The 55,878-nt window shown below is 71.3% G+C and carries 51 protein-coding genes, 1 pseudogene and 1 riboswitch (1 of these 53 only partly in view); of the genes and pseudogenes, 13 read left to right on the forward strand and 39 right to left on the reverse strand.

What is annotated here, in order from left to right:
• The 4 genes and pseudogenes from Q9S36_RS17170 to pxpA all read right to left on the reverse strand — a co-directional run.
• Positions 1-752 (reverse strand): annotated as a pseudogene (locus Q9S36_RS17170) (DNA-directed RNA polymerase subunit beta); the annotation flags it as partial.
• Positions 753-1,020: 268 nt separating this feature from the next.
• Positions 1,021-1,626 carry a hypothetical protein gene (locus tag Q9S36_RS17175; protein WP_311286184.1) on the reverse strand — a complete coding sequence of 202 codons (606 nt, stop codon included), beginning with the start codon at positions 1,624-1,626 and terminating at the stop codon, positions 1,021-1,023.
• Positions 1,627-1,653: 27 nt separating this feature from the next.
• Positions 1,654-3,204: a 5-oxoprolinase/urea amidolyase family protein gene (locus Q9S36_RS17180; protein ID WP_311286185.1), complete on the reverse strand. Its 1,551-nt coding sequence runs from the start codon at positions 3,202-3,204 to the stop codon at positions 1,654-1,656.
• Positions 3,198-3,953, reverse strand: coding sequence for a 5-oxoprolinase subunit PxpA (gene pxpA / locus Q9S36_RS17185; RefSeq protein ID WP_311286186.1), 756 nt, complete (start codon positions 3,951-3,953; stop codon positions 3,198-3,200). The genes Q9S36_RS17180 and pxpA overlap by 7 nt, the downstream gene beginning before the upstream one ends.
• A gap of 130 nt (positions 3,954-4,083) precedes the next feature.
• Between pxpA and Q9S36_RS17190 the strand changes: the two genes are divergently transcribed.
• Together Q9S36_RS17190 and Q9S36_RS17195 are read left to right on the forward strand one after the other, a co-directional pair.
• Positions 4,084-4,920, forward strand: coding sequence for an alpha/beta hydrolase (locus Q9S36_RS17190; RefSeq protein ID WP_311286187.1), 837 nt, complete (start codon positions 4,084-4,086; stop codon positions 4,918-4,920).
• A gap of 113 nt (positions 4,921-5,033) precedes the next feature.
• Complete coding sequence (locus tag Q9S36_RS17195; RefSeq protein WP_311286188.1) at positions 5,034-5,555, forward strand: hypothetical protein; 522 nt, start codon at positions 5,034-5,036, stop codon at positions 5,553-5,555.
• A 23-nt stretch (positions 5,556-5,578) separates the two neighbouring features.
• Here the strand turns inward: Q9S36_RS17195 and Q9S36_RS17200 are convergent, their stop codons facing one another.
• From Q9S36_RS17200 to Q9S36_RS17210, 3 genes are read right to left on the reverse strand one after another with little or no spacing between them, the layout of a single operon-like run.
• Complete coding sequence (locus tag Q9S36_RS17200; protein WP_311286189.1) at positions 5,579-6,526, reverse strand: site-specific DNA-methyltransferase; 948 nt, start codon at positions 6,524-6,526, stop codon at positions 5,579-5,581.
• On the reverse strand, positions 6,523-7,572 hold the full coding sequence (locus tag Q9S36_RS17205; RefSeq protein ID WP_311286190.1) for a biotin/lipoate A/B protein ligase family protein: 1,050 nt from the start codon (positions 7,570-7,572) through the stop codon (positions 6,523-6,525). Before Q9S36_RS17205 ends, Q9S36_RS17200 begins: the two co-directional genes overlap by 4 nt.
• A gap of 4 nt (positions 7,573-7,576) precedes the next feature.
• Complete coding sequence (locus tag Q9S36_RS17210; protein WP_311286191.1) at positions 7,577-8,482, reverse strand: alpha/beta fold hydrolase; 906 nt, start codon at positions 8,480-8,482, stop codon at positions 7,577-7,579.
• Between the two features lie 74 nt (positions 8,483-8,556).
• Here Q9S36_RS17210 and Q9S36_RS17215 point away from each other — a divergent pair, with 74 nt between their 5' ends.
• Entirely contained in the window at positions 8,557-9,003 is a 447-nt protein-coding gene (locus Q9S36_RS17215) for a MarR family transcriptional regulator (RefSeq protein ID WP_311286192.1), read from the forward strand.
• The gene (locus Q9S36_RS17220) at positions 9,000-10,373 is read left to right on the forward strand and encodes an MFS transporter (protein ID WP_311286193.1); all 1,374 of its coding nucleotides are present in this window, start codon (positions 9,000-9,002) and stop codon (positions 10,371-10,373) included. The genes Q9S36_RS17215 and Q9S36_RS17220 overlap by 4 nt, the downstream gene beginning before the upstream one ends.
• Positions 10,374-10,384: 11 nt before the next feature.
• Here the strand turns inward: Q9S36_RS17220 and Q9S36_RS17225 are convergent, their stop codons facing one another.
• The gene (locus Q9S36_RS17225; RefSeq protein WP_311286194.1) at positions 10,385-10,513 is read right to left on the reverse strand and encodes a hypothetical protein; all 129 of its coding nucleotides are present in this window, start codon (positions 10,511-10,513) and stop codon (positions 10,385-10,387) included.
• Between the two features lie 171 nt (positions 10,514-10,684).
• Between Q9S36_RS17225 and Q9S36_RS17230 the strand changes: the two genes are divergently transcribed.
• The gene (locus Q9S36_RS17230; RefSeq protein ID WP_311286195.1) at positions 10,685-10,822 is read left to right on the forward strand and encodes a hypothetical protein; all 138 of its coding nucleotides are present in this window, start codon (positions 10,685-10,687) and stop codon (positions 10,820-10,822) included.
• Positions 10,823-10,830: 8 nt separating this feature from the next.
• Here the strand turns inward: Q9S36_RS17230 and Q9S36_RS17235 are convergent, their stop codons facing one another.
• The 5 genes from Q9S36_RS17235 to ddaH are packed head-to-tail and all read right to left on the reverse strand — an operon-like array spanning position 10,831 to position 16,420.
• Positions 10,831-11,676: a transglutaminase family protein gene (locus Q9S36_RS17235; RefSeq protein ID WP_064003371.1), complete on the reverse strand. Its 846-nt coding sequence runs from the start codon at positions 11,674-11,676 to the stop codon at positions 10,831-10,833.
• Positions 11,673-12,605, reverse strand: a complete 933-nt coding sequence (locus Q9S36_RS17240) for an alpha-E domain-containing protein (protein ID WP_311286196.1) — start codon at positions 12,603-12,605, stop codon at positions 11,673-11,675. The genes Q9S36_RS17235 and Q9S36_RS17240 overlap by 4 nt, the downstream gene beginning before the upstream one ends.
• Complete coding sequence (locus tag Q9S36_RS17245) at positions 12,599-14,284, reverse strand: circularly permuted type 2 ATP-grasp protein (RefSeq protein WP_253035939.1); 1,686 nt, start codon at positions 14,282-14,284, stop codon at positions 12,599-12,601. Before Q9S36_RS17245 ends, Q9S36_RS17240 begins: the two co-directional genes overlap by 7 nt.
• A gap of 49 nt (positions 14,285-14,333) precedes the next feature.
• A complete protein-coding gene (gene rocD / locus Q9S36_RS17250; protein WP_311286197.1) occupies positions 14,334-15,557 on the reverse strand; it encodes an ornithine--oxo-acid transaminase in 1,224 nt (407 codons plus the stop codon).
• Positions 15,554-16,420 (reverse strand): dimethylargininase, encoded by an 867-nt coding sequence (ddaH, locus tag Q9S36_RS17255; protein WP_311286198.1) that lies wholly within the window; start codon positions 16,418-16,420, stop codon positions 15,554-15,556. The genes rocD and ddaH overlap by 4 nt, the downstream gene beginning before the upstream one ends.
• A 165-nt stretch (positions 16,421-16,585) precedes the next feature.
• On the opposite strand from ddaH, the gene Q9S36_RS17260 reads away from it, so the two are divergent.
• A complete protein-coding gene (locus tag Q9S36_RS17260; protein WP_254631722.1) occupies positions 16,586-17,335 on the forward strand; it encodes a hypothetical protein in 750 nt (249 codons plus the stop codon).
• Positions 17,336-17,532: 197 nt separating this feature from the next.
• Here Q9S36_RS17260 and Q9S36_RS17265 read toward each other — a convergent pair whose 3' ends face one another.
• A complete protein-coding gene (locus Q9S36_RS17265; RefSeq protein ID WP_311286199.1) occupies positions 17,533-21,243 on the reverse strand; it encodes a bifunctional proline dehydrogenase/L-glutamate gamma-semialdehyde dehydrogenase in 3,711 nt (1,236 codons plus the stop codon).
• A 44-nt stretch (positions 21,244-21,287) separates the two neighbouring features.
• Complete coding sequence (locus Q9S36_RS17270) at positions 21,288-21,848, reverse strand: thioesterase family protein (protein WP_064003378.1); 561 nt, start codon at positions 21,846-21,848, stop codon at positions 21,288-21,290.
• Positions 21,849-21,980: 132 nt separating this feature from the next.
• Between Q9S36_RS17270 and Q9S36_RS17275 the strand changes: the two genes are divergently transcribed.
• Positions 21,981-22,490: a GNAT family N-acetyltransferase gene (locus tag Q9S36_RS17275; RefSeq protein ID WP_217528456.1), complete on the forward strand. Its 510-nt coding sequence runs from the start codon at positions 21,981-21,983 to the stop codon at positions 22,488-22,490.
• Between the two features lie 192 nt (positions 22,491-22,682).
• On the opposite strand, the gene Q9S36_RS17280 is transcribed toward Q9S36_RS17275, so the two are convergent.
• The 13 genes from Q9S36_RS17280 to Q9S36_RS17340 all read right to left on the reverse strand — a co-directional run bounded on the left by Q9S36_RS17280 (position 22,683) and on the right by Q9S36_RS17340 (position 41,317).
• On the reverse strand, positions 22,683-24,407 hold the full coding sequence (locus Q9S36_RS17280) for a cytochrome b/b6 domain-containing protein (RefSeq protein WP_311286200.1): 1,725 nt from the start codon (positions 24,405-24,407) through the stop codon (positions 22,683-22,685).
• 7 nt (positions 24,408-24,414) lie between these two features.
• Complete coding sequence (locus tag Q9S36_RS17285) at positions 24,415-25,404, reverse strand: electron transfer flavoprotein subunit alpha/FixB family protein (RefSeq protein WP_253035279.1); 990 nt, start codon at positions 25,402-25,404, stop codon at positions 24,415-24,417.
• Positions 25,405-25,415: 11 nt separating this feature from the next.
• Positions 25,416-26,192, reverse strand: coding sequence for an electron transfer flavoprotein subunit beta/FixA family protein (locus Q9S36_RS17290; protein ID WP_311286201.1), 777 nt, complete (start codon positions 26,190-26,192; stop codon positions 25,416-25,418).
• 28 nt (positions 26,193-26,220) lie between these two features.
• The gene (gene zapE, locus Q9S36_RS17295; RefSeq protein ID WP_311286202.1) at positions 26,221-27,321 is read right to left on the reverse strand and encodes a cell division protein ZapE; all 1,101 of its coding nucleotides are present in this window, start codon (positions 27,319-27,321) and stop codon (positions 26,221-26,223) included.
• A gap of 60 nt (positions 27,322-27,381) precedes the next feature.
• Positions 27,382-28,158 carry an enoyl-CoA hydratase-related protein gene (locus Q9S36_RS17300; protein WP_253035276.1) on the reverse strand — a complete coding sequence of 259 codons (777 nt, stop codon included), beginning with the start codon at positions 28,156-28,158 and terminating at the stop codon, positions 27,382-27,384.
• 119 nt (positions 28,159-28,277) lie between these two features.
• Positions 28,278-28,478 (reverse strand): hypothetical protein, encoded by a 201-nt coding sequence (locus tag Q9S36_RS17305; RefSeq protein WP_253035275.1) that lies wholly within the window; start codon positions 28,476-28,478, stop codon positions 28,278-28,280.
• A 313-nt stretch (positions 28,479-28,791) separates the two neighbouring features.
• Positions 28,792-35,028: a pullulanase-type alpha-1,6-glucosidase gene (gene pulA, locus Q9S36_RS17310; RefSeq protein WP_311286203.1), complete on the reverse strand. Its 6,237-nt coding sequence runs from the start codon at positions 35,026-35,028 to the stop codon at positions 28,792-28,794.
• 154 nt (positions 35,029-35,182) lie between these two features.
• A complete protein-coding gene (locus Q9S36_RS17315; RefSeq protein WP_311286204.1) occupies positions 35,183-36,355 on the reverse strand; it encodes an acetyl-CoA C-acyltransferase in 1,173 nt (390 codons plus the stop codon).
• A 3-nt stretch (positions 36,356-36,358) separates the two neighbouring features.
• A complete protein-coding gene (locus tag Q9S36_RS17320; protein WP_311286205.1) occupies positions 36,359-37,540 on the reverse strand; it encodes a bifunctional 2-methylcitrate synthase/citrate synthase in 1,182 nt (393 codons plus the stop codon).
• 16 nt (positions 37,541-37,556) lie between these two features.
• Positions 37,557-38,456: a methylisocitrate lyase gene (prpB, locus tag Q9S36_RS17325; RefSeq protein WP_311286206.1), complete on the reverse strand. Its 900-nt coding sequence runs from the start codon at positions 38,454-38,456 to the stop codon at positions 37,557-37,559.
• Positions 38,456-39,982 carry an MmgE/PrpD family protein gene (locus Q9S36_RS17330; RefSeq protein ID WP_311286207.1) on the reverse strand — a complete coding sequence of 509 codons (1,527 nt, stop codon included), beginning with the start codon at positions 39,980-39,982 and terminating at the stop codon, positions 38,456-38,458. The genes prpB and Q9S36_RS17330 overlap by 1 nt, the downstream gene beginning before the upstream one ends.
• Positions 39,979-40,650 (reverse strand): GntR family transcriptional regulator, encoded by a 672-nt coding sequence (locus Q9S36_RS17335; RefSeq protein WP_311286208.1) that lies wholly within the window; start codon positions 40,648-40,650, stop codon positions 39,979-39,981. The genes Q9S36_RS17330 and Q9S36_RS17335 overlap by 4 nt, the downstream gene beginning before the upstream one ends.
• A 58-nt stretch (positions 40,651-40,708) precedes the next feature.
• Complete coding sequence (locus Q9S36_RS17340) at positions 40,709-41,317, reverse strand: TetR/AcrR family transcriptional regulator (RefSeq protein ID WP_311286209.1); 609 nt, start codon at positions 41,315-41,317, stop codon at positions 40,709-40,711.
• Between the two features lie 68 nt (positions 41,318-41,385).
• Between Q9S36_RS17340 and Q9S36_RS17345 the strand changes: the two genes are divergently transcribed.
• Complete coding sequence (locus Q9S36_RS17345) at positions 41,386-42,363, forward strand: zinc-binding dehydrogenase (protein ID WP_311286210.1); 978 nt, start codon at positions 41,386-41,388, stop codon at positions 42,361-42,363.
• Positions 42,364-42,412: 49 nt separating this feature from the next.
• Complete coding sequence (locus Q9S36_RS17350) at positions 42,413-42,946, forward strand: ribonuclease H (RefSeq protein ID WP_311286211.1); 534 nt, start codon at positions 42,413-42,415, stop codon at positions 42,944-42,946.
• A gap of 109 nt (positions 42,947-43,055) precedes the next feature.
• Here the strand turns inward: Q9S36_RS17350 and Q9S36_RS17355 are convergent, their stop codons facing one another.
• The 4 genes from Q9S36_RS17355 to mmuM form a co-directional block, all read right to left on the reverse strand.
• On the reverse strand, positions 43,056-43,535 hold the full coding sequence (locus tag Q9S36_RS17355) for an NUDIX domain-containing protein (protein ID WP_311286212.1): 480 nt from the start codon (positions 43,533-43,535) through the stop codon (positions 43,056-43,058).
• A 16-nt stretch (positions 43,536-43,551) separates the two neighbouring features.
• Entirely contained in the window at positions 43,552-44,565 is a 1,014-nt protein-coding gene (locus tag Q9S36_RS17360; protein WP_217532468.1) for an aldo/keto reductase family protein, read from the reverse strand.
• 80 nt (positions 44,566-44,645) lie between these two features.
• Positions 44,646-45,902 (reverse strand): 23S rRNA (adenine(2503)-C(2))-methyltransferase RlmN, encoded by a 1,257-nt coding sequence (gene rlmN, locus Q9S36_RS17365; RefSeq protein ID WP_396653792.1) that lies wholly within the window; start codon positions 45,900-45,902, stop codon positions 44,646-44,648.
• 44 nt (positions 45,903-45,946) lie between these two features.
• On the reverse strand, positions 45,947-46,825 hold the full coding sequence (gene mmuM, locus Q9S36_RS17370) for a homocysteine S-methyltransferase (protein ID WP_311286213.1): 879 nt from the start codon (positions 46,823-46,825) through the stop codon (positions 45,947-45,949).
• A 55-nt stretch (positions 46,826-46,880) separates the two neighbouring features.
• Here mmuM and Q9S36_RS17375 point away from each other — a divergent pair, with 55 nt between their 5' ends.
• On the forward strand, positions 46,881-47,348 hold the full coding sequence (locus tag Q9S36_RS17375; RefSeq protein ID WP_253035262.1) for a GNAT family N-acetyltransferase: 468 nt from the start codon (positions 46,881-46,883) through the stop codon (positions 47,346-47,348).
• 46 nt (positions 47,349-47,394) lie between these two features.
• Positions 47,395-48,243 (forward strand): Cof-type HAD-IIB family hydrolase, encoded by an 849-nt coding sequence (locus Q9S36_RS17380; protein WP_311286214.1) that lies wholly within the window; start codon positions 47,395-47,397, stop codon positions 48,241-48,243.
• A 48-nt stretch (positions 48,244-48,291) separates the two neighbouring features.
• Here the strand turns inward: Q9S36_RS17380 and Q9S36_RS17385 are convergent, their stop codons facing one another.
• From Q9S36_RS17385 to Q9S36_RS17400, 4 genes are all read right to left on the reverse strand, one after another.
• Positions 48,292-49,122 (reverse strand): NAD(P)-dependent oxidoreductase, encoded by an 831-nt coding sequence (locus Q9S36_RS17385; RefSeq protein WP_311286215.1) that lies wholly within the window; start codon positions 49,120-49,122, stop codon positions 48,292-48,294.
• Between the two features lie 15 nt (positions 49,123-49,137).
• A complete protein-coding gene (locus Q9S36_RS17390) occupies positions 49,138-49,908 on the reverse strand; it encodes an enoyl-CoA hydratase/isomerase family protein (protein WP_311286216.1) in 771 nt (256 codons plus the stop codon).
• A gap of 11 nt (positions 49,909-49,919) precedes the next feature.
• On the reverse strand, positions 49,920-50,681 hold the full coding sequence (locus Q9S36_RS17395) for an SDR family NAD(P)-dependent oxidoreductase (protein ID WP_311286217.1): 762 nt from the start codon (positions 50,679-50,681) through the stop codon (positions 49,920-49,922).
• 168 nt (positions 50,682-50,849) lie between these two features.
• A complete protein-coding gene (locus tag Q9S36_RS17400) occupies positions 50,850-51,197 on the reverse strand; it encodes a hypothetical protein (protein WP_311286218.1) in 348 nt (115 codons plus the stop codon).
• 51 nt (positions 51,198-51,248) lie between these two features.
• Between Q9S36_RS17400 and Q9S36_RS17405 the strand changes: the two genes are divergently transcribed.
• A complete protein-coding gene (locus tag Q9S36_RS17405; protein WP_311286219.1) occupies positions 51,249-51,752 on the forward strand; it encodes a GNAT family N-acetyltransferase in 504 nt (167 codons plus the stop codon).
• An 8-nt stretch (positions 51,753-51,760) separates the two neighbouring features.
• Here Q9S36_RS17405 and Q9S36_RS17410 read toward each other — a convergent pair whose 3' ends face one another.
• The 3 genes from Q9S36_RS17410 to Q9S36_RS17420 form a co-directional block, all read right to left on the reverse strand.
• Positions 51,761-52,555: an energy-coupling factor transporter transmembrane component T gene (locus Q9S36_RS17410; protein WP_311286220.1), complete on the reverse strand. Its 795-nt coding sequence runs from the start codon at positions 52,553-52,555 to the stop codon at positions 51,761-51,763.
• The gene (locus tag Q9S36_RS17415) at positions 52,552-53,898 is read right to left on the reverse strand and encodes an ABC transporter ATP-binding protein (RefSeq protein ID WP_311286221.1); all 1,347 of its coding nucleotides are present in this window, start codon (positions 53,896-53,898) and stop codon (positions 52,552-52,554) included. The genes Q9S36_RS17410 and Q9S36_RS17415 overlap by 4 nt, the downstream gene beginning before the upstream one ends.
• 113 nt (positions 53,899-54,011) lie before the next feature.
• Positions 54,012-54,650 carry an ECF transporter S component gene (locus Q9S36_RS17420; RefSeq protein ID WP_217532446.1) on the reverse strand — a complete coding sequence of 213 codons (639 nt, stop codon included), beginning with the start codon at positions 54,648-54,650 and terminating at the stop codon, positions 54,012-54,014.
• A riboswitch (TPP riboswitch) is annotated at positions 54,644-54,753 on the reverse strand. Its footprint overlaps the gene before it by 7 nt.
• 38 nt (positions 54,754-54,791) lie before the next feature.
• On the opposite strand from Q9S36_RS17420, the gene Q9S36_RS17425 reads away from it, so the two are divergent.
• Positions 54,792-55,878, forward strand: partial view of a serine hydrolase gene (locus Q9S36_RS17425; RefSeq protein ID WP_311286222.1) — the 5' portion only. It continues 299 nt past the right edge of the window; the window shows 1,087 of its 1,386 coding nt (coding positions 1-1,087); its start codon is at positions 54,792-54,794; its stop codon lies off the right edge, out of view.

The following is a 55,878-nucleotide window of genomic DNA, read 5'->3' on the forward strand; positions in this document are numbered from 1 at the left end:
TCGAGGGTCTCCTCGATCGAGCTGAAGCCCGCGAACTCCTGCATGATGTCTTCGCTCGACAGGCCCAGGGCCTTGAGGAAGACGGTGACGGACTGCTTGCGCTTGCGGTCGATGCGCACGCCCACCTGGTCGCGCTTGTCGATCTCGAACTCGAGCCAGGCGCCGCGGCTCGGGATGACGCGCGCCGAGACGATGTCCTTGTCGGAGGTCTTGTCGGGCGTCTTGTCGAAGTAGACACCCGGCGAACGCACGAGCTGCGAGACGACGACGCGCTCGGTGCCGTTGATGATGAAGGTGCCCTTGGCGGTCTGGAGCGGGAAGTCGCCCATGAAGACCGTCTGCGTCTTGATCTCACCGGTGAGGTGGTTCATGAACTCGGCCTCGACGTAGAGCGGGGCGGCGTAGGTCTTGCCGCGCTCCTTGCACTCCTCGATGGAGTACTTCTCGGGCTCGAGGTAGGGGTTGGTGAACGAGAGCTGCATCGTCTCGCCGAGGTCCTCGATCGGCGAGATCTCCTCGAAGATCTCCTCGAGGCCGCTGATCTCAGGCACATCGGTGCGGCCGGCGGCCTGCGCCTCGGCGACGCGTGCCTTCCACGCCTCGTTGCCGACGAGCCAGTCGAACGACTCGGTCTGCAGCGCCAGAAGGTCGGGGACCGTCAGCGTGTCGGAGATCTTGGCGAACGAGAGGCGGGATGCCCCGCGGCCGTTCTTGGTGGTGGTGGTGGAAGTTGCGTTGCGCGCAGCAGCCAAGGGAATTACCTCCGTGAGCCCGGGGAGGGCTGGTTTTCCTTGTCGTCAGGTGGAGTACTCCCGCATCCGACACCTGCGGCGCGCGCCGACGGGAACCGTCGGGGGCGCAGGCACAAGCCGACCACCATATGAGGGCAAGTAGAGGGGAGCGCAACTACCCACTATAGGACGGACGACGCGCCGTGTCCAGTCGGATCGTTGACGACTTTCGGATGCTGCGGTATAACTCACGCCCGGTCGGCGCCGCTCAGACCCCCGGCTCCGCCGCTCAGACCCACTGCCAGGTCGCGAGAACGGACATCGCGAGCGCGTCGCGATCCTCCTGCGGCACGTCGACGCTCGAGGAGAAGGTGACGATGTAGGTCTGCCCGGCGTCGACGAGGTAGTACTGGTCGATCACGTACGGGACCTCCCCGGTCGACACGGTCGCCGTGAGGTGCGCGGACTCGGAGCCCGCCGCGGTCACCCGGTCGAGGGTCTGCACGTCGGTGGCGCCGGCGCCCTCGAGTTCGTCGATGCCGCTCTGCTCGACCCGGTCGGAGGTGACCTCGCCGCCGGGCGAGACGAGGATGTTGACGTTGTCGGGGTAGTCGTCGTCGTCCTGGAGGTCGGCGGCGAACGTCGTGGGGTCGAATCCGTCGGGGGCGCCGTCGGGGAAGCCCCAGCCGTCGGGGAGGCGGAACGTGTACTCGTCGGTCGCGACCTCCGTGCCGGTGGCGGGGGCGAACTCGACGGCCTCCGTCTGCTGCGGCGAGACCTCCTGCGTTTCGGCGGGCGGAGCGGACTCGGCGGTGCATCCGGTCAATCCCACCGCGGCCGCCGGCCCCAGGGCGGCGGCGAGCGCGAGGGCGACGGAGGCGCGACGGAACGACATGCAGCCGACCCTACGCGCCGGCGGCGATCACCGCCGAGGGCTTGCGCTGCGGAGCCGAAGGTGAGAACCGGGTCGGGCCTGGGCGAGCGCCGCGCGTCCCGCGGCGGTCACCACGCCGATCACGGGGTACCCGCCGGTCACCGGTCCGTCCGGCCCGAGGACGACCGGCAGACCGTCCGGCGGCACCTGGACGGCGCCGGGCAGCATCCCCTCGCTCGCGAGCTCCCGGGAGGCGGCATCCGCCGTCCGCGCCAGCGGCGGACCGTCGAGACGGATGCCGACACGGTCGGCGCGGGCGCCGACGACCCACGTCGTCTCGAGGAACGCCCGCCGCGCCGCCGGGGTGAACCAGTCGGCGCGGGGACCGGCGGCGACGGGGACGTCGATGACGGTCGGCGGCGGCGTCCACGGCCACAGGTCGACGGGTGGGACGGGATGCCGGGCGGCATCCGCCGTCGCGATCCCGTCGCCCGCGTGCAGCGGTGCGGGTCCGAGACCGGCGAGCGTGTCGGTCGCGACCGATCCGACGACGGGATGCCCGGCGACGCCGCCGCGGATCGCGAGCAGGGCGCGGACCCCGGCGCGGAAGGTGCCGATGGACAGGTCGGTGCCGGCGGGCCAGAGCACCGGGCGGTACGGGTCGACCTCGCGCCCGGCGACGTGGACGCTCCCCCACGCTCCGGTGACGGCGATCCAGAGATCACGGGTCGCGGTGGCGCGGAAGCCGCCCAGGGTCACCTCGATCGCGGCGGCGCCCGGCGCGTTGCCGACGAGCCGGTTCGCGGCGGCGAGCGCCGGGCGGTCGGCGGCGCCGGAGCGTGCGACGCCGTCGGCGAGCGCGTCGGGGCGACCGGCATCCTGCACCGTCGCGAACGGGCCGGGGTCCTGCACGACGGCGGCCGGGCGGCCGACCGGAAGGACGGCGGTGGCCGCGCCCGCGGTGAGCGCAGCGGCGGCGACGCGGCGGAACCGCACGCGCGTGCCGGGGCGGAGGAGCACGGGGGTGTCGGCGAGCGGGTCGAACAGGGGCGCGGCGGTCGTCCCGATGAGCTGCCAGCCGCCGGGGGTCTCGCGCGGGTAGGCGCCCGTGAACTCCCCCGCGAGGGCGACGGACCCCTGCGGTACCCGTGCGCGGGGGGTCGCGCGGCGGGGCACGTCGATGCGCCAGTCCGCGCTGACGAGGTACCCGAACCCGGGGGCGAACCCCGTGAAGGCGACCGTCCAGCGCGCCGCGAGGTGGCGCGCGACGAGCTCCCCGGCGCCGATGCCGAGCAGCACCGCCGTCTCGTCGAGGTCGGGGCCGTCGTAGACGACGGGGATCTCGATCTCCTCCGCGGGGGTCGGCTCATCCGACCCGGCGGGCGTACCGGCGGCATCCACCCCCTCGATCCACCGGCGCGCGGCCGCGAGCGGGAGCACGGTCGGGTCGACATGGACGAGCACCGTCCGCGCGGCGGGGACCAGGTCGCGCACCCCGCGGGGCCGGGTCGCCACAAGCGCCGCGTGGAGCCCGAGTACTTCGGCGAGCGCGTCGACCTCGACGAGCAGCGCGCTGTCGCCGAACGGGCGGATCACCACGGCGCGCGCACCTCGACCCCTGCGGCGTCGAGAGCCGCGCGCACGGCACGGGCCATCGCGACCGAACCCGGGGTGTCGCCGTGGAGGCAGAGGGATGCCGCGTCGACGGCGAGGATCGAGCCGTCCACCGCCTCGACGCCGCCGCCCGTCGCGAGGCGCACGGCGCGCGCGGCGACGACCTCGGCGTCGTGCAGCAGCGCGCCCGGGTCGGTGCGGGGCACGAGGGTGCCGTTCGGCAGGTACCCGCGGTCGAGGAACGCCTCGAGGAGGAACGGGATGCCGCGCCTCGCGGCCGCGCCGGCGATCGCCCCCGGCATCCCGAGCAGCGGCAGCGCGCGGCCGAGGTCCGCGGCCACGTCGGCGACGGCGTCGGCGACCGCCTCAGCCGTCTGCGGATCGGCGGAGACCGCGTGGTAGAGCGCCCCGTGCGGCTTGACGTAGCGGAGGTCCGCACCGGCGGACACGAGGGCGGCGATCTGCGTCCGTACCTGGTCGCGGAGGACCTCGGTCGGGACGGCGAGCCGCACGCGCCCGAACCCGGCACGGTCGACGAAGGACGGGTGCGCCCCCACGGCGACGCCCTGCGCCGCCGCCCGGCGGACGGCATCCCGCATCGAATCGGCGTCGCCCGCGTGACCGCCGCACGCGACGGAAGCGCTGGAGACGACGGCGAACATCGCCTCGTCGTCGGCCGTCGGCACGCCGTCGACGGTTTCGCCGAGGTCCGCGTTGAGGTCGATCGCCGCCATGAGGCAACGCTAGCGGCGGGGAACGGTGAACGGCGGGCGAAGGATCCCGCCGAGCTCTGGCCGCAACTGGACCGGGGCCGTAGCGTCGGGATGTCGCCGGACGACCGTTCCGGCGGGAAGGAGCGCCGCTGTGGCGTACATCACCGTGGGGACCGAGAACTCGGTCGACGTCGACATCTTCTACACGGATCAGGGGTCGGGACAGCCCGTCGTGCTGATCCACGGCTTCCCCCTCAACGGGGAGTCGTGGGGCAAGCAGCAGGCCGCGCTGCTCGAGGCCGGCTACCGCGTCATCGCCTACGACCGGCGCGGGTTCGGCGCCTCGACGAAGACCGCGTCGGGCTCTGACTACGACACCTTCGCCGCCGACCTGCACGCCCTCATCGAGGAGCTCGAGCTGACCGACGCCGTCCTCGTCGGCTTCTCGATGGGCACCGGGGAGATCGCGCGCTACCTGTCGCGCTACGGCGCCGACCGCATCGCGAAGGTCGCCTTCCTCGGCTCGCTCGAGCCGTGGCTGCTGAAGAACGACGAGAACCCCGACGGCGCGGGCGACCAGGCCTTCTTCGACGGCACTGCCGCAGCCGTCGCCGAGGACCGGTACGCCTTCCTGACCGGCTTCTTCCAGGACTTTTACAACCTCGACGACTACCTCGGGAACCGCATCTCACAGGAGGCGCTCGACGCCTCGGTCGCCGTCGCGAACCAGGCCGGCAACGCCGCGATCGCCGCTGCCCCGCTCACGTGGGCGACGGACTTCCGCGGCGACATCCCCGCCGTCACCGTGCCGGCGCTCATCCTGCACGGCACCGCCGACAACATCCTCCCGATCGACGTGACCGCTCGCCGGTTCCGGGAGCTGCTGCCCGACGCGACGTACGTCGAGATCGAGGGCGCCCCGCACGGCCTGCTCTGGACCCACGGCGCCGAGGTCAACGAGGCGCTGCTCGCGTTCCTGCAGGACTGAGCTCCGCACACGGCGTCCGGGACGGTGTTCCGTCCCGGACGCCGTGTCTCGATCCGATGGTGGAACCGGCGGACGGGTCGTGTCACGATGAGGGCACGAGCGAGGGGGTCGCGATGACGGATGCCGCGGCGCAGGAGACGTCGGCGGGAAAGAGCATCGTCATCGATCACGGGATGAGGTGGCGCCTCGCCCGCGACCACCAGCGGACCAAACAGACGGGGCTGTGGGTCGGCGGCATCCTGATCCTGCTGGTGTACGGCTTCGGGCTGTTCGCGCTCAATGGGAACGTCCGCTCCCTGGTCATGGCCGCGTTCTGGGGCCTGCTGATCGCGATCGGCTTCGTCGCGATCCGCCACCTGGGCACGCAGAAGCTCACCCGCGTCATCGAGGGGCTCTACCCCGCGGGCGACCGACTGACCGTCGCCGTCACCGAGTCCGGGCTGACGGTGACCACCTCTGCCACGAGCCTGACGGTCGCGGCATCCGCTCTGTGGCGCATCTCGACGGGGCCGCATTCGGTCAGGGTGCGGGTCAACGGACTGACCGGGCCGGCCATCATCCTGCCGCGCGAACTGCTGGACGACGCCGACATCGCGCGGCTGCGCGCGATGGCACCCCGCATCCGTCGGGGCTGACGCGCCGGGGTCGAGGCACCGGATCAGCCGACGACGACCGCCTCGGGCAGGCGGGTGCGCATGACGGCGAGCGCGTCGGCGCTGTGGTCGACGAGGACGGCGTCGCGGCCGAGCGCGTCGGCGACCGCGCCCGTCGTTCCCGAGCCCGCGAACAGGTCGAGCACGCGGTCGCCCGGACGGCTCGACGCCTGCACGATCCGCCGCAGGATCCCCTCGGGCTTCTGCGTCGGGTAGCCCGTCTTCTCGCGGCCCGACGTGGGGACGATCGTGTGCCACCAGACGTCTGTCGGCAGCTTGCCGCGCGCCGCCTTCTCGGGGGTCACGAGGCCCGGAGCCATGTAGGGCTCTCGGTCGACGGCATCCGAGTCGAAGAAGTAGGCGGACGGGTCCTTCACGTAGACGAGGATCGTGTCGTGCTTGCTCGGCCAGCGCTTGCGGGACTTCGCGCCGTAGTCGTAGGCCCAGATCAGCTCGTTGAGGAAGCAGTCCCGGCCGAAGACGGCGTCGAGCATGACCTTCGCGTAGTGGGCCTCGCGGTAGTCGAGGTGCAGGTACAGGGTGCCGTCGTCCCTCAGCAGCCGCCACGCCTCGCGCAGCCGCGGCTCGAGGAAGCCCCAGTAGTCGTCGAAGCGGTCGTCGTACAGCCGCAGCGCGCCGCGCGTGCGGGCGTAGGACGTGCCGCGGAACCCGCCCTTGACGGGGCCTGCCGGCGGGGCGGGGGCGTCCGGGTCGGGCACGAGGTGTGCGGTGTTCAGTCCCGACCGGGCAGGCCCGGCGCCCGGCGCACGGGGATCGGGGGATGCCGACGCCGCGGCATCCCCTCGGGACTGAATACGGAGCGCGGACTCGATCGCCCGCTCCTGCGTGCGGCCGGTGTTGAACGGCGGGTCGAGGTAGACGAGCGCGAAGGAGGCGTCCGGCAGGCGCCGGGCGACCTCGAGGTTGTCGCCGAGATGGATCTCGACGGTCACGGGACGCGGCGCAGCCAGGCGTCCGTCGAGAACTTCGACTCGACGAGCGCCTCGGCCTCGGCGTACTCCTCCTCGGAGATCGAGCCCGGCTTCGCACCGTACAGCGACGTGAACGTCTCCTTGAAGCGCTCGATGATCTCGGCGCGCGGCAGCCCGGTCTGGCTGCGCAGCGGGTCGACGCGCTTCGCGGCAGACGCCGTGCCCTTGTCCGAGAGCTTCTCGCGACCGATGCGCAGGACCTCGGTCAGGACCTGGCCGTCCATGTCGTAGCTGAGGGTCGCGTGGTGGAGCACTCCCCCGTTGGCGAGGCGCTTCTGCGCCGCACCGCCGATCTTGCCCTTCGACGAGGCGATGTCGTTGAGCGGCTGGTAGGTCGCGTCGATGCCGAGCGAGCGCAGCGCGTGCAGCACCCAGTCGTCGAGGAACGCGTACGAGTCCGCGAAGGTCATCCCCGCGACGAGGGATGCCGGCACGTACAGCGAATACGTGACGATCGAGTTCGCGGCCATGAGCATGGCCCCGCCGCCGGAGATGCGGCGGACGACCTGGAAACCGTGCTTCGCGGCCCCCTCGGGGTCGACCTCGTTGCGGTACGACTGGAACGAGCCGATGACGACGGCGGACTCGTCCCACTCCCAGATGCGCAGGGTCGGCGTGCGGCGGCCGTCGCCGACGCGCGTCGTGAGCACCTCGTCGAGGGCGAGGTTCATCGCCGGCGACACCGCCTTCTCGTGGACGACCTCCCACTCGAACTCGTTCCAGCCGGGAGCGACGATGAGGGCGCGGCGCACCGCCGTGGCGACCGACTCGGGGGTGAAGCCGAGCAGCTGCGCGCCCTCGGGCAGCGCGCCGCGGACGGCGGCGGCGATCGTCGCGACGTCCGCCTCGACGGGGAGCCCGGTGACGGCCGCATCGATGTCGGCGAGCGCGTCGTCGGGCTCGAGGAAGAAGTCGCCCGCCAGGTGGAAGTCCGCGATGCGGCCGTCGGCCACCTCGAGATCGACCACGACCAGCTTGCCGCCAGGGACCTTGTACTCGCCGTGCATGGTCCTATTCTCCCGTGTCCGCGGCCGGCCCGGTCGCGTCGGCGCCGGAAGCGGATGCCGCGTCGCGCCGCGCGATGCGCGCGTCCAGCCACGCGAGCAGGTCGGCGCGCACTTCGGCGGCGCAGTGCTCGTTGAAGATCTCGTGCCGCGCGTCGGGGTAGACGAGGGTCGTGACGTCGGTGAGTCCCGACCGGGTGCGGTAGGCGTCGGCGAGGCGGTGGACGCTCCGCGGGCCGCCGACGGGGTCGTCGCGCCCGACCATGAGCAGGACGGGCAGATCGACCCCGAGGTCGCGCTTCGGCTTGCCGAGGAGACGCACGGTGTCGGCCGGGCCGAACAGCGTCGGCAGCGGGACCGTCGTCGTGAGCGGGTCGTCGAGGAACGCGCGGCCGACCGCGGCATCCGTCGACAGCCATTCGACACCCGTCGCGTCGGCACCCGCCCAGCGCTTGTTGAGGGGCGCGGCGTTGAGGGCGCCCGGCCACAGGAGCGACGAGCCGGAGAGCACCAGCGCGTCGTAGGCGCGCGGGTCGGCGTTCACGAGCTTCTGCGCGAGGAACGACCCCCACGAGTGCCCGAGGAGCACGAGCGGCAGGTCGGGGTGGCGGCCCCGGATGATGCCGGTGAACTGCCGGCACGCGGCGATCGCGGCGCGCAGACCCCCCGGCCCCAGGCGGCCGAGACGGGAGTGGTCGCCGTCGTGCTGGCGCAGCCCGGTGCGGCCGTGGCCGCGGTGGTCGTCGGCGTAGACGGTGAACCCGTCGGCGGTGAGCGCCGCGATGAGGGCGGCGTAGCGGCCGGCGTGCTCGCCGACGCCGTGGAGCAGCTGGACGACGCCCCTCGGCGTCCCCTCGGCGGGGTGGACGTCGTAGACGATCGCGACGCCGTGTGCATCGATGAACTCGGGCATGACTCGAATCCTAGGGCCGGTCGGATGCCGCGCTCCGAGCCGTTAGCCAGACTAATGAGCTATGCTAATGAAACATGAGCGACGCGACCGGTGACCAGACCCAGGACCTCGCTCACGCGGCATCCGATTTCCGCATGGCGACCTTCCGGCTCGCGCGGCGCCTGCGCTCGCAGCGCGCGGTCGACACGATGAGCGACGGCCAGTTCGCCGTGCTCGCGGCGCTCAAGGTGCACGGTTCGCACACGCTCGGCGAGCTCGCGGAGCGCGAGCGGGTGTCGGCGCCCTCGATGAACCGCACCGTCAACTGCCTCGAGGAACTCGGCTACCTGAGCCGAACGCCCGACGAGAACGATCGCCGCAAGGTGGTCATCGAACTCACCGACAGCGGACGGGAGGTCGTCGTCGAGACGGTCCGGCGGCGCGACTCCTGGCTGGAGCACGCCTTCGAGGACCTGACCGCGACCCAGCGCGCGACCCTGGTGAAGGCCGCCGCGATCATGCAGGAGGTGGCCGAGCGATGAGTTCCGCGATGTTCCGCTCCTTCTCCGTCTTCAACTACCGCGTCTGGTTCATCGGCGCCCTCGTGTCGAACGTGGGCGCGTGGATGCAGGCGACGGCGCTCAGCTGGGTCGTGCTGACGCAGCTCACCGACAACGACGCGACCGCCATGGGTGTCACGATGGCGCTGCAGTTCGCGCCACCCCTGCTGCTCGTGGGCGTGACCGGGCTCGTCGCCGACCGCTTCGACCGCCGCAAGCTGCTCTTCGTGACCCAGGGCTCGCTCATGGTGCTCGGGCTCACGATCGGCGTGCTGCTCCTGCTCGGCGCGATGAACCTGTGGACGATGTACGCCTTCGCGTTCGCGCTCGGCGTCGTCGCCGCCTTCGACAACCCGGCTCGGCAGGCGTTCGTCTCCGACCTCGTCGCGCGCGAGAACGCCTCGAACGCGGTCGCCTTGAACGCGGCATCCTTCAACACCGCCCGCATGATCGGACCCGCCGTCGCCGGTCTCGTCATCGTCGCCGTCGGCACCGGCTGGGTGTTCCTCATCAACGCGCTGACGTTCCTCGCGATGCTCGTGGCCCTCCTGCTCATCCGCCCCGCGGAGCTCGCCCCGAGGCCGAAGCTGCGGAGCGCCGCGCGGATGGCCGACGGGCTGCGCTACGTCGGCGGCCGACCCGACCTGGTCGTGACGTTCATCATGGTGTTCCTGCTCGGCGCGTTCGGCATGAACTTCCCGATCCTCGCCTCGACCATGGCTCTCGAGTTCGGCCAGAACGCCGACGGCTACGGCGTGCTCAGCTCGATCCTCGCGATCGGGTCGCTCGCCGGCGCCCTGCTCGCGGCGCGACGTGACCGCGCCCGGCTGCGTCTGGTCATCGGCGGACTCGGGCTGTTCGCGATCGCCTCGGTGCTCTCAGCCGCGATGCCCGTCTACGTCGCCTACGCCGCGACCCTCATGTTCATCGGGTTCGCGACGGTGACGACCCTCACCACAGCGAACGGTTACGTGCAGACGACGACCGAGCCGGCCCTGCGCGGACGCGTGCTCGCGCTCTACATGGCGATCCTCATGGGCGGCACACCCTTCGGCGCCCCCATCGTCGGCTGGGTGGCCGACGCGTTCGGACCGCGCGCTGCGATCCTCCTCGGCGCCGCGGCGGCGCTGGTCGCCTTCTGCGTCGGCGGCGGCTGGCTGCTGTTCTCGGGACGCCTGCACCGCCACGAGACGCGCCGCTTCGCGATGACGATCGACGAGACCCGGCCGATCAGCGTCGTCGCGCCCGAGGAGTTCAGCGACGAGGTCGCCGCGACGACGCCGATCCGACTGCCCGAGGACGGCGACGTCGTCCCCGGGCGAGCGGATGCCGCGGCCCGACGGGCGCGCTGAGGTCGAGCGCGTCAACCCGCGTGAAGGTGGTGCACGAGCACGACGATCGTCGCGCAGACACCGAGCAACAGCACGAACGCGGCGAGGGCGGCGAGGAGCGCACGACGACGATCGCGACGGTCGTCCCCGCCCGGTGGCACCCGCCGCCGGCACCCTAGGTTGACGTGTGGGGGAACCGACGGGCCAGGCTTCGACTCGTCGGCTCGGGGCCCAGCGACTTCGGGGGAAGTCCGGGCCCCGACTCCCCCACCACTCCGAGGGCACTGTCAAGGGGTCGGATGCCGCCGGTCGCCGCGCGTACCGTCGCGGCCATGAGCGACGCATCCCCCACTCCCGAGCAGGACGACCCGACCGGCGGCGACGAGACGACCGAACAGCAGCTCGACGCCGACAACGCCGTCGAGCAGGACACCCTCAAGACGCTCGACCCCGACGACTCCCCGGCCTGACCCGGCGGTCAGGCCTCGCGGGTGATGAGCACCCGCACCTCGAGACGGCTCTTGAACGGTCCCGCGTACACCCCGCGCAGCGGCGGCACGTCGTTGTAGTCGCGCCCGCGCCCCACCGTCACGTGTCGGTCGCCGATCTCGGCGTCGTTGGTCGGGTCGAAACCGTGCCACGAGCCGGCGTACCACTCGATCCAGGCGTGCGACTCGCCGACCACCGGCACACCCACCTCGGCGGTGGGGTTGGGGTGCAGGTACCCCGAGACGTACCGGGCCGGGATGCCGACCGAGCGCAGCGCGCCGAGCGCGATGTGCGCCATGTCCTGGCACACGCCCTTGCGCTCCGCCCACGCCTCCGCACCGGTGGACTGCACCTCGGTCGCGCCGGGCACGTACTCGACGGCCTCGCCGATGGCCGTCGCGATGGCGAGCGCCGCGTGCGACGGGTTCTCGTGCTGGGCCGCGATGCCCGACGCGAGCGCCGCGACCTCGGGATGCGGATCGGTGCGGCGCGTCTGCGACAGCATCTCGACCGTGCCGATCGACCGCTGCGCGTCGCGCGAGAGGGCCTCCCACGACATGTCGGGGTGCGTGAGGGGCCGCGCGCGCACCTCGACGAGCGAGCGCGCCGTGATGTGCAGCGCCGAGTGCTTCGCCAGCACGTCGAACGCCGCGACCCGCGTGCCGAAGTAGTCGACGTAGTAGTTCACGTTCGTCGAGGGCTCGATGTCGAGCTGCGAACTGAGGACGAACTGGCTGTCGCTCGTCGTCGGCAGCATCCGCGCCTCGTTGTACGACGCCCCGACCTCGCCCGGGTAGTCGAAGCCCGTCGTGTGCTCGATACGCAGCCGCTTCATGAGGTCTCTCCGATCCAGCTGGGTTCGGCCTGGGTGGGGAAGAAGCGCCCGCGGATCGCCTCGGACGCCTCCCGCGTGACCGATTGGACGCTCTGCATGTGGGCGGGGAGCTCGGCGAGGACCTCTTCGATCGGCCGGTACTCCAGCTCGTTGCGCATGCGACCGAGCGCGCGCAGCACCGAGTTGGAGTGCCCGACGCGGTCGGCGACGGGGTCGATCGCGCTCATGCACTGCTCGGCGGTGCGGATGGAGTGGATGATCGAGCGCGGGAACAGCCGGTCGAGCAGCAGGAACTCGGCCGCGTTCTGCGTGCTCGGCATGCCGCGGTAGGTGCGCAGGTACGCCTCGTAGGCCCCGCACGAGCGCAGGATGGTCGTCCAGGACGGACCGGATGCCTCGGTCAGCGACCGCGTCGCCAGCATCCGCGCCGTCATGTCGGTGCGCTCGATGGCCCGACCGAGCGTGAAGAACTGCCAGGCCTCGTCATGGCTCGTGGAGCTGTCGGTCACGCCGACCGCGAGCGCGGCCCGTTCGCGCACCCACTGGAAGAACTCGTGCGTCTTCTCGTCGTTGAGCCGTCGCGGCATCCGCGAGTACGTCGTGTTCAGCGTCTCCCAGAGCTCGGTCGAGACGATCTCGCGGGCGCGCCGGGCGTTCTCGCGCGCCGCCTGCAGGCAGTAGGCGATCGACGACGGGTTGGTGCGGTCGACGGCGAGGTGCGTGAGCACGTCGCCGCGGGTGACGACCTCGGCGCCGGCGGGCGGCGCGGTGCCCATGACGCCCATGAGCGAGCGGCACGCGGTGTCCTCGTCGATCCACGGATCCTCGAGCAGGAGCTGCAGGTGGACGTCGAGGATGCGGGCGGTGCCGTCGGAGCGCTCGATGTAGCGCCCGATCCAGAACAGGCTCTCGGCGATGCGGCTCAGCATCCGTCCTCACCTCCCGCGGTCTCGCGTCCCTGCTGCTGCTGCTCCTGCTGCTCGGCTGTCGCGCGGGGCCGGTCCTGCGGCGAGTGGTCCGGCTCGTCCTGGGCGTCGTAGATGATCGGGATGGCGGAGGTCGCCGTCGCCTGCTCGGCGACGAGGCCGGCGAGGGACTGCGACTGCCCGTACTCGCCGCGGTTCGGCGCGTCGCCGCCGACGATCCACGTGTCCTTCGACCCGCCGCCCTGGCTGGAGTTGACGACGAGCTGCCCCTCGGGCAGCGCGACGCGGGTGAGCCCGCCGGGGAGCACCCAGACCTCGTCGCCGTTGTTGACGGCGAACGGTCGCAGGTCCGCGTGGCGCGGCCGCATCCCGTCGTCGACCAGGGTCGGGATCGTCGAGAGCATGACGACCGGCTGCGCGATCCAGCCGCGGGGGTCGGCGAGGAGCTTCGAGCGCAGGGCGTCGAGCTCGGCGGGGCTCGCGTCGGGGCCGACGACGAGGCCCTTGCCGCCCGAGCCGTCGACGGGCTTCACGACGAGCTCGTCGAGGCGGTCGAGCACCTCTTCGAGGGCGCCCGGGTCCTCGAGCCGCCACGTGTCGACGTTCTTGAGGATGGGCTCCTCGGCGAGGTAGTACCGGATGAGATCGGGCACGTACGTGTAGAGCAGCTTGTCGTCGGCGACGCCGTTGCCGACCGCGTTCGCGATCGTGACGTTGCCCAGGCGCGCGGCCAGCATGAGCCCCGGGGCGCCGAGCATCGAGTCGGCGCGGAACTGCAGCGGATCGAGGAAGTCGTCGTCGACGCGGCGGTAGATGACGTCGACCCGGCGCGGACCGCGCGTGGTGCGCATGAAGACCTTGCCGCCCTGGCACACGAGGTCGCGCCCCTCGACGAGTTCGACGCCCATGAGGCGGGCGAGCAGCGTGTGCTCGAAGTACGCGGAGTTGTAGACACCGGGGGTGAGGACGACGACGTTCGGATCGTCGACACCCGGCGGCGCGGAGTTGCGGAGCGCCTGCAGGAGCTTGTTCGGGTAGTCGCCGACGGGACGCACCCGCATCGAGACGAACAGCTCGGGCAGCGTCTGCGCCATGACCCGGCGGTTGGAGATGACGTAGCTCACACCCGAGGGCACTCGCACGTTGTCCTCGAGCACGCGCATCTCGCCGTGCTCGTCGCGGATGAGGTCGATGCCGGCGACCTGGATGCGGACGCCGTTGGCGGAGCGGATGCCGGCCGCCTGCCGGTAGAAGTACTGCGACGACGCGATCAGCTTCGCCGGCAGGACGCCGTCGCGGACGACGTGCTGGTGACCGTACGCGTCGTCGAGGAACGCCTCGAGCGCCCGGACGCGCTGCTGCACGCCCTTCTCGATGCGCGACCACTCGTCGTAGGCGATGACCCGGGGCACGGCATCCAGCGGAAACGGTCGTTCCTCGCCCGCGAAGTCGAACGTGACGCCCTGTGCGAGGTACGAGCTCGCGAGGGATTCGGTGCGCCCCCGCAGCTCTTCCTGCGTCATCTGCGCGAGGGCCTGATAGAGCTCGCGGTAGGTCGAACGCGACTGCGCCGCCTCGCCAGGATGCGCCACCTCGGCGAACATCTCGTCGAACGCGGGGACGCCGGAAGGGGTCTTGCGCGGCGCCAGCGTGGAGCCGTATCCGTCGAAGAGGTCACCCATGCGACGAGCCTAATCCGGGCGGTGTTGCCGGAGTGTTTCGCCCCGCGGGTCAGCCTTCGAGGGCGAGGCGCAACTGCTCGACGGCCCAGTCGATCTCGGTGGCACGGATGACCAGCGGCGGCGCCATGCGGATGGTCTGCCCGTGCGTGTCCTTGACGAGGACTCCCCGCGCGAGCAGCCGCTCGGCGACCTCGCGGCCGGTGCCGACGGCCGGGTCGATGTCGACGCCCGCCCAGAGGCCTGCGACGCGGATCGCGGTGACACCCGACCCGAGGAGAGGTTCGAGCCGCGCACGCAGGTGGTCGCCGAGCGACAGTGCTCGCTTCTGCAGGTCGCCGGTGCGGAGCAGGTCGACGACGGCGAGACCGACGGCCGCCGCGAGCGGGTTGCCGCCGAAGGTCGAGCCGTGCTCGCCGGGGTGGATGACGCCCAGCACGTCACGATCGCCCACGACGGCGGACACGGGGAGGATTCCGCCGCCCAGCGCCTTGCCGAGCAGGTACAGATCGGGGACGACACCCTCGCGCTCGCACGCGAACGTGGTGCCGACCCGCCCGAGGCCGGACTGGATCTCATCGGCGATGAACAGCACGTTCGTCGCGGTGCACGCCTCGCGGACGGCGTGGAGGTATCCGTCCGGCGGGATCACGACGCCCGCCTCGCCCTGGATCGGCTCGATGAGGACGGCGGCGGTGTTCTCGTCGATCGCGGCGGTGAGGGCCGCGGCATCCCCGTAGGGCACGATCTCGAACCCGGGCGCGAACGGCCCGAAGCCGTCTCGGGCCTGCGGGTCGTCGCTGAAACCCACGATGGTTGTCGTGCGGCCGTGGAAGTTGCCGGCCGCGACGACGATCTTCGCCGCCCCGTCGGGCACCCCCTTCACGCGGTACGCCCACGCCCGCGCCACCTTGATGCCGGTCTCGACGGCTTCGGCGCCCGTGTTCATCGGGAGGACCATGTCCTTGCCGGCGAGGGCGGCGAGCGCGTCGGCGAAGGCGCCGAGGCGGTCGTTGTGGAACGCCCGGCTGGTGAGGGTCAGTCGCCCGAGCTGCTCGGTCGCCGCGGCGACGAGGGCGGGATGCCGGTGCCCGAAGTTCAGGGCCGAGTACGCCGACAGCAGGTCGAGGTAGCGCCGCCCCTCGACGTCGGTGACCCACGACCCCTCACCCTCGGCGACCACGACGGGGAGGGGGTGGTAGTTGTGCGCCACGTGGGCTTCTTCGGCCGCGATGAGATCTGCGGACGGGGTCGTCTGGGGCCGGACGTCGGTCATCGCGCACCTCCGCGCAGTTCGAGCGTGCAGCACTTGATGCCGCCGCCGCCGAGCAGGAGCTCGGACAGATCGATGGGGACGGGGATGTAGCCGCGCTCCTCGAGCTGCGCGGCGAAGCCGGTGGCGCGGGGCGAGACGAAGACATGGAGGCCGTCGCTGGCCGCGTTCAGCCCGAAGACGGCACCGTCGGCATCCGACACGTGGATGGCGTCGGGGTAGCGCTCGGCGAGCACCCGCTGCGACGCCTCGTCGAACGCGGACGGCAGGTAGGCGATGTTCGCCCGCTCAACTCCCGTGGGGCCCTCGACGGGATCCAGGACGGTGATGGCCGTGTCGAGGTGGTAGAACCGCGGATCGACGAGGCGCAGTGACACCACCTCGCGCCCGAAGACCTCGGCGAGTTCGCGGTGACTGTCCCCGACCGACCGGAATCCGGTGCCGGCGAGGATCGTGTCGCCGACGAGCAGGAAGTCACCCTCGCCCTCCTGCACCTCGACGGGCTCGACGACCTCGAAGCCGTGGGCGGCGAACCAGTCCATGAAGGGCCGCTCCTCGCCGCGACGCTCGTCGACGCGGAAGCGGACGCCCAACGCGCGGCCGTCGACGATGAATCCGCCGTTCGCGGTGTAGACCATGTCGGGCAGCCCCGGCACCGGGTCGATGAGCTCGACCTCGTGCCCGAGCGCGACGTAGGCGTCATGCAGCGCCTGCCACTGCCGCACGGCCTTCGCGGTGTCGGTGGGGTTCGCCGGATCCATCCAGGGGTTGATCCGGTACGACACCGTGAAGTGCTCGGGGCGGCACATGAGGTAACGGCGGCGCCGGGCAGTGCGCACCGGTGCGGTCTCGTGCTGCGTCGTCATTCTCGCTCCTCGTTCCCGGGGCGGCGGACGCTGTCCAGAGGCCCGACGGAGCTTGCAGAAGCCGACGAATCGGGCACGCCGGGACCCATCATGCCAGGTCGACCCGCCCGGACGGCGGTGGACGGGCGCCACGGATGCATGCCGATAAATGACAGGATGCAGAGCATGGCCAGACGCACGGGGGAACAGACGAAAGCCCTGCTGCTGCGCACCGGCATGCAGATGCTCCTCGAGCGCGGGGTGAGCGCCGGCGTCCAGCACATCCGGCTGCAGGACGTGCTGCGTCGCGCGGGCCTCACGACCGGCGCGGCGTACCGGCTCTGGAGCGACCAGGCCGACTACCACCGCGAGCTCGCCGTGGCGATGATGCGGATGCGGGTGGCCGGACCGGCCGACGCGATGCGTGCCCAGGTCGAGGAGCTCATCGGCGAAGAGGTCACCGGCGAGGAGATCATCCGCCAGGCGGCCCGGCAGCACGTCCTCGCCGCGGAGCTGTCCACCGAGGACCCGACCGATCTGCTCGAGGCGCAGTCGTTCCGGGTGGCTTTGGCGCTGCGGACGGCTGCGGACACCTGGCCGGAGCTCACCGAGGCCAGCCACGAGCGTCACCGCGAGTCCATCCGGGCATTCACCGAGCTCTACCAGTACCTCATCGACGCCTACGGGATGCGCATGCGCGAGGGGCTGACGATCGACGATTTCGCCGAGGCGATGGCGGCGATGGCGGAGGGCTTCGCCATCCGGTCCCTCGAACGGATCCCGCACCCGACGTTCCGTCTGTCGGGCGCGGACGGCACACCGACCGGCGAGTGGACGCTGCTGGGGCTCACGGTGCGCGCGCTCGTCGACTCGTTCATGGTGCCGCGGGAGGACGCCGACCCCGACACCTACGCCCGTCGTCCGCACTACTCATGAGCCGCCGGGACGAAAGATGCCCCGGGCCGAGGACGTCAGGTCCTCGATCCGGGGCGACACTCCCCCCAGAGTGTTCTCGTGCGCCTCCCCCAGAAGCGCACGAGGACAGTCAACAGGGTGGACGGACGCCGCACCAGAAAGATAAGTTGTTTTCTTCTTCGGATGGATAAATCCGTCGTCGGCCGCCCCGCCCGGTCTCAGATGACGGCTTCGCTCCACCGGTCGGGGTTGCCGAAGCGGTGCGCCGTGATCGTGATCGACTGCTCGCGCAGGAATGGGAGCAGTTCGATCCGCCCGGCCTGCGTGACCTCGTCGGCGTAGACGGCCAGATCCGGATCGCCCGAGATCGCCGCGGCGAGCGCGGTGCGCACCTCGCCCGCCTGCGCCGGCGGCCCCACCAGGCGCACCCGGTCGGCCCGCGCGGGGACGCCCTCCGCGCGGGGCGCCGCCATCCGCGCGATCCAGTCCTCGTCCGATTCGACGAACACCGCCACCTCGAGCGCCCCGAGCGCCTGTCGCACGGTGGCGGGCAGTCCCGCGGGCGTGCTGACGGTGAACGTCGAGCGGGCGCGGACGGCGGCGATGATGGCGCGCACGAGGGTCTGCGGCGCGGCATCCGTCGTCGATCGGATCTCGACGCTCGCCGGACGGTACCGGAAGAGATTGCGCTCGACGCCCAGGTGCGAGACGTCGACGACCTTGCCGAAGGTGCGGTCCCACGCGACGGCGTCGGACAACGCCGCACGGCGCAGCCACTCGAATGCCTCGTAGCTCAGGGCGGGCTGGGCTGCCTCGATGACGTCGGCGATCGACGAGTCGAGCCCCTTGAGGTGCAGCGTCGACGACGCCGCCACCCCCGCGGTCGGCCGCCAGGACCCGAGTCCGACGAGGTGGTTCGGACCGCCGGCCTTCGCGCCGCCGCCGACGGAGGACCGCTTCCAGCCGCCGAACGGCTGACGCTGGACGATCGCACCCGTCGTGCCGCGGTTGACGTAGAGGTTGCCCGCGTCGATCCGGTCGAGCCACACGGCGAGGTCGTCGGGGTTCTGCGTGTAGAGCCCCGCGGTGAGGCCGTAGTCGACCGCGTTCTGCAGCTCGATCGCGTGCTCGAGCGACCGCGCGTGCATGACCCCCAGGACGGGGCCGAAGAACTCCTCGAGGTGCACCCGCGAGCCCGGCTTCACCCCGGTGCGGATGCCGGGGGTCCAGAGCCGTCCGCCGTAGCGCTGGTGCGGCAGTTCGCGCGGCTCGACGAGCCACTCCTCGTCCTCGTCGAGGGTCGTCAGCGCCCAGGCGAGCTTGCCGGTCGGGGCCTCGACGAGGGGGCCGACCTCTGTCAGCGGGTCCTCGGGCGCGCCCACGCGGAGCGAGGTCGCGGCATCCACCAACTGACGGCGAAACCGCTGCGAGCGGGCGACGGGACCGACAAGGATCGCGAGCGAGGCCGCGGAGCATTTCTGTCCCGCGTGGCCGAACGCCGAACGGACGAGATCGGATGCCGCCAGGTCGAGGTCGGCCGAGGGCATCACGATCATGGCGTTCTTGCCGCTCGTCTCGGCCTGCAGGGCGAGGTCCGGACGCCAGGAGCGGAAGAGCGCGGCCGTCTCGAAGGACCCCGTGAGGATGACGCGATCCACCGACGGGTGGGTGATGAGCTGCCTGCCGAGGCCCCCTTCGTCGAGATCGACGAGGGCGAGGATGTCGCGGCCGACGGCGGCGCCGTCCAAGGCCTCCCAGATCGCCTCGGCCACCACCGCCGCGCAGCGGCGCGCCTGGGGCGCGGGCTTGAAGACGACACCCGAGCCCGCCGCGAGGGCGGCGAGCGCACCGCCGGCGGGGATCGCGACCGGGAAGTTCCACGGCGGTGTGACGACCGTCACCCGGTCGGGGACGAAAACGGCACCGCTCACCCGGTCGAGCTCGCGCGCGGTCGCAGCGTAGTAGCGGGCGAAATCGACGGCTTCGCTCACCTCGACGTCGGCCTCGGCGAGGGTCTTGCCGGTCTCGGATGCCGCGACCTCGATCAACTCGGCGCGGCGACGTTCGAGCGCGCTCGCCGCACGGAGGAGGACCTCGGCGCGATCGGCGGCGGGCAGTGAGCCCCACGCGCCGGCCGCCGAACCCACGCGGCCGAGCATGGCTTCGAGTTCGGACTCGGCGCCGATGCGGGCTGCGGCGATCGCGGCATCCCCCGCCGTCGACGACGGGACACGGCCGAGGATCTCGCGCGCCCACGCGCGGTTCGCGGGGAGGGCGGGGTCGGTGTCGGCGGCGTTGCGGAAACCGGGGGCACCCGCCGCTGCGGCGCTCTCGCGCGGCGAGAAGACGGCGGTCTCGACGAACGCGTCGCCGGCGAACCCACCGGGCAGGCCGGCCGGCTGCGTCTCGTCGGGGTCCGCCGGGCGCGCGTCCTTCGCGGCGATGCCGAGGACGACCTGCGTGAGGGCGGCGTCGTCGGAGGGCGCGGGGGCCGCTGCATCCGTCGTCACCGTCACCTCGTCGGCGGCTGCCGCCGTGCGGTCCTGGCGGCGCCGGGGTCCGGTCACCAGCGTGCGGTCGGCGGACCGGTCGATGGATGCCGCGAACCGGTCGCGCTCGCGCACGAACATGGCCCGGTCGTAGGCGAGGTCGAACGCGGCGGAGAGGAAGTTCTCGCTCGAGGCGTTCTCCTCGAGCCGGCGGACGAGGTAGCTGATCGCGACGTCGAACTCGTCGGGCCGCACGACGGGGACGTAGAGCAGCACGTGCCCGACCTCGCGGGCGACGGCCTGCACCTGGCCCTGCGCCATGCCGAGGAGCATCTCGACCTCGACGTCACGCTGCACCCCGCGCTCGCCGGCGAGCAGCCACGCGTACGCGATGTGGAAGAGGTTGTGTCCGGCGACGCCGATCCGCACCGCCTCGGTGTTCTCGGGGCGCAGCGCCTCCTCGAGGCAGCGCACGTAGTTCGCGTCGGTGTCGAGCTTGGAGTCGTAGGGTGCGGTGGGCCAGTCGTGCATGACCGCGTCGACGTGTTCCATCGCGAGGTTCGCACCCTTGACGAGGCGGATCTTGATGCGAGCCCCGCTGGCCGCGACGCGCTCGCGCGCCCACGCGGTGAGCGTTCGGAGGGCGGGGAGCGCGTCGGGCAGGTAGGCCTGCAGCACGATGCCCGCCTCGAGGCCCTTCAGGCGCGGGTCGTCCAGCACCCGCATGAACACGGCCATCGTCAGGTCGAGGTCGCGGTACTCCTCCATGTCGAGGTTGAGGAACGTGCCGTCCTCGGCCGCCGACAGGTAGAGGGGGCGCAGCCGCTCGACGACGCGATCCACGATCTCGTCGAACGCCCACATCGAGAGGTGGCTCGCGATCGCCGAGACCTTCACCGAGACGTAGTCGACATCGTCGCGCCGGACGAGCTCGTGGATCCCCTCGAGGCGTCGGAGGGCCTCGGCCTCACCGAGCACCGCCTCGCCGAGGAGGTTGAGGTTGAGACGCGCCCCCGACTCGCGCAGGGTCTGCAGCGCGGGACCGAGCTTGTCGGGCCGGGCGTCGACGATGAGGTGACCCACCATCTCGCGCAGCACGCGGCGGGCGATGGGGACGACGGGCGTCGGGAGGACGGGGGCGACGACGCCGCCCGTCCGCACGGCTGCCCGGAGGTACCAGGGCAGGAAGGCGGGGGCGAGCGGCGCGACACGCTGCAGGTTGGTGGCCGCGGCGGTGAGGGACTCCGGTCGCATCACCCCGTCGACGAAGCCGAGGGTGAACGGCAGTCCGTTCGGGTCCTTCAACACCCCCGCCAGACGCTCGGCCGACGGGTCGACGGTGACCTCGGCGGATTCGGCGACCCAGCGCTCCGCGAGGGCGATGGCCCGCTCGGCGAGGTCGGAGGAGGGCGCTTGTGGCGCGACAGAGCTGTCCGACATGACGCTCAGCCTATGCGCGCCTCCGGCCGCCGGGGCGGGACACGCTAGGGCCAGATACTGGGCGCCTCGGCACGGGTCGAGGGAAGAGCGGATGCCGCGGCCCAGTCGTGGATCCACTGCGGGATCTCGGGCAGGGTGTCCGGCCGGTGGAGCGCGTCGAACAGCTCCTCGAGGGGCACGATGCCGCCGGACTTGCGCAGGAACCGGACACGCAGGACCATCTCCGCGTAGATCTCACCGTCGACGACGGCGCGGTGCATCTGGAAGACCGACTTGTCGTCGTGGCCGATGATCCGGGTCTCGACCGTGAAGCGCTGCCACAGCTGCAGGGACTTGCGGAACGTGACCGTCTCGCTCGCGACGACGCCGTACCAGCCGCGCTCGTCCATCGTCTGCCAGATGCCGGTGCGGGTGAGCAGGTCGAACCGGCCGAGGTCGAACAGCGAGGCGTAGCGACCGTTGTTCATGTGGCCGAGCAGGTCGATGTCGGTCGGCAGGGTCCGCAGCCGGATCCGGCCCACCGCGTCGGGCGGGAGGGGCCCGCGGCGGCGGTACAGCACCCGCGCGCGCATCAGGGTCAGCAGGGTCCGCCACCATACGTTCACGAGGCGCGAGCCTAGTCATGGTCACGCGTACAGTGCGGCATCCGTTGTCGCTCTCCGACAGTCGACGGGCCGTGCGCGCGGGGGCGACCCTGTCGATTTCACGATCCGTCGGGCCGTGCGTAGAGTCTGGCCATGGACCCCGAACTCCAGACCGACATCGTCGTCCGTCCCGTTCGCGATGTGGATGCCGAAGCCCTCGGTCGCGTGCATGCGACGTGCTGGCACGAGACCTACGACCACCTCATCAGCAAGGCAGCGCTCGAGAACGTGTCGGCCCGCCGCCTCGCCGAACTGTGGACGCACTGGGCCCAGCAGGGTCCCGATTTCCGCATGGTCGCCGCTCTCGTCGGCGGCGAGATCGTGGGATTCGCCGGCTCCGGCCCCGCCCGCGACCGCGACGCGCCCCGCAACCGCGAGCTCTACTTCATCTACCTGCTCGACGCGTGGCACGGCACCGGCATCGGCCAGCGCCTGTTCGACGCCGTCGTCCCGGACGATGAGACCGAACTGTACCTGTGGGTCGCCGAGGACAACCCCCGCGCCCACCGCTTCTACACCCGCAACGGGTTCGCCCTCGACGGGGCGAGCCACACCGAACCCTTCCTCGGCGAGACGCTGACGGAGGTCCGCTTCGTGCGCTGACGCACGCTCGGAGACTCGACGGCGCGGCATCCCGACTCGGATGCCGCGCCGTCGACCGTTTCGGGGGTGTGGGGGTCGGCCGTGACGTCTGCACGATCGCCGGGGCTGGTGTGAACTCGCGCGCCGGATGTGGCCGCACGCGCACCTCGCGCCGTGCATCCGTCACCGATGCGGATGCCGCACGGCGCCGGGTCAGCGGCTCTTGACCTCGCCGAACAGGCGGGCGATCGGGGCGACGACGAGCGGGCGCATCGCGACGTAGGCCGCGACGACGACCGCGATCGACAGGGCGAAAAGCCAGAAGCCGGTCCAGTTGTCGGCATAGGCGTCCGGATCGGTCGATCCCTGCGCCGCGTACATGTGGTTCAGGTTGCGCAGCGCCCCGGTCGAGAGCACCAGCAGAACATGGACGGCGATGAACGCGACGAAGTAGAGCATCGTCGGGAAGTGCAGCTTGCGAGCCCACTCGACGGGGTAGACGCGGTTCAGCATCGCCGCCTGCTTCGGCCACATCGCACTCATCCGGTATCCGGTGAGCGCGGCGACGGGTGCGGCGATGAAGATCGTCGTGAAGTAGGCGAGCTGCTGCAGCGCGTTGTAGTTGACCCACCCGTTCTCGGTCGGCCAGTCGAGGGAGACGTACTGCAGGGCGGCGGACAGCGCGTTCGGGAACACCTCCCACGACGTCGGGATCACCCGCATCCACTGACCGGTCGCGAAGAGCAGGATGACGAAGATCAGGCCGTTGGCCAGCCACAGGATGTCGAGGGCCTGGTGCAGCCAGAGCGTGAGGCTCATGCGGCGCTTGCGGTCCTTCTTGGAGATCCACATGGCGGCCGGGCGCTTCTCGGAGCGGACCTGCAGGCCGGTGCGGATGATCAGCACCATGAAGAACGCGTTGAGGAAGTGCGACCAGTTCAGCCAGGCGGGGAAGCCGACGGGCGCACCCTCGGGCAGGTGGTACTCGCCGGGGTAAGTGGCGAGGAAGTCCTGCAACGGTTCGAGGCTGAGGATCCAGCGCACCGCGAGCACCGCCATCGCCGCGGCGTAGAGGATCGCACCTCCCCCGAGGACGACGACTCCCGCCCACTGCGCCTTCGTGAACGGACCGATGCGCGCGGGTTCCGGCCGGGGCGCGGGGCGGCGGGCGACGCCCGCGTGCGCGAGCGGGCGCTCGGCGAGCGGGGGGCGCGGGGCGTCGGGGGTGGCCTCCGGCTCGGGCGCGGGCGCGGGCTCCGGCGCTGGCTCGGGTGCGGGGGCGGGCTCCAAGGACGCCGAGACTGCAGGCTCGCGCCGAGACTGCGGCGCGAGATCGCTGTCTCGGCCCCCACGTGCAGTCTCGCGGGAGGTGGGGGGCGGGGCGGGCGTGGTCTCGGCGGGAGGCCAGGCGTCGCCGCCGACGGCGCGCGGAAGGCCGCGGCGGACCGCGACGGATGCGGCGACGGGCGCGCTCTCGGGGGTCGCCGGCCGCGGGTCGTCGGCGGGGTGGGGCGCTGATGCCGCTGCGGATGCGGTTGCGTCCGCGTCCGGGCGACGCTCGGCCTGTGCTGCGCCTTCGGCCATCGCCGGGCCGGTGGATGCGGGCGGCCAGGGCTCGCCGCCCGGGGTTCGCGGCAGTCCGCGTCGTGTCGCGGTCGCGGGGGCCGAGGCGTGGTGCGAGGCGACCGCATCCTCCGTTGTCGTCGACCCGGAAGCCCGTGTCGCGGACTCAGCCGACGCTGTCGTCGCGGAGTCGGTGGGCGGCGCCACCTCGTCGGGGACCGAAGCCGCGCCCGCATCGGCGAGCTGAGCCGCAGCTCCATCGGCGACCGGTGCCGCGGCTGCGTCGGCGACCGGAGCCGACCCCGCCGGAGGCCAGGGCTCCCCGCCGCTGGCGCGCGGCAGACCTCGGCGCACGGTGCGTGCGTACGTCGCCATCCCGCTCCTACTTCTTCTTCGCCTCGAGCGCCGCGATCAGCTGCGGCACCACGGTGAACACGTCACCGACGACGCCGAAATCAGCGATGTCGAAGATCGGCGCATCTCCATCTTTGTTCACGGCGACGATGGTCTTCGCCGTCTGCATGCCGGCCTTGTGCTGGATGGCACCCGAGATGCCGAGCGCGATGTACAGCTGCGGCGAGACCGAGACGCCGGTCTGGCCGACCTGGTACGAGTAGGGCACGTAGCCGGCGTCGACCGCGGCGCGCGACGCACCAACCGCCGCGCCGAGCACATCGGCGAGCTGCTCGACGAGGGCGAACTTCTCGCCCGAACCGAGTCCGCGACCACCCGACACGACCTTCGTCGCTCCCCGCAGCTCCGGACGGGTCGAGGTGACGGTCGCCTCTTCGAACCCCGTGATGGTGGCCGCCGGCGCACCGGATGCCGTCACCTCGAGCGGCACCACCCGCGGCGCGGTGACCGCCTCGGCGCGGTGTTCGACAGCGCCCTGACGCACCGTGACCACGAGCGGCCCGAAGGTCGCCGCACCGGTGACCGTGTAGGCGCCGCCGTACACGGAGTGCTCCGCGAGCACACCCTCCTCGTCGCGTGCGACACCGACGGCATCGACGCACAGCGCCGCGGACGTGCGCGCCGCGAACCTGCCGGCGACGTCGCGCCCCTCGATCGAGTTCGACACCAGCACCGCATCGGGCTGGACGAGGGCGGATGCCGCGGCGAGCGCGTCGACGACGGGCACCGTGAGCGCGGTGTCGGCGCCCCCGAGCCCGCAGACGAGCACGGTCGCCGCGCCGCGCTGACCGGCGGCCTCGGCGAGAGCGGCGTGACGCGACTCGTCGGCGACGATCAGCGCAACGGGCGAGCCGACGCGTGCGGCGGCGCCGAGGAGGCCGGCGGCCGACGCGGCGAGGTCGCCGGAGGGGGTGACATCGAGCCACACCAGGACGGAATCTGCAGCGAAATCGGTCATCGCGGTGCTCCTCAGACCAGTCGGTTCTCGATGAGGTAGGCGGCCAGCTTCTCGCCGGCATCCCCCTCGTCGGTGATCTTGACCCCGGCGGTGCGGGGCGGCTTCTCGGCGATGGTCGTCATGATCGACTGCGGCGCGGCCCCGGGGTCGACGTCGACGCCGAGGTCGGCGAGCGTCAGCGTCTCGAACGGCTTCTTCTTCGCCGCCATGATCCCCTTGAAGTTGGGGAAGCGGGCGTCCGGGAGCGCCTCGGTGATGGAGATCACCGCAGGGAGTTCCGCGGTGACGCGGGCGGTGCCGAAGTCCGTGGCGCGCGTTCCCTGGACGGACTCGGCGGAGATCTCGACGGATGAGAGCGCGGTCGCCTGGGGTACGCCGAGGTGCTCGGCGAGCATGGCCGGGAGCACGCCGCCGGCGCCGTCCGTCGACAGGTTGCCGGTGATCACGAGGTCGAAGCCGGTGCGGGTGATCGCGGCGGCCAGCGTGCGGGCGGTGACACCGAGATCAGCGCCCGCGAGCGCCTCGTCGACGATGTGGACAGCCGACGCCGCGCCCATCGCGAGAGCCTTCCGGATCGACGCCGTCGCGGCATCCGAGGCCATCGACATCACGACGACCTCCGTGTCGGCGTTCTTCTCTGCGTACGACAGCGCCACCTCGAGCGCACGCTCGCCGATCTCGTCGAGAACACGCTCGGAGGCGCCACGGTCGGCCAGCCCCGTCTCGAGATCCAGCTTGCGGTCGCCGTACGTGTCCGGCACCTCTTTCACCAGGACGACGATCTTCATTGACTCCTCCTCGACATCGCATCCGAGTCTACGGTCGGCGTCCGCGGGACGCAGTGTCACGGGGCGAGCAGTTCGGTCCCACGCGTCGCGCGCCGAGCGCGCGGAGCCGGCTGAGCGCCCGGTCGGCGTCGAGAGGAACGTGCGCGGCCTGGCGCAGGGTGTCGAACGACGCATGCGCGTGAACGACGAATCGCACGTCGTGGTCGTAGAGCACGTCGACGAGGGTTGTGAAGCGCATGAGGGGTTCGCGGCGCACCGTGGCGAGGTCGGGCACCGACCGGAGCGTGAGCTCGGAGTACCGGTCGGCGAGCGACTGATACTGCCGCACGCCGACGGGCGCCTCACACAGGTCAGCGAAGTCGAACGTGACCTGCGCGCCTTCCGCGGAGAGTGCCGGCAGCGGGATGCCGTCGGCGTGCAGCACCACGCCGGTGTCGGCGCTCCGCGCGTCGGCGCTCCGCGCGTCGGCGGCCGAGCCGACCCGCCAGACGCCCGAGGCGAATCGCGTGTGCGCGTCGGCGCCGGCGGTCCGGTGATCGGGACCGTCGCCGATCGGGACGACGGCGAAGGACGACTCGATCCGCGCGATCGCGGGGAGGAATCGGTCATGGAGTCGCGGATCGGGGAGGAGGTCGGCGGGGGCGTAGTTGCTGGTGGCGATGAGGGGGATGCCGTCGTCGGCGGTGACGTTCAGCAGCGCGTCGAGGTAGACGGCATCCGCGACATCATGCACATGGAACTCGTCGACCAAGAGGACACGCACGCCGTGCAGGAGGCGGCGCAGCACGATGGCGGGGGCCTTCCAATCGCGGACCAGCTCGGCCTGCAGCCGTCGGAACAGCTCGTTGAGGTGCAGCCGGAGCACCGGCTCGGGCCGGAACGCGGCCAGGTACCGCTCGGCGAGCATCGACTTGCCGCGACCGACGCCGCCCCAGAGGTACACGTTGCCGGTCGACGCGGCGGCGATCGCCTGGACGGCGTCACGCTGCGCGGGATCGAGATCGAGGTCGTCGGTGTCCGCGACGAACCGCGCGGCGACCGCGGGAGTGAAGGCTGGCCGGACGCGCTCGGAGAGCTCGTCTGCGGGCTGGACGCGCTCGGGGAGCTCGTCTGCGGCGCGATCAGTCACGCCACCATGCAATCACGCCCCGCAGAACCTCGAGCGGCGGCCGCCGCACAAGCGCAGCGCTCAGCGGTGCGTGAACCCGGGCGCGCGCTTCTCGCGGAAGGCGGCCATGCCCTCCTTCTGGTCCGCGGTGTCGAACAGTCCCGCGAACGCGTGCTTCTCGTAGCGCAGGCCCTCCGCCAGCGTCGACTCCAACGCGACGTCGAGCGCCTCGGTGGCGGCGTACAGCGACGGCAGCGACTTCGCCGCAATCGTCTCCGCCGTCCGCTGCGCGTCGTCGAGGAGGTCGGCAGCCGGCACCACTCGGGAAACGAGCCCGGCGCGCTCCGCCTCCTCCGCCCCGAAGTGACGCCCGGTCAGGATGAGTTCGGCCGCTTTGAACGACCCGACCGCGCGCGTCAGCCGCTGCGTCCCGCCCATCCCCGGGATCACACCAAGACCGATCTCCGGCTGCCCGAACGTCGCGGTGTCCGCCGCAAGGATGATGTCGCACATCATCGCCAACTCGCACCCTCCGCCGAGCGCATAGCCCGACACGGCGGCGATGACGGGCGTGCGCACCGCCGCGAAGCGGGCCCACCCGCCGAAGTGGTCGCCCATCAGCATCTCGCTGCCGCTCAGCGCTTCCATCTCCTTGATGTCGGCGCCCGCGGCGAAGGCCCGCTCGCTGCCCGTCACGACGATCGCGCCGATGCCGGCGTCGGCGTCGAACGCCTCCGCGGCATCCACCACGTCGCGCATGACCTGCACGTTCAGGGCATTCAGCGCCTCGGGTCGGTTCAGAGTGATCCAGCCGACGCGTCCTCGCGCCGCCGTCACGATGGTCTGGTAATCGGTCATGCCCTTATCGTCGCAGACGCCGCCCGACACAGATCGGATGCCGATCGGCATCCAGGCCCCGTAGTGCTCGCGCAACTTCGTTTCCGGTGTACTCCTCGCTCGTGGTGTTGCCCACCCACTCAAAGCTCGATGTCGCCGAGGTAGCCGAGGTCGGCTGCGAGTTCGGGCCAAATGACGGTGTTGCTCGAGCCCTGGTAGCGGAGCGTCCTCGTCTGCTCGGCGGGGTCCGCAGCCCCGGCGGAGGCCACGCAGCCGCTGGAGGCAAGGACGGCGGCGGCGAGCACGGCAAGGGTGCTGACGCGGGTGAGAGTGCGTGCCATGGATGCTCCTGTGGGTCGGTTCGGAAAGCTCGTGGAGACGAGTGAACCGACCCGATCAGGGGCGTGCGAGCGGCCGTGTCACACGCGGCCGCATCACGTCGAACGGCGTGATGAACTGCAATACGGCGAAACATCGCCTCGACGCGGCAGGGCGCGCGTCAGCGTTCGTTGCCGCGGCGGTAGACGTGGATCTCGCCCGACTTCGTCGCGCGCCACGCGAAGGGCTCGTAGCCGTCGGGCGTGCTCGCAGACATGCCGTCAGTCAACCATCGCCGGGCCGCGGGGACGACACACCCGCGACCCGGCAAGGGGTTCAAGCCGCCGCGTCGACCCGGGGTCGGCGGCGGAACTGTGTGACGAGGCCGAACGCGACCAGTGCGGCGCCGATGACGACGACGAAGCCGACCGGGAACGAGCCACCCGTCGAGGCGAGGCTGCCCGCCTCGACGACCTCGACCGCGGCGCTGAGCGGCGATTCGCCGGCCGTGCGCACGATGAGGGTGTGATCGCCGACTTCGAAGTCGTCGGGGATGTCGATCGCGAACGTCACACGACCGTCGGCGTCTGCGGCGGGGATGCCGGTGACGACGATCGGGTCGCTGTTCAGCGTCGCCTCGATCTGCTGGCCGGGCGTGAGACCGGAGACGGTCACCTGAAGCGTGCCGCCCTGCTCGACGACACCCGAGCCGACGTCGATCGACGCCCACGCGCCGTCGCCGTCGCCAGAACCGTCGCCATCGCCAGAACCCTCGCCATCGCCAGAACCGTCGCCGTCGCCGTCGCCATCACCATCGCCGCCGTCGCTGGAGCCGTCGGCATCCTTCTCGACGAGCACCGCGACGGTCCGCGCGGGCACCGTGATCGTGCCCGAAGCGGTCGCCCACTCGGTCTCGCGCACGACGTCGTCGCTGCCACCGGCGAGCGCCGGGGTGAGGGCGAACTCGCGACCGGCGAGCGCGTCGATCTGCTGCGTCGTCGCCTCGGGCGACGCGTTGAAGACCACGAGTGCGCCGTCGAGTTCGGCATCCACATCGACACCTACGGTGTCGTCGATCTGCATCACGACGACACCCGGGGTGGCGGCGGTGCCGCTGTTCGGGAACGACACCTTCTGACCGATGAGGTCGGCCGATCCCAGACGCAGCAGCCCCACCTCGGAGCGCACGCGCAGCAGGTCGAGGGCCTGCGCCTCGGCCGTGGCGATGTCGGATGCCGCGGGCTTCAGCGCCGGGTCGGCCAGCAGCGGCTGCATGATCGACCACTTCTCGCCGTTGTCGGCCTCGCGCGGCAGACCCGACCCGAAGGTCGACTCCTGCCCGGTCCAGTCGATGCGGTTGAACCAGTCTCCCGAGTTGTAGCTGTTGCGGTCGAGCGACTTCGAGCGGAGCAGCTCGGTGCCCGCGTGCCAGAACGACGGGGTCTGCGACAGGGTCGCGGTCGCCAGCGACAGCGTGTTCATGCGCACACGGTCGGCCATCGAGGTCTCGCGCGGAAGCTTGAGCACCGACAGGTCGTACAGCGTCTCGTTGTCGTGCGCGTCGACGTAGGTGATGACCTCGTCGGGCTGATCGGCGTAGCCGGCCGACTGGCCGTTGTAGTCGAGCTCTGCGCCCGTCTTCTCGGCGCCGGTGTGATCGGTCAGCGAGAACCCGCTGAGGTTGCCGGCAAGACCCAGCTTGACCAGATCGGTCTGGTGACCGAGCGCCTCGAGCGCCTCTTCGGCCGTGCCGTTGATCGGGTCGCCGTTGGGGTCGGTGCCGCGGCCGGTGCCGAAGCCCTGTACGAACGTCGACCCGCTGTCGACCGGGCTGCCGCCGTGCACGGCGTCGCGCAGCCGGTCGCTGAAGGTGCCGATGCCGGTGCCGCCGAGGTTGCCCTGCGTCGCCTGCTCGAACAGTGCGCCGCCGGCGACCTCGCCGAAGTCCCAGCCCTCGCCGTACAGGTAGATCTGCGAACCGTCGACGCCGTCCTTCTTGAGCGTCAGCTCGTCGAGCGCCTCGCGGACGGCGAGCATGTTCTCCTTCGAGTGGTGCCCCATGAGGTCGAACCGGAAACCGTCGACCTTGTAGTCGCGTGCCCACGTGACCACGGAGTCGACCATGAGCTTCTCGGCCACCTTGTGCTCGGTCGCCACGTTCTCGCAGCACGTCGAGGTCTCGACGGCGCCGGCGGCGTTGAGGCGGTGGTAGTAGCCCGGCACGATCTGGTCGAGCACCGACTTCTCACCCTGACCGGACTGCGCCGTGTGGTTGAAGACCTGGTCGAGCACGACCTGCAGGCCCATGTCGTGCAGCGCACCCACCATCGAGCGGAACTCGCCCACGCGCGCCCCGCCCTCGGGGTCGGTCGCGTACGAGCCCTCGGGGGTCGAGAAGTGGTACGGGTCGTAGCCCCAGTTGAAGCCGTCGGCATCCACGACTGCTTCGACGCACGCCTGCTGCTGGTCGCTGTCGGGCGCCATCGAGGCCAGGTCGCAGTCGGGGGTCGCCTGCGCGGCGCGGTTCTCTTCGATCGTCGCGATGTCGAACGAGGGAAGCAGGTGCACCGTGTTGATGCCGGCATCCACCAGCTCGCGCAGCTGCTCGGTTCCGGCGCTGTCGCGCGTAAAGGCCAGGTACGTGCCGCGCTCTTCCTCGGGCACCGTCTCGTCGGTGATCGAGAAGTCGCGGATGTGGAGCTCGTAGATCGCACGGTCAACCGGACGGGCCACCTCGGGCGACTCGGTCTTGCGCCACTGCTGCGGCTGCCACGCCTTGTCGTCGAGGTCGATCGCGACCGAGCGCACCGAGTTCTCGGTGAGACCCAGCGAGTACGGGTCGGTGACCTCGTTCGTCTCGATCGCACCCGTCGACGGCGCGTATACGACGACCTCCCAGCGGTACTCGTCGCCCTTCAGCGCGTTCTTGCCCGCGACAGCCCACACACCCGATGCGGCATCGAAGGCGGCTTCGTGGCGCTGCGGGTCGCCCTCGGATCCGGCGTCCCACGTGAGCAGGGTCGCCTGCTGCGCGGTCGGGGCCCACAGGCGGAAGGTGGGCTTGTTGCCCTTGAACGTGACACCAAGGTCGGTGTCGGCGACGGCGTCGGCGTAGAGGTCGTCGAGCACCCCCGGCACCTGCACGCCCGTGAAGGCGGTGAGCGAACCGTCGTCGGCGCGCTGGGCGACCATCAGCTGGCCGCGCAGCAGTTCGGCGACGGCGGCACGGTCGAGCCCGTCGACGCGCAGCGCCGTGTACGACGCCAGCGCCGGGAAGCGCTCCTTCTGCTCGTCGCTCAGACCGCCGTCGACGACGGTCAGCTCGACCGGCTCGCCGCCCGCGACATCGCCGTCGGCGATCGCCAGTTCGGCCGCCTGCGAGCCGTACAGCTGCCACGCCGTGCCCTCGCCGAGGTCGGCGGGCCAGGCGATGGTGTCTGCGTCGATCCAGTGCGCGCGCGACTCGCCGATACCCTCCAGCGGCGGGTCGGCGACCTCGATCTCGAGCACGTGGGTCTCGAGGGTGTAGCGGAACACGACACGCTTGCCCTCGGTGGCGCTGAACGCGATGTTCACGCCGTCACGCGCACCGTCCTGGCCATAGTTCTCGGTCCAGCTGAGTCCGTGCGCGACCTTCAGCTCGTAGGAGCCGGTCGGGATGCTGCTGGTCGAGAACTCGTAGACGCCGTCACCGTCGCCGTCGAACATGAGACTGCGCAGGCAGTCGGGCGCCCAGTCGCCGGCGCAGCCGAGCGATGCCTGGAACGAACCGGGCAGGGTGACGATGGGGCCGTCTGCGGTCGACTGCACGAGTTTGGTGCGCGGGTCGAAGTAGAACGTGATGGGGCCGCCTTCGTGGCTGAGCGCGAGGTTCGAACCGCCCGCGACGCCGCCGGCGCCGTAGTTCTCGTCCCAGCTGCGCTCGGTGGCGACCTTGTATTCGTAGTCACCCGCGGGCAGGTCGACCGTGAGGGTCCAGATGCCGTCGACGAGGGTCATCTGCGCCTGGTCGCAATCGGGCGCCCAGTCGCCGGCGCAGCCCATCTCGGAGTTGAGGCTGCCGGGAATGCTGACGGCGTCGTAGTTCGTGACCTCTTCGGGCTCTTCCGGCTCTTCGGCCTCGGCCGCGACGGCGACGCGGTTGCCGACCGATGCGTAGGTCGAGGCGGCCGAGCGGTTGCCCGCGGCATCCGTCGACACGGCTCGGTACTCGACGAGCGTGCCCGCGGTCAGGCCGTCGACGTCGTGGAAGACGCGGGGCTCGGTGTCTTCGGCAGTGCCCAGCGGCGTCCACTCGTCGTCGCCGACGACGCGCCACGAGAAGCTGGTCTCGCGCCAGGCCTGGTCGGCGGTCGCGGCGACGGCCACCGAACCGCTGAGCCCGGCACCTGCCTCGGGCACGGTCACGGCCAGCTCGGCCGCGGCCTCGGGCGCCGTGACGGTCGCGTCGGCCCGCAGCACGACCGCACCCAGTGCGGGCACGGTGACGGATGCGATGGCATCCGCACCCGACTCGGTCGCAGCGCCGCCGCCGTAGACAGGGCTGAACGAGGCGTCGGCCGTCAGCGTCGTGACGTCGACCGTCTTCTCGCTGTCGGTGTTGTTGAGCGCGACGAGGTACTCGACCTGCTCGTCGCGGTCGACCCGCGAGAAGGCGTACACGCCGTCGCCCGCGAGGCGTTCGATCTGCGCGCCGTCAACGAGCGCGGGATGCTGCTCGCGCAGCTGCGACAGCTCGGCGATGCGGGTGTAGATCGACGTGTCGGTGTCGAACCGGTCGACCGAGCCGACGGTCTCGCCATCAATGAGCGTCTGGTTCTGGTACTCCTCGACCTGGCTGGCGAACAGCGTCTGGCGGGCGCTCTTGTCGTTGCCGGGCGAAACACCGGTGAAGCCCTGCTCGTCGCCGTAGTAGACGACCGGCTGACCGCGGGTGAGGAACATGAGGTCGTGGGCCAGGAGGTCGCGCGCCTCGGCGTTGTCAGCATCCTTCAGGTAGTAGCCGATGCGGCCCATATCGTGGTTGCCGAGGAAGGTCGGCAGGGCGGTCGCCGACGAGTCGGGCGTCGTGTAGCGGTCGTCGCCTGCGAACAGGTTCTGCAGCACGGTCGACTTGCCGCCCTTGGCGAAGCTCGTCGCCGCCGACTGGAACGCGAAGTCGAGCACCGAGCTCATGTCGGTCTTGCGCACGTAGGGCGACAGCAGCGCCGGGTCGGCGTCGTAGACCTCGCCGAACATGAAGAAGTCCGGCTTGCCCGCGGCGTGCGCGTAGTCGAGCACCTCGGTGGACCACTCCTGCCAGAACTCGAAGTTCACGTGCTTGGCGGTGTCGATGCGGAAGCCGTCGATGCCGAGGTCGATCCAGTCCTGGTACACGTCGACGAACCCGCTGACGACGTCGGGGTGCTCGGTCATCAGGTCATCGAGGCCCGAGAAGTCACCGTAGGTGGTGGACTCACCGCTGTAGGTCGAGTCACCGCGGTTGTGGTACAGCGTCACGTCGTTGAGCCACGCCGGCACCTTGACGTCTGCTTCGCTCTCGTCGACCTGGGGCGTGTACGGGAACGAGGTCGCGGCGTCGAGTGCGGGGAAGTCTCCCGTGCCGGCGTAATCGCCCGGGTCGAACGCGGTGCCGTCGGCATCGGTGTACGGAGACGTCGCCTGGTCGATGTAGGCGTACTCGCCCTCTTCGTACGAGATGACGTCGGCGGTGTGGTTGGTGATGATGTCGAAGTAGACCTTGATGCCGCGGTCATGGGCGTCGGCGATGAGCGCCTCGAGTTCGGCGTTCGTGCCCAGGTGCGGGTCGATCTGCGTGAAGTCGGTCACCCAGTAGCCGTGGTAGCCGGCGCTGGCGTCGGCTCCGGTGCCCTGCACGGGCTTGTTCTTGAAGCTCGGGGTCAGCCAGATGGCGGTCGTGCCGAGACCTTCGATGTAGTCGAGGTTCTCGTGGAGACCGGCCAGGTCACCACCGTTGAAGAAGCCCTTGTCTGTGGGGTCGAAGCCGGTCGCGAGGCGGTCGCCGGTGAGGCCGCCCTCGTCGTTCGACGTGTCGCCGTTGGCGAAGCGGTCGGTCATGACGAAGTAGAACTGCTCGCCGTCGCCCGCCTGGCGCACCGGGTCTGCCAGCAGTGCCGCATCGGCGTCTTCGTAGCCGCCCGCGAGGCCCGTCGCTTCGAGCCCGACGCGGTTCGTCGCGGAATCGAAGACGAAGCGTAGCGTCGCATCGCCAGCGATCGTCAACGGAATGTTGTCGCCGCCGCCGTCGAGGCCGTAGGAGACATCCCAGGTGTCGTCGAGTGCGACCTTGTACTCGTAGGTGCCCGCGGGCACCTCGAACTCCGCCGCGAAGACGCCCGCAGTCTCCGTCTCGACCAGTTCGGTCGCGGCGCACTCGGGCTGCCAATCGGCGGAGCAGCCGAGCTCGTCCTGCAGGCTGCCGACGATCGCATACGTGTGATCGGCGGCAGCCACCGGCGTCGCCGCGAGGACGATGCCACCCGAGACGACGAGCGTGGCTGAGACCGCGGCGGCAGCTGCGCGGCGGAGGGGGGCGGGGGTCGGCTGTGACACGAGCGCTCCTGGATGTGCGACGGCACAGCAATGTGCCCGGGGTACCGCAGACGTTAGCGGGTTCGAGCCCGAGTGCGCAAACGCTTGCAACGATGGATGAGCGAAATCTCACCGTGCGGCCGGAGCGTGGCCGCGAACGACCCCGCGGGCGAGGTCAGAGACGTTCGATGATCGTGGCGTTGGCCATGCCGCCGCCCTCGCACATCGCCTGCAGGCCGTACCGGCCGCCGGTCGCCTCCAGGTAGGCCAGCATCGTGCCGAGCAGGCGGGTCCCCGACGAGCCGAGGGCGTGGCCGAGCGCGATGGCCCCACCCCACGGGTTCAGCTTCGCAGGATCGGCGCCGACCTCCGCCGTCCACGCGAGCGGCACCGGCGCGAACGCCTCGTTCACCTCGTAGGCGTCGAGATCGTCGATCGAGAGGCCGCTGCGCTCCAAGATGCGGCGGGTCGCCGGGATCGGCCCCGTCAGCATGAGCAGCGGATCATCGCCGACGACCGAGAAGGCGTGAAATCGAGCCCGCGGGGTGAGGCCCAGTTCGTTCGCCTTCTCCTCGCTCATGATGAGCACCGCCGATGCGCCGTCAGTCAGCGGCGACGAGTTGCCGGGCGTGATCCGCCAATCGAGATCGGGGAACCGCGCGGCCATCGCATCGGTGCGGAACGACGCCGGAAGGCCCGCGAGCTTCTCAGCCGTCGTGCCCGCGCGGACGGTCTCGTCGGCCTCCACGCCGGCCATCGGCAGGAGTTCGCGCGCGAATGCGCCGGCCTCGTGCGCCGCGGCGGCGCGCGCGTGCGACTGCGCGGCGAATGCGTCGAGGGTCTCACGGTCGAAGCCCCACCGCTGCGCGATCAGCTCGGCCGAGACTCCCTGATTCACGAGCCCCTCGGGGTAGCGCTCCAGCATCGCCTCCGAGAAGGGCGACCCCGCGACGGATGCCGAAACACCCAGCGGCACGCGACTCATCGACTCGACGCCGCCCGCGATGACGATGTCGTACTGCCCCGCGATCACGCCCTGGGCCGCGAAATGCGCGGCCTGCTGGCTCGACCCGCACTGCCGGTCGATCGTCGTACCGGGAACCGACTCGTCGAACCCCGCAGCCAGCACCGCCTGCCGCGCGATGTTGAACGTCTGCTCGCCGACCTGGCTGACGCAGCCCAGCAGCACGTCGTCGATCTGATCGGACTCGAGCCCGTTGCGCTCGAGGACGGCCCGCAGCGTGTACGCCGCGAGGTCGACCGGGTGCACCTCACTCAGCGCACCGCCGGGCTTGCCGCGCCCCGACGGGGTGCGGACCGCGTCGACGATGACGGCGGTGCGGAGCATGACTCAGCCCGCCTCTTCGGCGCGCTCGAGCGCTTCGAGGTCGGCGGCATCGGGCACGTACCCGTCGATGTGGCGCTCGTCGGGACCGTTGTAGGCCGACAGCGGGCGGATGAGCGCGTTCGATGCCTGCTGCTCCATGACGTGCGCCGTCCAGCCGGTCACGCGCGCCGCGATGAACAGCGGCGTGAAGGTGAGCGTGTCGAACCCGATGAGGTTGTACGCCGGACCCGAGGGGTAGTCGAGGTTCGGGTAGATGCCCTTGCGCTGCACGAACTCTGACTCGAGGGTGTCGTAGAGGGCGGCGACCTCGGGCCGGTCGTAGTGCTCGACGAGCGTGTCGAGGGCCTTCTTCATCGTCGGCACGCGCGAGTCGCCCTTCTTGTACACGCGGTGGCCGAAGCCCATGATCTTGCGCTTGGCGGCGAGCGCCTCGTCGAGCCAGGGCACGACGTTCTCGGCGGATCCGATCTCGTCGAAGATGTGCAGCACGGCCTCGTTGGCACCGCCGTGCAGCGGCCCCTTCAGGGCGCCGATCGCACCGACGACCGCGGAGTACAGGTCGCTGAGGGTCGACGTGATGACGCGCGCGGTGAACGTCGACGCATTGAACGAGTGCTCGGCGTACAGGATCATCGAGCGGTTGAACGCGTCGACGACGACCGGATCGGGCTCTTCGCCGAAGGTCATCCAGAGGAAGTTCGCCGCATAGTCGAGGTCTTCGCGCGGCTCGATCATCGCCTCGCCGCGGCGACGACGCTGGCCGTACGCGACGATCGCCGGCAACACCGCGAACAGCCGCATGCTGCGGTCGAGATTCTCGGCGTGGGTGCCTGCAGCATCGAGCACGTTGAGGATGCCGGCGGTCTCGGTCGCGCCGATGGCACTCACAACTGTGCGCACCTCGTCCATCGGGTGCGCATCGACGGGAAGCTCGTCGATGAGCGCCACGACCGACTCCGACAGCGCCCGGTTCGCACGTTCGATCGCGCGCAGTTCGCCGAGCTGATCGGCCGTCGGCAGTTCGCCGTGCCACAGCAGGTAGGCGACAGCCTCGAACGACTGCGTCGCGGCGAGCTCCTGCACCGGGTAGCCGCGGTACAGCAGCGAGTTGGTCTCAGGGTTGACCTTGGAGACGGCGGTCTCGTCGGCGATGACGCCAGCGAGACCCTTCTTGATGTCGGTCATGGTGTGCTCCTTCGCGTCACCGGGAGATGTGGAAGTTGAAGATGTTCGTGTCGAAGTGGTTGTAGTCCTCGTAGTCGATGAGGTCGTACAGGTCGGCACGGTGCTGCATCTGGTCCAACTGCGAGGTCAGGTGCCCCTCTTCGGTCAGCGTATCGAGCGCACGCCCGGTCGCACCCATCGCGATCCGCAGCATCGACACCGGCCAGATGACGATGTTCACGCCCGCATCGCGCAGTTGGGAGGTGGAGAACAGGTCGCTCTTGCCGAACTCGGTCATGTTCGCCAGGATCGGCACGTCGAGGGCGGATGCCATTGCCTCGAACTCTTCGAGGGTGCGCATCGCCTCGGGAAAGACGGCGTCGGCCCCCGCGTCGACGAGCGCCTTCGCGCGGTCGACTGCGGCATCCATGCCCTCTGCCGCACGGATGTCGGTGCGCGCCATGATGAGGAAGTTCGGGTCGCGGCGAGCGTCGACGGCGGCCCGGATGCGCTTGACCGCGGTGTCTTCGTCGACGACGGCCTTGCCGTCGAGGTGCCCGCACCGCTTCGGGTTGACCTGGTCCTCGATGTGCGTGCCGGCAAGGCCCGCGTCTTCGAGGGTCTGGATCGTGCGGGCAACGTTCATCGGCTCGCCGAACCCGGTGTCGGCGTCGATGATCGCCGGCAGCTCCGTCATCCGGGCGATCTGCTGGCCGCGGCCGGCGACCTCGGTGAGGGTGGTGAGGCCGATGTCGGGCAGCCCCAGGTCGGCCGACAGCACCGCGCCCGAGATGTAGACGCCCTCGAAGCCCTTGCGTTCGATGAGCCGCGCCGACAGCGGGTTGAACGCGCCGGGAAACCGCAGCAGCTCACCCGAGGCGAGCCGCTCGCGGAACAGGCGCCGCTTCTCGGCGGCCGGGGTCTGGCTGTACAGCATCAGAACAGGCCCTTCGGGGCGGGAGCGGATGCCAGCAGGCCCGCCTTCCCGACGATGTTCAGCTGCCGCACCTCGTCGGGCGTCAGCTCGGGCAGGCGCTGCACGAGCGCGAGGAACCGCTCGATCTCGGCGGGCTCGAGCACGGGCTCGGCCAGCAGCCGGAACTTGCGGATGTAGTCCTCGCGGGCGAACGGCCGGGCGCCCAGCGGGTGGGCGTCGGCCACGGCGATCTCGTCGACGACGGTGGAGCCGTCGGCGAGGGTGATCTCGACGCGACCGCCGAACGCCTTCTCGGCGGGGTCCTCCGAGTGGTAGCGGCGCGTCCACTCGGCATCCTCGGCGGTCGTGACCTTGTGCCACAGGGCGACGGTGTCGGGGCGGCCGGCGCGCGCGGGGGTGTACGAGTCGACGTGGTGCCATCCGCCGTCCTGCAGCGCGACCGCGAAGATGTACGGGATCGAGTGGTCGAGCGTTTCGCGGGATGCCGCGGGGTCGTACTTTTGCGGGTCGCCGGCGCCCGAGCCGATCACGTAGTGCGTGTGGTGGCTCGTGTGCAGGACGATCGAGGTGATGTTGGCGGGGTCGCGCAGCTCGGGGCGCTCGGTGCCGAGCCTGCGGGCGAGGTCGATCCAGGCCTGCGCCTGGTACTCGGCCGAGTGCTCCTTCGTGTACGTGTCGAGGATGCCGCGCTTCGGCTCGCCGGCGGCGGGGAGCGGCACCTCGTAGGCGGCGTCCTTGCCGTCGAGGAGCCAGGCGATGACGCCGTCCTCACCTTCGTAGATCGGCGACGGCGAGGTCTCGCCGCGCATCGCGCGGTCGACGGCTTCGACCGCCATCTTCCCGGCGAAGGCGGGGGCGTGCGCCTTCCACGTCGAGATCTCGCCCTTCCGCGACTGCCGGGTCGCCGTGGTGGTGTGGAGCGCCTGGGCGACGGCCTGGGAGATCGTGTCGACATCGAGGCCGAGGAGGGTTCCGATGCCGGCGGCGGCCGACGGACCGAGGTGCGCGACGTGATCGATCTTGTGCTTGTGCAGGCTGATCGCCCGGACGAGGTCGACCTGGATCTCGTACCCGGTCGCGAGCCCGCGGACCAGGGCTGCCCCGTCGGCGCCGACGTGCTGCGCGACCGCGAGGATCGCGGGGATGTTGTCGCCCGGGTGCGAGTACTCCGCCGCCAGGAACGTGTCGTGGTAGTCGAGTTCGCGGACGGCGACGCCGTTGGCCCACGCCGCCCACTCCGGGCTCGTGCGCGTCTCGTTCGGCACGCCGAACACCGTGCCGCCGTAGCCGCCCGTCGACACCGGGTGCGACAGCGCCTGCGAACGGGCTGCGCTGACGGGACGACGGGTGAGGGATGCCGCGGCCACCGCCGCGTTGTCGATGACCCGGTTCACGATCATGTCGACGACGTCGTCCTCGACGGGGACCGGGTCGACGGCGACCTGCGCGATCTTGTGGGCGAGCTGCTCCTCGCGGGGCAGCGGCTCGTCGCTGCGGTAGACGCGGACGTGGTGGGTGACGGTCATGTCGGTTCCTCCGGGGTGTCGGACAGGGAGTCGAGGATCGAGGCGAGCGCGTTGTGCAGGTGCACGTGCGTCGCGTGGGCGGCGAGGTCGCCGTCACCGGCGGCGATCGCGCCCGCGATGAGGCGGTGCTCGGCGACCGAGGCGGCGAGGCGTTCGGGGTTGTCGCGAGCCAGGCGCCGCACGCGCACGAGGTGAGTGCGGACGGTGCGCAGCGCCGAGGTGAGGTAGTCGTTGCGGACGGCGGCGTCGAGCTCGGCGTCGAAGCGGGCGATGAGCGCGTAGTAGGCGTCGGCGTCGGATGCCGCTCCGCCCGACGCCTGCGTCGCTGCGAACTCGGCGGCGAGCGCAGCGAAGACGGAGCGATCGCCCGCTCGGGCCGCCAACCGGGCCGCGGTCTCCTCGAGCGCGCGGCGCACGGCGAACAGGGCCTCGATATCGGAGGCGTCGATGCCGGCGACGACGGTGACCCGCGGGGACGCCTGCTCGACGAGCCCGTCGGCGGCGAGCCGGCGAAGTGCCTCGCGGAGCGGCGTCCGGCTCACGCCGAGTCGTGCGGCCTGCTCGACCTCGGCCAGAACGGCCCCGGGAGGCAGCGTCCCGTCCTGGATCTCGCGCAGCAGCGTCTCGTACGCGCGGACCCCGGCGTACCGCGCGGGTGCATCCGTCATGATCTCAGTGTATGCACAGTGGGCCTGGGTGGAGGCGTTGACGCAGTGGATTCCCGCCTTATGTATACACAGGCGTCACGCCGACATCCCACGACGCGACAGCCGTGAGGACCGCGCCGAGGCTGCGATCAGCGGCATCCGGATCCACCCTCGCCACGGCGAGCGCGGCGATCACCAGCGACGCACAGACCTCCGAGAGAGCCGCGCGCGAGGCTGCCGAGATCTCCGGCCGCGCGGAATCCACACCCGCGGCGATCGCGGCACGGAGCTCATCGGTGTACGCCGTGACGAGCGCGCGCACGTCGGGGTCGTCGTCGACGACGGGCGCGCATGCGGCGTTGAGCAGCAGGCATCCCGCCTGGGCCCGCGGAGTTCCGCTCGCGATCGCGGCCCGCATCTCGGCGATGTACAGCGCGAGGGCCTCGGTACCGGCATCCGGCTGCTGCAGGCGCCCGATTCGAGAACGTACGACCTCGTCGAGGTACCGCGCGACGACGGCCTCGAACAGCCCCTTCTTGCTGCCGAACGCGTGATAGATGCTCGAGCGCTTGAGCCCCGTCGCCGCTTCGAGTTCCGCCACACCGGTCTCGGCGTACCCGCGCGCCCAGAAGACGTCGCGGGAAGCACGGACGACGTCGTCGCGGTCGAATGTCGCCGTGCGTCCCATGGATGCCCCTCTCAGCCGTCGGTACTATATTAGACCAATCGTTACAAAATGACGCCTTGGAGGAGAACATGCGCGCAGTCACCCACCCCGTCTTCGGCGAACCGACCGACGTCCTCGAGACCACGGAGCTCCCCGACCCCACCCCCGGTGCGGGAGAGGTCCGGGTGCGGCTTCTCGCCTCGCCGATCCACAACCACGACCTGTGGACCATCCGCGGCACCTACGGCTTCAAGCCCGAACTCCCCGCCCGTTCGGGCACCGAGGCCGTCGGTGTCGTCGAGGAGCTCGGTGAGGGCGTCGAGAACCTGCAGGTCGGCCAGCGCATCGCCACCGGCGGCACCTTCGGCGTGTGGGCCGAGCAGTTCATCGCCCGCGCTGCGACTCTCATCCCCGTTCCCGAGGGCCTTCCCGACGAGCAGGCCGCTCAGCTCGTCTCCATGCCGTTCAGCGCCATCAGCCTCATCGACTTCCTCGACGTGAAGCCGGGCGACTGGATCGTGCAGAACGCCGCGAACGGCGCCGTCGGCCGCATGGTCGCGCAGATGGGTCGTGTCCGCGGCCTCAACATCCTCGGCCTCGTCCGCCGCAGCGCCGCCGTCACCGAGCTCGCCGAGCAGGGCATCGACCGCGTCGTCGCCGTCGACACCGACGACTGGCGCGACAAGGTCGCCGAGATCACCGGCGGCGCCCACATCATCGCCGGCGTCGACTCCGTCGGCGGCGAGTCGAGCGGCCACGTCCTCTCGCTCCTCGGCGAGAACGCCACGCTCGTCGTCTTCGGCGCGATGGACGCTCCCGTCATGCAGCTTGCGTCGGGCCCGGTCATCTTCCGCCACATCACGATCAAGGGCTTCTGGGGAAGCAAGGTGAGCACCGAGATGGATGCCGAGGGGCGCGGCCGGCTCTTCGGCGAACTCGCCCAGCACCTCTCGTCCGGCGTCCTGACCCTGCCGGTGTCGGCGACGTTCCCGCTCGAGCAGGCGCGCGACGCCGCCCGTGCCAGCCTGATCGCCGGCCGCGTCGGCAAGGTTCTGCTCCGCCCGTGATCCGCTACCCGCGCGCGGCCATCGTGCCGCGCGCGGGTAGCGTGGTCGGGTGACCGAATCCTCCCGCTATGTCGTGGCCACCGACGGCGCCTGCAAGGGCAATCCCGGACCGACGGGCTGGGCGTGGGTCGGCGAGGACGGCCACTGGGCGGCGGGCTCGATCATCCAGGGCACGAACAACGTCGGCGAGCTGATGGGCCTCCTCAAGGCGATCGAGGACCATGCGGATGTCCGTGAGCTCGTCGTGCAGGCCGACTCCACGTACGCCATCGACACGTACGAGAAATGGATGGACGGTCACCGCCGCCGCGGCTGGAAGACGTCCACCGGCGCGCCCACGAAGAACGTCGACCTGCTCGAGCAGCTGATCACCGCGCGCGACGCTCGCCGCGCCGCGGGCCTTCCCGACGTCGTCCTCGAGCACGTCCGCGGACACCGCGGTCACGTCCTCAACGAGTGGGCCGACGAGCGCGCCGTGCGCGGCGCCGAGCACGCGGCATCCGGCAAGGAATCGGCGTGGTCGTCGCTCGGCGGCCTGCACGAGAGGCTCGACGTGTCCGAGGCGCCCAAGAAGAAGCGCTAACCCGCGCGCCGGTGCGGGCACGGACCGCGGAGTCTTCGCCGAGGTCGAGCTCCGCAACCGGTTCCGACCCGCGACCCCCGCGAATGCTCCGCGGTTGTTGCCGCGGCCGTCAGGTGTCCGCGGCGCTCAGCAGTTCGGCCAGCCGATCGAACGCCGGCCGCTGCCCCTTCACGACCCGCTCGCGCGCGCGATCCAGCGGCATCCATTCGGCGCGGTCGACCTCGGGGAAGGATGCCGTCCGACCCGATCGCGGCGGCCACTCCATCTCGAACTCACCGAACACGAACCCCTCCGCCTCGAAGCCCGCACCGTCGGCGACGAACACTGTCACCCGCTTGCCCGACGAGTACGCGAACGTGCCGAGCTCGGCGTAGTCGGCCTCGGGAGGGGCGACCCCGAGCTCCTCGCGGAACTCCCGCTTCGCGGCATCCAACGCCTCTTCGCCGTCCTCGAGTTCACCCTTCGGGACCGACCAGGCACCCTCGTCCTTCGACGCCCAGTACGGCCCGCCCATGTGAGCGACGAACGCCGACACCCCGCCCCCACCGTCGAGACGGTAGAGCAGGATGCCGGCGCTCTGCGTGGCCACGGACAGGCGGCGCTCGTCAGATCAGACGGGACTTCGGCGAGACGGAGTACGTCTCCTCCGGGTCGGTGACCGCCACCGGCGCCAGCGCCTCGTTGATCGCGGCGTACGTGTCGTCGTCGAGCTCGATCCCCGAGGCCTTCACGGTGTCCTCGAGCTGCTCGGGACGCGACGCCCCGATGATCGCCGCGGCGATGTTCGGGTTGTGCAGCACCCACGCGAGGGCGAGCTGCGGCATCGTGATGCCCGCGCCCTCGGCGATCGGCTGCAGCTTCTGCACCGCGGTGAGGGTCTCGTCCTTCATGAAGCGCTTGATCATGTCGGATCCGCCCTTCTCGTCCGTCGCGCGCGAACCCTCGGGCGCCGGCTGACCGGGCTGGTACTTGCCCGTCAGGACGCCCTGCGCCAGCGGCGACCAGACGATCTGCGAGATGCCGAGCTCCGCAGAGGTCGGGACGACCTTGCCCTCGATGACCCGCCACAGCGCGGAGTACTGCGGCTGGTTCGAGATGAGCTGGAAGCCGAGCTCCTTCGCCAGCGCGTGCCCGGCGCGCAGCTGCTCGGCAGTCCACTCGCTGACGCCGATGTAGAGCGCCTTGCCCTGACGGACGATGTCGGCGAAGGCCTGCATCGTCTCCTCGAGCGGGGTCTCGTAGTCGTAGCGGTGCGCCTGGTAGAGGTCGACGTAGTCGGTGTTCAGCCGCTTCAGCGAACCGTTGATGCCCTCGAGCAGGTGCTTGCGCGACAGACCGTGGTCGTTCGGCCCCTTGGGACCGGTCGGCCAGTAGACCTTCGTGAAGATCTCAAGGGATTCGCGGCGCTGACCCTTCAGCGCCTCGGCGAGGACGGACTCGGCCGCCGTGTTCGCGTAGGCGTCGGCGGTGTCGAACGAGGTGATGCCGAGGTCGAGGGCCTTGTGGACCGTCGCGATCGCCGCGTCGTTCTCGACCTGCGAGCCGTGGGTGAGCCAGTTGCCGTAGGTGAGTTCGGTGATCTTGAGGCCGCTGTTGCCCAGGAATCGATAGTTGACCATGCCGACGACGCTACTCTCGCGCCGCGGTCGACTCCGCGGGCCTTGACAGGGTTACGCCGCCGGCGGAATCGCCTCCGGAGTCAGACGGATGCCGCCGCGGCCTGGTCCTCTTCGGTCGCGACGAGCTGACCGCACGCGCCGTCGATCTCCTTGCCGCGGGTGTCGCGGAGGGTCGTCGGGATGCCGGCGTCGTTGAGCCTGCGGACGAACTCGTTCTGCACGTCGACGTCGGACGAGGTCCAGATCGAGCCGGGGGTCGGGTTCAGCGGGATCGGGTTGACGTGCACCCAGCCGCGACCGCGCGCGTTGAGCTTCTCGGCGAGGAGATCGGCGCGCCAGCCGTGGTCGTTCATGTCTTTGATGAGGGCATACTCGATCGAGACGCGACGGCCGGTCTTGTCGAAGTACTCGCGCGCGGCGTCGAGGGCCTCATCGACCTTCCAGCGCGAGTTGACCGGGATCAGCTCGTCGCGCAGGTGGTCGTCGGGGGCGTGCAGCGACAGTGCGAAGGTGACCGGGATCTCCTCGGCGGACAGCTTGCGGATCGCCGGCACGAGCCCGACGGTCGAGACCGTGATGCCGCGGGCGCTCATGCCGAGCCCGTGCTTCTTGTCGACCATCGTGCGAACGGCCTGCATGACGCGGGCGTAGTTGGCGAGAGGCTCCCCCATGCCCATGAAGACGATGTTCGTGACGCGCTCGTCCTTGTGGCCGACCTTGCGGGGATCGCCCAGTCCGCCGTCGGCGATGAGGCGGTTGGCGCGGACGACCTGGTCGACGATCTCGGCCGCCGACATGTTGCGGGTGAGGCCCGCCTGGCCGGTGGCGCAGAAGGGGCAGTTCATGCCGCAGCCGGCCTGGCTCGACACGCACAGCGTGATGCGCCCGGTGTACCGCATGAGCACGGACTCGACGAGCGCGCCGTCGTGCAGGCGCCACAGGAACTTGATCGTGTCGCCGCCGTCGGTCTCGAGCCGGCGCACCTCGGTCATGAGGTTCGGCAGCAACCCGCCGACGAGCTCGTCGCGGTTCGCCGCCGGCAGATCCGTCATGTGGGCGGGGTCGGAGGTGTAGTGCTGGAAATAGTGCTTCTCGAGCTGCGCGGCGCGGAAGCCCGGCATCCCGAGCTCCTTCAGCTTGTCGACGCGCTGATCGTGGCTGAGGTCGGCGAGGTGCACCGGCGGCTTGCCCCGCTTGGGGCTCGCGAACTGCAGGAGCGGGCGGCCTTCGGCATCCTTCGCCTGCGTCCACCCCTCGGTCGCGGGACGCACCTGCTTGGGCGTCGTCGAGCGCACGGCGGACATGCCCTCGGGGCGCGCGGGAGTGGACTCGGTCATGCCTTCCAGGCTACCGGCGGCGGGCTGGGCGGATGCCGGGCGGCTCATTCCTTCAGCCGGCGGGCGAGGCCGGCGATGTCCTCGGGTGTCGTGCGGCAGCATCCGCCGATCAGCCGTGCCCCCGCCTTCACCCAGGCGTCGACGTCGGCGAAGGTGGCCGTCGCGTCGCCGTGCCACGAGCGCGAGGCGGCGTCCCAGACCTCGCCGCTGTTCGGGTAGACGACGGCGGGCGTCGTCGGCGGCATCCGGTCCAGCACGCGGGTCAGCGCGGCCGGCGGGCAGCAGTTCGCTCCGACGGCGACGGCCCCGGGCGCAGCCGCGGCGGCCGCCAGCGCAGCGGCGAGCGCGTCGTCGCGCTCGAACGCCGTACTCGCGCCCGACAGCGAGATCCACGCCGGGATGCCGACGCCCTCGAGCGCGGCCGCCAGCGCCTCGGCCTCGGCGGGCGACGCGATCGTCTCGACGGCGAGCAGGTCAGGCCCCGCCTCCGCGAGCGCGAGCAAGCGCCGGCGGTGCCACGCGGTCAGCTCGGCCACCGACAGACCGTACGCACCGGTGTACTCGCTGCCGTCCGCGCGCACGGCACCGAAGGGACCGACGGATGCCGCGACCCACGCCCGACCGTCCGACGCCTCGCGGGCGAGGCGGACCGAGGTGGTCAGCAGCGCATCGACCTCGGCGGCATCCCGCCCCGCCGCGGCGAGGTTGTCGTACCCGAGCTGGTAGGAGGCCGTCGTGACGACGTCGGCGCCGGCCTCGACGAACGCGGCGTGCACGTCGCGCACGTCACCGGGCGCGTCGATCAGCACGCCCGCCGACCAGAGCACTCCGCTGAGATCGTGGCCGCGGGCCTCGAGCATCGTCCCGAGCCCACCGTCGACGACGAGCGGACGGGTGGCGATCGCGGCGGCGACATCGGGCATGCGGTCACTCTAAGCCGCCGGCCGCGGGCCGCCGAAGGCGGATTACGCTGAACGGATGAGCACCGCCCGCATCCGTCCCATCACCGTCGACGACGCGGGCGAGGTGCTCACCCTGCAGCGGGCCGCCTTCGTGCAGGAGGCGCTCATCTACGACGCCGTCGACATGCCGCCGCTCACGCAGACGCTCGACGAGGTCCGCGCCGAACTCGAGGACAACCTCGGATGCGTCGCCCTCGACGGCGAGCGCATGGTGGGCTGCGTGCGCGCCCGCGTCGACGGCGACCTGCTCCTCATCGGCCGCATCGCGATCGCACCCGATCAGCAGGGCTCGGGCCTCGGGACCGCGCTGCTGTCGGCGGTCGAGGAGCGCGGCCGCGAGGCCGGCGCCACGACCGCGGAGCTGTTCACCGGCTCGCTCAGCGAGGCGAACCTGCGCCTCTACGAGCGCGAGGGTTACGAGGAGAGCGAGCGCGTCCCCGGCGACGACGGCACCGCGCAGGTGTTCCTCCGCAAGCAGCTCTGACCCGCCCGCGCACCGAGCGTTCATCCGCGTCCGGGAGAATGGACGGATGACGCGCATCGCTTTTCTGGACGTGGACGGAACCATCCTCGAGCACGGAACGGCCATCGCCGACTCGACGATCACCGCGATCCGGACGGCACGCGAGAACGGCCACCTCGTCTACCTCTGCACGGGACGCGCCGCCGGCGACATCCACGAGAGAGTCCGCGAGATCGGCTACGACGGCGCGATCACCAACGGCGGCGCCTACGCGGTGCGCGGCGACGAGCTGCTGTTCGCCGACCCGATGCCGCGCGAGGACACCGACCGGCTGATCGCCTACTTCGAAGCGGAGGACATCGACTACTTCCTGCAGTCGAACGAGGCCGTCTACGCGAGCGAGGGGGTCGGTGCGATGCTCGACGAGTACTTCGCCGAGCGCCGCAAGCGTCACCTCGAAGACGCGCGCCGGCTCGGGCAGACCGACGCCGTCGACCCGAAGCCGATCGTCACCTACCGTCCCGTCGGCGAGGCGGACCTGGACGCCATCGCGAAGACCACGTTCATCAGCAAGCGCTCCGACAGCGTCGACAAGGCCCAGGCCGACCTCGGCGAGCGCTTCCACGTCATCCCCGGCAGCATCCCCCTCCCCGGCGGGTCCAACGGGGAGATCGGACTGGCGGGCACGAACAAGGGCTCGGCGATCGTGCGCGTGCTCGACATCCTCGGCCTCGACGCCGCCGACGCGATCGGCATCGGCGACAGCTGGAACGACGCCGAGATGTTCGACGTCGTCGGCACGCCCGTCGCCATGGGCAACGCCGACCCCGCCCTCAAGGAGCGCGCCGGCAACGTCACCACCGACGTCCTCGACGACGGCGTGTGGAACGCGTTCGTGAAGCTCGGCCTGGTCTGACGCGCGGGCGCGTTTGCGCGTTCACGGCCGCGCGTCCGGCCGCCGACCTCAGTCGAGGAAGATGTCGGGGAACAGCTCGGCGTCGGGGGTGCCCGGCGTCGCGGCGTAGCGCGCGAAGTCCGTGACGCCGGCCTCGCGCAGCACGTCCTCGACGATGAGCGTCTGCCCGGTGTACTCGCGCGCCGGCTTGCAGAGCACCTCGTACGCCGCGTCGGCGTAGACCTCGGGCGTGCGGCTGACCTTCATCATCCGATCGCCGCCGAGGGCGAACTGCACCGCCGCCGTCGCGATCGTCGTCTGCGGCCACAGCGTGTTGGCGGCGACGCCGTCCTTCGCGAACTCGGCCGCCATGCCGAGGGTCGCCATCGTCATGCCGTACTTCGCGAGGGTGTAGCCGGTGTGCGCACCGAGCCACTTCGGCGAGAGGTTGAGGGGCGGCGACAGCGAGAGGATGTGGGGGTTCGCGGCATCCTTCAGCATCGGGAGCGCCGCGCGCGACAGCATGAACGTGCCGCGCACGTTGACGTCCTGCATGAGGTCGTACTTCTTCGCGGCGAGCTCGAGCGAGCCCGAGAGGTCGATGACCGAGGCGTTGTTGACGACGATGTCGATGCCGCCGAACTCGCCCTGCGTCTTCATGACGGCCTCGGTGATGTCGCCGTCGTCGCGGACGTCGCCGACGATCGGCAGCGCACGACCCCCCGCCGCGCGGATCTGCTCGGCCGCCGAGTGCACCGTGCCCTCGAGCTTGGGATGCGGGGTGTCGGTCTTGGCGAGCAGCGCGATGTTCGCGCCGTCCCGCGCGGCGCGCAGCGCGATCGCGAGGCCGATGCCGCGGCTGCCGCCCGACATGAGGATGGTCTTTCCGGCGAGGGTCATGGGTTCTCCAGTGGGTCAGGAACGGCGCGAACGGGATGCCGCGGCGAACGCGGCGATCCGCGTCGCCGCGTCGGGGGTGTCGAACGCGGCACCGATCGTGCGGGCTTCGTCGTCGAGGTTGTCGGCGAACGGGCGCGCGGCGCCGGTGCGGACGAGGCGCTTCGCCTGCCCGAACGCCCCGGTCGCGCCGTCGAGCCAGGCCCGCGCGATCTCGTCGGCACGCTCCCCGGGCTGGTCGACGACCTCGGCGATGAGCCCCCACTCGAGCGCGGTGGGCGCGTCGATCGTCGTGTCGGTGAGCAGCAGCTGCAGCGCGCGGCGCTGTCCGACCGCCGCCGGCAGCAGCGTCGAGACGCCGAGGTCGGGGGTGAGCCCGATGTTCGCGTACTTGCTGACGAACACGGCTCGCGGCGAGGCGACGATGTAGTCAGCCGTCAGCATGAGACCGAGACCGCCGCCGGCGACCGCTCCCTGCACCGCCGCGACCATCGGGATCGACGACTCCACGAAGGTCCGGATGCCGTCGTGGATCACTCCGGCCATCTCAGTGATCGTGCCACCGCTGCCGCCGGAGGTCGCCATCTGCACGACGTCGCCGCCGGCGCAGAACGCCGGGCCCGCGGCATCCAACACGATCGCGCCGACCGTGTCGTCGCGCGTCAGCTCGTGCGCGAGGTCGCGCCAGCGCGTGCCCATCTCGAAGTCCATCGCGTTCAGGGACGCTGGGCGGTGGAAGGTCAGCCGGGCGAGGGCGCCCTCGCGGCGCAGCAGGATCGAATCGCTCATCGGGTCTCCACTCACTTCGGGGCCATGCGGATCGAACCGTCGAGACGGATCGTCTCACCGTTGAGGTAGCCGTTCTCGACGATGTGCTGCACGAGCGCGGCGTACTCGTCGGGCTTGCCGAGCCGCGCCGGGTAGGGCACCTGCTGGCCGAGCGACTCCTGCGCCGCCTCGGGAAGACCCGCGAGCATGGGCGTCTCCATGATCCCGGGGGCGATCGTGCAGACGCGGATCGCCGAGCGCGCCAGTTCGCGCGCGATCGGCAGCGTCATCGCGTGCACCCCGCCCTTGCTGGCCGCGTACGCGGGCTGCCCGATCTGACCGTCGAAGGCCGCGACCGACGCGGTGTTCACGATGACGCCGCGGTCCCCGGATCCCGTCGGTTCGGTCGCCGCCATCGCCGCCGCCGCGTGGGCGATGACGGTGTAGGTGCCGATCAGGTTGATGCGGATGATCCGTTCGAAGTCGGCGATCGGGCTCGGCGAACCGTCGCGGGTGAGGACCTTCGCGGGCGGCGCGATCCCGGCGCAGTTGACGGCGACGCGCAGCGGGGCGACGGCGGATGCCGCGGCCACGGCCGCCTGCACCTGCGCGGCATCCGTCACATCGGCGGCGGCGAAGGTCCCGCCGAGCTCCGCGGCGACGGCGGACCCGGATGAGGTCGGCAGGTCGACGATGACGACGTGCGCACCCTGCGCGGCGAGGCGGCGGGCGGTCGCGAGCCCGAGCCCGCTGGCTCCCCCGGTGACGACGGCGGATGATCCGGCGATGTCCATGCGCTCTCCTTCGAACGGGATCGGGTTCCACCCTACGCGCGACTGGGTGCCACGGTAGCAGGATGCCTCCAGGCTAGCCGTCCGCGCCGCCTCGCGCGCGGTGCGGCGCTCCTGCCGGTGAGGAGCGCCTCGCCTCCCACCGCGACCTCTGGAACGCGACCTGACCCGTCAGCGCACCGCGCCGTCGAAGAGCGCCGCGGCGGCCAGGTAGCCCGCCACGACGACGGATGCCGAGACGAGCGGCACCCACGCGAGGTCGCGCCCCGTGCGCCACGCGACGATCGCGGCGGCCGCGGTGAGGACGAGGCTGGTGAGGATCGCGCCGCCGAAGAGCATGCCCGCGGCATCCGCCGCATCCCAGTCGCACGCCGGAGAGCAGGGCCCGCCGGCGAAGACGCCCCGCAGGAACCACAGCACCCCGGTGACCACGATCGCGACCGCCTGCAGCACCCCGACCGCGAGAACGGCGCCGGCAGCGCTGCGTCGCAGACGCGGGTGCAGGGCGGGGGCGGACATACCGCGGACGCTACCAGCCGCGACACCCCCGCGGGCGCTTAGGCTCGACCGGTGAGCGAACGGACGAGCACCGGGTTCCGCATCCTCGAGGTCGCGTGGGCCGACCCGCGCGCGACCGCGCTCCGCGATGAGTTGGATGCCGACCTCGGCGCCCGCTACGACGGGTTCCACGGCGACGAGCCCGCCGAGCGGAAGGCCGCGCGCTCCCGCGCGCTCGCAATGCATCCGGACGAGATCGTCGCGACCCTGATCGCGGTGGATGCCGACGGCACACCGACCGGCCACGTCATCCTCCGTCGCCTCGGCGAGGAGTGGGAGATCAAGCGTCTCGTCGTCACGGCGGCGGCTCGGGGCCGCGGCATCGCTCGCTCCCTCATGACCGCGGCGCTCGACCGGGCACGCGCGGGCGGTGCCGATCGGGTCATCCTGCAGACCGGCATCCCCCAGCCGGAATCGGTCGCCCTCTACGAGTCGCTCGGATTCACCCGCATCCCGGTCTACGAGCCGTACGCCGAGACGATGCCCCGTTCGATCTGCTTCGCCTACGCGTTCTGACCCGCCGCTCACATCCAGACGACGCGGAACGAGCCGACGGCCACGGCGACCGCGATCGCCACGGCCACGATCGCCAACGCACCGGCGACCGCGACCACGTCCCGGCGGGACAGGCGCGAGGTGCGGGCCCACGTGCGTTCGACGGGCGCGCCGAATCCGCGCGCCTCCATCGCGGTCGCCAGGCGGGTACCGCGACGCACCGCGAAGACGAGGAGCACGAACGCCATCGAGAAGAACCGGCGCACGGCGTTCCGGTCCCCCACGCCGCGCGCCCGCCGCGCGAGGCGCATGGCCCGCCAGTCGTCGACGAACAGCCCGAGCGTGCGCGTCCCGGCGAGCACCCCGAGCACGAGTCGTGCGGGCAGCCGCACGATCTGAGCGAGCGCCGCGGCGAGTTCGATCGGGTCGACGCGGCTGAACAGCAGGACCGTCGGGAGCGCGAGCGCGATGACCCGCACCCCGACCGCCACCGCGAATCCGATCGACGCGTCGCTGATCGTCGCGTACCAGAACGAGGCGTACACGCGCCCGCCCGGCTCGGCGTACAGCAGCATGCTCAACCCGGCGACCGGCATCAGCACGAGCACGGGCGCCATCCGTCGCAGCGTCGCCCCGAACCCGATCCCGGTCAGCGGGATGCACAGCACCATCAGAACGACGGCGACACCGGCGCTGACCGCGTCGATCGTCGTCAGCAGCGGGATGGCCAGGACGAAGGCGAGCAGGATGCGGACCGCCGGGTTGACCCCGTCGAGCCACGCGTCCCGCCTCGCGGTCCCGGTGTCGGCCGCCGCGAGGATCATGACGCCACCGCCGCGAGCTCGATGTGCCGTCCGCCGAGCAGCCGCACCGCATCCTCGTCGTGCGTCACCGCGACGACCGCGCGCCCGTCGGCGACCTGCGCCTGCAGCAGCGAGACGATGCCGGCCCAGCCGCGACGGTCCTGCCCGAACGTCGGCTCGTCGAGGACGACGACCTCGGGCGATGTGGCGAGGACCGTGGCCACCGACAGCCGCCGCTTCTGACCGCCCGACAGCGTGAACGGATTGGCGCGCGCGAGCGCGGTGAGCCCGAGCTCGTCGAGCAGCCGGTCCACGACGGCGTCGATCTCGCGGGGCGGGCGCCGGAGGGCGCGCGGTCCGACCTCGAGCTCTGCACGCACCGTCGAGGCGAGGAACTGGTGCTCGGGATCCTGGAACACGGTGCCGATCCGGGTGAGGAGCTCGCGCGAACTCCAGCGGGAGGGCCGCGCTCCCCGACGCCCCGCGGGCACGGTGCCCGCCTCGACGGTCCCGGCGAACTCCGGCAGGAGCCCCGCGACGGTCAGCGCGAGGGTCGACTTGCCGACGCCGTTGGGTCCGGTGATGACGGATGCCGCCCCCGCCGCCACCTCGAGGTCCAGTCCCTCGCGCACCGGCGTCCGCCCGTCCCGTGAGACGGCCAGCCCCCTCGCCCGGAGGGCGGCGGGGACGTCCGCCGTCACGGCCGGCAGCGCGGGCAGGTCGACGGGGTGACCCGGCAGCCAGACCCCGGCCGCGAGCAGGGTCGCCGCGTGACGGGTGAACACTTCGGCGGGTGTTCCGTCCGCGAGCAGACCCCCTTCGGCGTCGAGGACCACGACCCGCGTCATGAGGTCGACCCACACGTCCGTCCGGTGCTCGATCACGACGAGGGTGGCGCCCGTGGCCTCCACCGCCCGTCCGACCGCGGCGCGCACCTCGCGGACCCCGACGGGGTCGAGGTTGGCGGTCGGCTCGTCGAGCAGCAGCAGACCCGCGTCCATCGCGAGGGCGCCCGCGATCGCGAGGCGCTGCTTCTGGCCGCCCGAGAGCCGCGCGGTCTCGCGGTCGAGCGGGACGTCGAGCCCGACGGCGTCGAGCGCGGCGCGCACCCGCACCGGGATGCGTTCGGGCGGGACGCCGAGGTTCTCGCAACCGAATGCCACGTCGTCGCCGACACGGGAGAGCACGACCCCGGCGTCGGGATCCTGCAGCACGAGGCCGACACGGCCGCGCTGCGTGCTCGGGTCGGCGCCGTCGATCGTCATCCGACCCGACGCCTCGCCGTCCTCGTCACCGCCGAGCAGCCCCGCCATCCCCGCCAGGAGCGTCGACTTGCCCGCGCCCGATGCACCGAGCAGGAGCACCCGCTCGCCGGGGGCGATGTCGAGGTCGACGTCCGCGACGGCCGGTCGGCGGCGGCCCGCGTAGCGCCACCCCCAGCCGCGTGCGCGGAGTCCGGCCGGGCGGGACCCGGTGGTCAGACCTCGTCCGCCTGTTCTCGACCCGCGGCGAACCGGCTGAGGGCACCGGTCTTCGCGAGAGCCCGGACGAGCAGCCAGCCCACGACGCCGGCGAGCACGACGCCCGAGACGATGATCGTGCCGAGGTAGATGAGGTTGAACTCGAGCGTCTTCAGGATGTTCGGGGTCGAGCCGAAGAACAGTTCGAAGATCCACGCGGCGACGCCCGCGCCGACGCCGGCGAGCGCGGCCACACCGATGCCGAAGCGGCGGTAGAGGAACACCGCGAAGATGAGCTCGGCGCCGAGGCCCTGGACGAGGCCCGACAGCAGCGTCGACGGGCCCCAGATGTTGCCGATCGTGGCCGAGACGGCCGCAGCGACGACCTCGACGAGCAGCGCGGCGCCGGGCTTTCGGATCACGAGACCGCCGATGACACCGCCGATGAGCCAGATGCCGACGGCGAAGCCGCCGAGGCCGGGGGTCGCGGCATCCATCACCTCGAACCAGCCGTAACCGACCCCGTTCCAGAACCAGAACAGCAGGCCCACCGCGACGCCGAGGACGGCGGCGACGACGATGTCGACGACACGCCAGCGGTAGCGGTTCGGCGACGTGGTGGTCCGGGTCTCGGACGTGGACGCGACAGCGTGCATTTCTCTCTCCTCCCTGCGCCGGCATGATCCGGATCAGGTTCGACGGTCGAAGCGTGGATCGCTTCCTCTCAGCCCGGCTCACCGGACTCCCGTGGTTGTGCGTCGAGTATAGCCACAGGGAGAGCGCGCTACCGTTGTCCGGTGACCGTGGACGACGCCGATTCCCGCACGCGCCGACGCCGGCGCGGTGCGACGCCTGCCTCCCCTGCCGCCGATCACCGTGCGCTCGGGTGGGTCGACGAGGAGGGGCGTCCGGTGAGCGCCTCCCAGGCTCAGCCCGCGACCTTCGAACTGCTGCCGCCCGAGCGTCGGCGGCGCGGCATCCCGCTCGCCGTCCTCGGCATCCCGGCCCTCGCCGTCCTGGCGGTCGTGACGGCCTACACGAGCGCCATGCTGCTCTGGCCCCTGAACAACGTGACGCCCTCGGCGACGACGACCGACGCCGCCGCCCTGACGGGGGCGCCGAGCGCGATCGCGTGGCCCGCCGAGGGCGAATCCGCCGTCGGCATCACCGGGTTCGCTGCCGCGGCCTCGTCCGAGACGCCGGCGCAGATGGCGAGCACGACCAAGCTGGTGACCGCCCTCGTCATCCTCGACCAGGCGCCGCTCGCCGCCGGCGAGCAGGGTCCCGAGTACGCGTTCACGTACGCCGACCGCCTGGAGTACTGGGACTACGTCGGGCAGAACCAGTCGGCGCTCAACGTCCCCGACGATGGCTCGCTGACCCAGTACCAGATGCTCCAGGGCATGCTCATCGCCTCGGCCAGCAACTACGCCGACCGTCTCGCGACCGACGCGTTCGGGTCCGTCGAGGAGTACGTAACCGCCGCGAATGCGTGGCTCGCCGAGAACGGGCTCGACGGCATCACGGTGACGGATGCCTCCGGCTACGACCGCGGCAACGTCGCCACCCCGGCGGCCATGGTCGCCCTCGCCGAGAAGGCGCTCGCCAACCCTGTGATCGCCGAGATCGTCGCCACGGAGACCGCGGAGCTGCCCGGCGCGGGCGAGTTCGAGAACACCAACGCCCTGCTCGGCACCGACGGCGTCGTGGGTCTGAAGACCGGCAGCTACGCGGGCTACTACAACCTCGTCGCCGCGCGGACGGTCGACCTCGGCGGCGGCCCCACGGCCCTGTTCGCCTCCGTGGCCGGCGCGCCGACGGACGGCGCCCGCGTCGACGATACCGAAGCCCTGCTCGACGCCGTCGCGCAGGAGGCGTCCGTCA

It is taken from the genome of Microbacterium sp. ARD31 (assembly GCF_031844425.1).

Bases quoted from the DNA above. Each gene is read 5' to 3' on its own strand.
- Q9S36_RS17175 (WP_311286184.1), bottom strand. From the start codon at position 1,626: ATGTCGTTCCGTCGCGCCTCCGTCGCCCTCGCGCTCGCCGCCGCCCTG.
- pxpA (WP_311286186.1), bottom strand. From the start codon at position 3,953: ATGGCGGCGATCGACCTCAACGCGGACCTCGGCGAAACCGTCGACGGC.
- Q9S36_RS17195 (WP_311286188.1), top strand. From the start codon at position 5,034: ATGACGGATGCCGCGGCGCAGGAGACGTCGGCGGGAAAGAGCATCGTC.
- Q9S36_RS17205 (WP_311286190.1), bottom strand. From the start codon at position 7,572: ATGCACGGCGAGTACAAGGTCCCTGGCGGCAAGCTGGTCGTGGTCGAT.
- Q9S36_RS17210 (WP_311286191.1), bottom strand. From the start codon at position 8,482: ATGCCCGAGTTCATCGATGCACACGGCGTCGCGATCGTCTACGACGTC.
- Q9S36_RS17215 (WP_311286192.1), top strand. From the start codon at position 8,557: ATGAGCGACGCGACCGGTGACCAGACCCAGGACCTCGCTCACGCGGCA.
- Q9S36_RS17220 (WP_311286193.1), top strand. From the start codon at position 9,000: ATGAGTTCCGCGATGTTCCGCTCCTTCTCCGTCTTCAACTACCGCGTC.
- Q9S36_RS17230 (WP_311286195.1), top strand. From the start codon at position 10,685: ATGAGCGACGCATCCCCCACTCCCGAGCAGGACGACCCGACCGGCGGC.
- Q9S36_RS17235 (WP_064003371.1), bottom strand. From the start codon at position 11,676: ATGAAGCGGCTGCGTATCGAGCACACGACGGGCTTCGACTACCCGGGC.
- Q9S36_RS17240 (WP_311286196.1), bottom strand. From the start codon at position 12,605: ATGCTGAGCCGCATCGCCGAGAGCCTGTTCTGGATCGGGCGCTACATC.
- Q9S36_RS17245 (WP_253035939.1), bottom strand. From the start codon at position 14,284: ATGGGTGACCTCTTCGACGGATACGGCTCCACGCTGGCGCCGCGCAAG.
- rocD (WP_311286197.1), bottom strand. From the start codon at position 15,557: ATGACCGACGTCCGGCCCCAGACGACCCCGTCCGCAGATCTCATCGCG.
- ddaH (WP_311286198.1), bottom strand. From the start codon at position 16,420: ATGACGACGCAGCACGAGACCGCACCGGTGCGCACTGCCCGGCGCCGC.
- Q9S36_RS17260 (WP_254631722.1), top strand. From the start codon at position 16,586: ATGGCCAGACGCACGGGGGAACAGACGAAAGCCCTGCTGCTGCGCACC.
- Q9S36_RS17265 (WP_311286199.1), bottom strand. From the start codon at position 21,243: ATGTCGGACAGCTCTGTCGCGCCACAAGCGCCCTCCTCCGACCTCGCC.
- Q9S36_RS17275 (WP_217528456.1), top strand. From the start codon at position 21,981: ATGGACCCCGAACTCCAGACCGACATCGTCGTCCGTCCCGTTCGCGAT.
- Q9S36_RS17280 (WP_311286200.1), bottom strand. From the start codon at position 24,407: ATGGCGACGTACGCACGCACCGTGCGCCGAGGTCTGCCGCGCGCCAGC.
- Q9S36_RS17285 (WP_253035279.1), bottom strand. From the start codon at position 25,404: ATGACCGATTTCGCTGCAGATTCCGTCCTGGTGTGGCTCGATGTCACC.
- Q9S36_RS17290 (WP_311286201.1), bottom strand. From the start codon at position 26,192: ATGAAGATCGTCGTCCTGGTGAAAGAGGTGCCGGACACGTACGGCGAC.
- Q9S36_RS17300 (WP_253035276.1), bottom strand. From the start codon at position 28,158: ATGACCGATTACCAGACCATCGTGACGGCGGCGCGAGGACGCGTCGGC.
- Q9S36_RS17305 (WP_253035275.1), bottom strand. From the start codon at position 28,478: ATGGCACGCACTCTCACCCGCGTCAGCACCCTTGCCGTGCTCGCCGCC.
- Q9S36_RS17315 (WP_311286204.1), bottom strand. From the start codon at position 36,355: ATGCTCCGCACCGCCGTCATCGTCGACGCGGTCCGCACCCCGTCGGGG.
- Q9S36_RS17320 (WP_311286205.1), bottom strand. From the start codon at position 37,540: ATGACCGACATCAAGAAGGGTCTCGCTGGCGTCATCGCCGACGAGACC.
- prpB (WP_311286206.1), bottom strand. From the start codon at position 38,456: ATGCTGTACAGCCAGACCCCGGCCGCCGAGAAGCGGCGCCTGTTCCGC.
- Q9S36_RS17330 (WP_311286207.1), bottom strand. From the start codon at position 39,982: ATGACCGTCACCCACCACGTCCGCGTCTACCGCAGCGACGAGCCGCTG.
- Q9S36_RS17335 (WP_311286208.1), bottom strand. From the start codon at position 40,650: ATGACGGATGCACCCGCGCGGTACGCCGGGGTCCGCGCGTACGAGACG.
- Q9S36_RS17340 (WP_311286209.1), bottom strand. From the start codon at position 41,317: ATGGGACGCACGGCGACATTCGACCGCGACGACGTCGTCCGTGCTTCC.
- Q9S36_RS17345 (WP_311286210.1), top strand. From the start codon at position 41,386: ATGCGCGCAGTCACCCACCCCGTCTTCGGCGAACCGACCGACGTCCTC.
- Q9S36_RS17360 (WP_217532468.1), bottom strand. From the start codon at position 44,565: ATGGTCAACTATCGATTCCTGGGCAACAGCGGCCTCAAGATCACCGAA.
- rlmN (WP_396653792.1), bottom strand. From the start codon at position 45,902: ATGACCGAGTCCACTCCCGCGCGCCCCGAGGGCATGTCCGCCGTGCGC.
- mmuM (WP_311286213.1), bottom strand. From the start codon at position 46,825: ATGCCCGATGTCGCCGCCGCGATCGCCACCCGTCCGCTCGTCGTCGAC.
- Q9S36_RS17375 (WP_253035262.1), top strand. From the start codon at position 46,881: ATGAGCACCGCCCGCATCCGTCCCATCACCGTCGACGACGCGGGCGAG.
- Q9S36_RS17380 (WP_311286214.1), top strand. From the start codon at position 47,395: ATGACGCGCATCGCTTTTCTGGACGTGGACGGAACCATCCTCGAGCAC.
- Q9S36_RS17385 (WP_311286215.1), bottom strand. From the start codon at position 49,122: ATGACCCTCGCCGGAAAGACCATCCTCATGTCGGGCGGCAGCCGCGGC.
- Q9S36_RS17390 (WP_311286216.1), bottom strand. From the start codon at position 49,908: ATGAGCGATTCGATCCTGCTGCGCCGCGAGGGCGCCCTCGCCCGGCTG.
- Q9S36_RS17395 (WP_311286217.1), bottom strand. From the start codon at position 50,681: ATGGACATCGCCGGATCATCCGCCGTCGTCACCGGGGGAGCCAGCGGG.
- Q9S36_RS17400 (WP_311286218.1), bottom strand. From the start codon at position 51,197: ATGTCCGCCCCCGCCCTGCACCCGCGTCTGCGACGCAGCGCTGCCGGC.
- Q9S36_RS17410 (WP_311286220.1), bottom strand. From the start codon at position 52,555: ATGATCCTCGCGGCGGCCGACACCGGGACCGCGAGGCGGGACGCGTGG.
- Q9S36_RS17420 (WP_217532446.1), bottom strand. From the start codon at position 54,650: ATGCACGCTGTCGCGTCCACGTCCGAGACCCGGACCACCACGTCGCCG.